Genomic DNA, 57,671 nt, shown 5'->3' with positions numbered 1-57,671 from the left:
CCGAGGCACGTCGCGGAGCTCACCCGGGTGCCGCGGCCGCCGGACGGGGCCGAGGAGGTGCCGGCGATGCTGTCGCGCCTGCTCGAGGCGCACGAGATGATCCTGGTCGAGGCCCACGACGCGGCGGCGAAGACGGGCGCGATGGGCGACGACGGCACCAACGACATGCTGGTCTCCGAGGTGATCCGCACCGGCGAGCTGCAGGCGTGGTTCCTGGCCGAGCACCTCGTCGACACCCCGCTCGTCCGGACGGAGGAAGCCACCAAGACCAGGCGTTGATAGAAGGAGATACCGTGTCGGCGTGACGAGGCAATCCGACTCGCAGTTGGGCGTCGACCTGGGGACCACCCACACGGTCGCGGCGCTGACCTCTGCCGGCGGTCGTAGCCAGCCCCTGCTCTTCGACGCGAGCTTCCTGCTGCCGTCGTCGGTGTTCGCGGAGGTCGACGGGCACCTGCTCACCGGCAAGGACGCCGAGCGCAGCGCCCGCCTGGACCCGAGCCGCTTCGAGCCCAACCCGAAGCGCCGCATCGACGACGGCACGGTCCTGCTCGGGTCCCGTGAGTATCCGGTGTCGGACCTGCTCGCGGCCATCCTGCGGCGCACCGCCGACGAGGCGTCGCGGGTGCTCGGCATCATGCCGGTGCGCACCGTGCTCACCTATCCGGCCAACTGGGCGACCCACCGCCGGTCCGTCCTGGCCGACGCCGCCGCGCGCGCCGGCATGCCCGCCCCGATCCTCGTGCCCGAGCCGATCGCGGCCGCCGCCTACTTCACCACCGTCATGGGGCGGCAGATCGCTCCCGGCGGTGTCCTGGTGGTGTACGACTTCGGCGGCGGCACGTTCGACACCTCCGTCCTGCGCCGGCGGCCCGACGGCGGCTGGGACGTCCTCGCCAGCGACGGCCTTCCCGACGTCGGCGGCGTCGACCTCGACGCGGCCCTGCTCGCCGATGTCGGGCAGAGCCTCGCGATGGGCGACGCCGAGCGGTGGCGGCAGCTCACCGACCCCACCGACGACATCTCCCGGCGGCGCAGCTTCCTGCTCCGCGAGGACGTGCGCACCGCCAAGGAGCAGCTGTCGCGCACTTCGTCCGCGGGCGTGCACGTGCCGCTGTTCGAGGTCGACCTGCACGTCACGCGGGCCGAGTTCGAGAAGGTGTCGCGGCCGTACCTGCAGCGCACCGTCGACCTGACCGCCAACACGCTCCAGCGCGCCGGCGTGCGCACCGACCAGATCGCCGGGCTGTTCCTGGTCGGCGGCTCGAGCCGCATCCCGATGGTCAGCACGCTGCTGCACCAGCGGCTCGGCGTCGCACCCACGATCATCGAGCAGCCGGAGCTGGTGGTGGCCCTGGGCAGCGCGATCGCCGCGATGCCGAGCCGCCCGGGGCCGGTCATGGGGCCCGCCTCGGGCCCGCAGACCGGGCCGCGGCCGCCGGGCATGGGCGCGCCGATGGGTGCCGTGCCCGTCTCCGGACCCGCCGCGCCAGTGACCGCGCCCATGACCGGCCCGCTGTCACCGGCCGCGTCGCCCTCGTCGCCGCCCACGTGGATCGGCGGCATCCCGCCGGCGTCCGGCGCCCCGGTCTCCGCGCCGCCGAACGCCTTCCCGCAGAGCGGCCCGCCGGCCAGCGGCCCGCCCGCGAGCGGCCCGCCCCTGAACGCCCCGGGCGGCCACCCGGGCTTCGCGCCGCCCGGTGCCGCCCCTGTCGGAGGCCCTGTCGGAGGCCCTGTCGGAGGCCCTGTCGGGGCTGGGCTGGCCGGGGCCGCGTTCGGCAGCCAGCCGCCGTCGGCGCCGACCGCCCAGTTCGGCCACGGTGGCAACCCGGCGACGCCCGGCGGCCCGCCCAGGCTGCCGCCCTTCGGCCCGCCCCCGCAGCGCCCGGCCGGCGGCGGCAGGCCCGGCCTCGTCATCGGCATCGCGGTCGTGCTCGTGCTGCTGCTCGGCATCGGCGGCGTCGTCACCTACCGGGCCGTGAGCAACGACAAGGCCACCGACAACCCCACCGTCAGCACCGGCGGCAACGGCAACCGCGGCACCGGCGGCGACGCCACCCAGGCCGGCCCGGCCAGCACCAAGGACGCCAAGCCGGGCGCGAAGCAGCAGACCGTCGACATCAACAAGGCCGTCTGGTACGGCCAGGTCAAGCTCACCTTCGGCAAGATGACCTACGAGGCCGACGCCGACGAGGACCCGCTGGTCGCGGAGGTCCAGATGGAGAACCTCGGCGACGACACCGTGCAGTCCTACGGCGTGCGGATGGCGTTCCAGATCGACGGCCAGGAGTACTCGGGCAGGTTCAAGGAGACGTCGCAGGTCTCCGGCGGCCAGAAGAGCAACTTCCACGTGTCCTTCGCCGTGTACGACCCGCTCAAGGCCAGCATCGGCACCGGCACGCTGCTCATCGGCGACGGCAAGGAGGCCCAGGCCAAGATCCCGCTCGGCGGCGGCGAGGTCGTCGCCTACGAGCCGGTCAACGTGCTCAAGGACAAGAAGGTCACCATCCACGACCTGGAGGTCACGTTCACCACCTGTGACGTGCGCGGCGGCTTCCTGGACTACAACGGCCAGGCGCTGAAGGACAACCGGGTCTTCACCTGCAAGCTCGACATCCGCTACAACGGCAAGAGCAGCCAGTACGTGGGCGCGGAGCACTTCCGGCTCGGCCTGCCCGACGGCACCGAGGTCGCCCCGAAGAGCGCGCCGAACGAGGCGATGTCGTCCGGTTCGGAGAACCTGGCACCCGCCCGCAACCTCGGCTTCCAGTTCAAGTACGTGCCCGGCACGTACAAGCTGCGGGTGGTCGACATCGCCGGCGACGCCCGGAAGCCGACCGACGTGGCCGAGCTGGACGTGACCGTCAAGTAGCCGGGTCGCGTCAGGACCCGTCGCGCAGGTCGGCGAGGCGGGTCCCGGCGAACCTGACGTCCGAGAAGACGGCGGTCGTGCCGAGCCCGCGGGGCGACTGGACCAGCAGCCCGGCCTCGACCGGCGCGCCGGGAGCGAGGGCATCGCGAAGACGCGGGCCAGCTGCCAGGCGACGCCGTCGCCGGAGGCGTGCAGCGCGAACACCGCACCCATGCGGCTGATCCGCAGATGCACCCCGGACCCTTCGTAAGGCCAGCCGTTGGCATCGTCGGAGGCGCCGGCCCGCGTCACGACGGTGACGATGCGCGGGATGCCCCCGGGGTCGAGCTCGGCGCAGATCTTGCACCAGTTCTCGTCGTCGATCCAGGCGAGCAGCACCGCCGAGTCGAACGTGTCCCGCAGGACCGGCGCGACGTGCGCGCTGAGCTGGAAGTCGCCGTCGACCCGGGCGGTGAACCGCTCGGCGTCGGGCCGGCTCGACGCACCGGCCGGGTCCAGGAACAGATCGGCACCGGGCCCGCCCGAGACCCGCAGCCCACCGGCGACGCGCACCGGCGTCGACGCGGTGCGGGGACCGGCCGCACGGAACCGCAGCGGCACGCCGTCGAACGCGAGGTCGTCCATCCTCGCCACGCTACGCGAGACCCACGGCTCCCCGGACCTTGGTTCGGGCTCCGATCAAAGGGTTGGATCGAGTCCACTTCCTGAGTGGTTCTGTTGATTTCTGTGTGACATCGTTAACATGCGGATCAGCATCTACCGATACCTGCCGCCAGCGGTGTCGGACTCCGTCCGCCAAGGAGACCCTCATGTCCGCATCACGTCCCCGGCGGAGGCTGCTCACCGCAGTCCTCGCCGCGGTGCTCGGCCTCGGGACGGCGGTGTCCGCCGCACCGCCCGCGGTGGCCGCGCCGGCCCAGCCGTCGCCCCTCACCACCCCCTGGACGAGCCAGGCGCTCGCCGGCCAGCCGCTGCCGGAGTACCCGCGGCCGCAGATGACCCGTCCGGACTGGCTCAACCTCAACGGCGAGTGGCAGCTGCGTCAGTCGACCACCAACGACAACCCCGTCTTCGGCCAGACGCTGCCGGAGCGGGTCAACGTCCCGTTCCCCGTGGAGTCGGCGCTCTCCGGGATCAAGCGGCCCGCGAACGACAACCGGCTGTACCTGTTCTACCGGCGCACGTTCACGGTGCCGGCCGGATGGGCCGGGCGGCGCGTCCAGCTGCACTTCGGCGCGGTCGACTGGCAGGCCACGGTGTGGGTCAACGGCGTGCAGGTCGGCGGGCACACCGGCGGCTACGACCGCTTCGAGTTCGACATCACGCCGCAGCTCAACGGGGGCACCAACGAGCTGATCGTGCGGGTCTACGACCCGTCCGACACGCCCGGCCTGAACATCGCCCGCGGCAAGCAGGTGCGCAACCCCGGCGGCATCATGTACACGCCGTCGTCGGGCATCTGGCAGACGGTGTGGATGGAGCCGACGCCGACGGCGTCGATCTTCAGCGCCGACCTGTACCCCAACATCTCCAGCAACACGTTGCGGATCCGGGTCTTCACCAGGGGCGACGTCAGCGGGCACTCGGTGTTCGCCGAGGCGATGGACGGCACGACCGTGGTCGGCACCGCGACCGGCGGCTTCACCGACTTCACCGTCCCGGTGCCCAACGCGCGGCGCTGGTCGCCCGACGACCCCTTCCTGTACAACCTCCGCATCTCGCTGCGGAACGGCTCGGGCGCGACCGTGGACCAGACGATGCACTACTTCGGCATGCGTGAGGTCGGCAAGGCCGTGGTCAACGGGAAGCTCGTGCCCACGCTGAACGGGCAGTTCGTGCTCCAGAGCGGCGTGCTCGACCAGGGCTTCTGGCCCGACGGGCTCTACACGGCCCCGACCGACGCCGCGCTCGCCGGCGACCTGCAGAAGATCAAGGACCTGGGCTTCAACATGGTCCGCAAGCACATCAAGGTCGAGCCGCAGCGCTGGTTCTACCACGCGGACCGGCTCGGGCTGCTGGTGTGGCAGGACATGCCGAGCATGGGCGAGGCGCCCGGCACCGCGGCGCAGCACGCGCAGTGGGAGACCGAGGTCGGGCAGATCGTCGACGAGCACCGGTCGTCGCCGGCGGTGATCGTGTACGTGCCGTTCAACGAGGGCTGGGGCGAGTGGAACCTCGCCGACACGACCCGCGTCGTGCAGAACGTCAAGAACCAGGACCCGACCCGGCTCGTCAACGCGCACAGCGGCTACAACTGCTGCAACTCGAAGGGCGACCCCGGCAACGGCGACATCCAGGACTGGCACTGGTACGTGGGTCCGAACTCGCCGACCCCGACGAGCACCCGCACCGCGGTCCTCGGCGAGTACGGCGGGCTCGGCGTGCGCTCCGCCGGCCACGAGTACAGCCCGAACGGCCAGTACTTCATCTACGAGTCGCACCCGAGCGGGCTGTCCGCCACCGACCGGTACGTGAGCCTGCAGACCCAGGCGCTCAACCTCGTCTACAGCCGGGGGCTGGCCGCCATGGTCTACACGCAGCCCTTCGACGTTGAGGGTGAGGTCAACGGCTTCTGGACCTACGACCGGCAGGTCCTCAAGTACGACCAGACGCGGATCCGCAACGCCAACCAGCAGCTCATCGCGGCCTCGAAGCGGCTCAACACCGCCGGCCCGCCGCCCGGGCGCAACGTCACCGGCCCCGGCGGCAAGTGCGTCGACATCGCGGCGGACGACACCGGAACCAACGGCTCCGCCGCGCAGCTGTGGGACTGCCAGCTCAACGCCGTCGACCAGCGCTGGTCCTGGAGCGGCACCGCGCTGCAGACGCTCGGCCGCTGCCTGGACGCGACGGGCAACGGCACCGCCAACGGCACCCTCATCCAGCTGTGGGACTGCAACGGCGGCGGCGCACAGCAGTGGGTGCCGCAGAGCAACGGCTCGCTGCGCAACCCGCAGTCCGGCCGCTGCCTCGACTCCCCCAGCGGCTCCACGGCCAACGGTGCCCGGCTCCAGCTCTGGGACTGCAACGGCAGTGGCGCGCAGGTCTTCCGCCTCGGCGGCGGCTCCCCCGGCGCGACGTTCGTCAACGGCCCCGGCGGCGCGTGCGTCGACGTCGCCGCCGACGACACGGGCGGCAACGGCGCCGCGGTCCAGCTGTGGGGCTGCCAGCCCTTCGCGGTCGACCAGCACTGGGCCTGGGACGGCACGGCGCTGCGCACGCTGAACCGCTGCATGGACGCCACCGGCAACGGCACCGCCAACGGCACCCTCATCCAGCTGTGGGACTGCAACGGCGGCGGCGCACAGCAGTGGGTGCCGCAGCCGGACGGCTCGCTGCGCAACCCGCAGTCGGGCCGCTGCCTGGACTCCCCGAACGGCTCCCCGGACAACGGGGCCCGGCTCCAGCTCTGGGACTGCAACGGCAGCACCGCGCAGGTGTTCCTGAAGCAATAACGATCGTGGGTATGGCGGGGGGTGGCGGTTCGCCGCCCCCCGCCATCGCGATTTGTCAAGAGTTGACAAAACTCGATATCGGCGGGAATCTCCGTAGTGAACGTCCCGCCCCCTTGAGAAGCGCCGCCCCGCCAGGTGTGCGCACGCCATCCCCAGCGTCGACGGCTGGTGCTGGCACGCGCGCTGACAACGATGTCGGAAGCGGCGAGACAACCCTCACCGAAACGGCAGGTTGCCGCATGACACTCCCCCGCCCCCGCACCACCCGCAGGCGTGCCTGGTTCGCGGCGGCCGCCCTCGCCGCGAGCCTGATCAGCGCCACCGTGTTCACCGAGCCCGCGGCAGCCGCCGCCGGCGACTGGTCGACCAGCTTCGAGGCCGGCGAACCGCAGCCGACCTGGACCAACAGCGTCGAGAACAGCAACGGCATCGGCGGCTACTGCTGCGCGCTGACCGGCATGGAGAGCATCCCGGGCACCGGAACGGCCCACACCGGGACGACCGCGCTGCTGTACTCCGGCAACGACCTGAGCGCGACGACGTCCTTCTCGTACAACCGGGTCTTCGACGTCGACATCCCGGTCGGTGCGGCCAGCACGCTGTCCTACTGGGTGTACCCCCAGTCCGGCGGGCATCTCGACGTCGCGGTCGACCTGATGTTCACCGACGGCACCAACCTGCGCGACTCCGGCGCGGTGGACCAGCACGGTGTGCGGGTGCACCCGACGTTTCAGGGCAACGGCTCGGTGCTGTCCTTCGACACCTGGAACTACGTCACGTCGAACATCGGCGCGGTCCGGGCCGGCAAGACGATCGACCGGATCATGGTCGCCTACGACCAGCCGCTGAACACGGGCCTGTTCCGGGGCTGGTTCGACGACATCCAGATCAGCGCCGACGGCGGCACCGCGGCCCGGCTGTCGGACTACGTCGACACCCGGCGCGGCTCCAACTCCAGCTTCAGCTACTCGCGCGGCAACACGTTCCCCGGCACGACGGTCCCGAACGGCTTCAACTTCTGGACGCCGGTGACCAACGGCAACAACGACAGCTGGTTGTACGAGTACAAGGCCACGACCATGCAGGGCTTCGCGATCAGCCACGAGCCGAGCCCGTGGATCGGCGACTACGCGCAGCTGCAGGTCATGCCGATGACCGGCGCGGTGAAGTCGACGCCCGACTCCCGCAAGTCGACCTTCAGCCACGGCAACGAGGTGGCGAAGGCGCACTACTACAAGACGCGGCTCGACACGTACGGGATCACGGCGGAGATCGCGCCGACCGACCACGCCGGCGTCATGCGCTTCACCTTCCCGTCCGCGGCGGAATCGGTGATCCTCTTCGACACCGTCGACAGCGCCAGCGGCTCGCTCACCGTCAACAACGCCAACCGGACGATCCAGGGCTCGATCAACCACCGCGGCCAGACGCTGTACGTGTCGGCCACCACGGACAAGGCGATCGCCGCCTCGGGCACCATCACCGGCCAGGGCGCGACCAGCTGGGTCCGCTTCGCCACCGCCGCGAACGAGCAGGTGACCCTGAAGATCGGCACCTCGTTCATGAGCGTCGCGCAGGCCACCGCCAACCTCAACCAGGAGGTCGGCGCGAAGAGCTTCGACACCGTGCGCGAAGAAGCCGCGACCCTGTGGGACTCGACCCTCGGCAAGGTCCGGATCGAGGGCGCGACCAGCGACAACCAGGTCACGTTCTACTCGAACATGTACCGCTCGTTCATGTACCCGAACAACCGCTCCGAGATGGTCGGCGGGGTCCGCAAGTACCACAGCCCCTACGACAACACGATCCACGACGGCCAGATGTACGTGAACAACGGCTTCTGGGACACGTCCCGCGCGGTCTGGCCGCTGTACACGCTGCTCACGCCGACGCGGACGGGCGAGATGCTCGACGGCATCGTCAACGCGTACAAGAACTTCGGCTGGACGCCGCGCTGGACCGGGCCCGGCTCGATCGACATCATGGTCGGCACCAACCAGGACCTGGCGTTCGCCGACGCGTACATGAAGGGCGTCCGCAACTTCGACTACCAGGCGGCGTACGCGTCGATGGTGAAGAACGCGAGCACCTACTCCGGCGCCGGCAACAAGGGGCGCAAGGCCATCCAGACGTCGGTGTTCAAGGGGTACGTGGCGACCGACGTCCTCGGCGAGTCGGCGGCGTGGACCCTGGAGGACGCGACCAACAACTTCGGCATCGCGCAGATGGGGCAGGCGCTCGGGTACACCGAGGACGCCGCCTACTTCCGCAACCAGGCGCTCGACTACACCAACCTGTTCTCGCAGTCCGTCGGGTTCTTCCGCGGCAAGCAGAGCAACGGCGCGTGGCGCACCACCGACGCGAACTTCAAGCCCAACGAGTGGGGCTGCGAGTTCACCGAGGGCGCGCCGTGGCACTACGCGACCGCGGCACCGCAGGACCCCAACGGCATGGCCAACCTGTACGGCGGCAAGGCCCAGCTGTCGGCGAAGATCGACGCCGTGCTCGCCGCGCCCCGGGACTTCCTGCCCGGCTGCTACGGCGGGACGATCCACGAGATGTCCGAGGCGTACGACACGAACATGGGCCAGTACGCGCACTCCAACGAGCCCATCCACCACATGCTCTACATGTACAACTACGCCGGCACCCCGGCGAAGACGCAGAACCAGGTCCGGCGCGTGCTCACCACCCTCTACAACTCCGGTGCGGGCACCGGCAACGGGTACCTCGGCGACGAGGACAACGGTGAGATGTCGGCGTGGTACGTGTTCTCCGCGATGGGCTTCTACCCGGCGCGGATGGGCTCGACCGACTACACGATCGGCGCGCCGCTGCACCCGAAGACGACGATGACCCTGGAGAACGGCCGGACGTTCACGGTCAACGCGCCCGGCGTCAGCGACACCAACCGCTACATCCAGAGCGCCACCCTCAACGGCGTCAACTACACGAAGAACTACCTGACGCACGCCGACCTCACCGCGGGCGGCACGCTGAACTTCGTGATGGGCCCCAACCCGTCGTCGTGGGGCACCGGCGCCTCGGACATCCCCGGCTCGCTGACGAGCGGGACCGCCGCGCCGGTCCAGCTGAAGGACAAGGCCACCGGCAGCACCGTCACCGCGACCGCGGAGAACGGCACCGCCGAGGGCCGCGCGATGCTGGTCGACGACACCTCGATGACGAAATGGCTGGCCTTCGCGACCACCGCGACGATCACCTGCCAGCTCACCGCGCCGGCGACGGTCAAGCAGTACACGCTGACCTCCGCCGACGACGTGCCCGGCCGCGACCCTCGCAGTTGGACGCTGCAGGGCTCGAACGACGGCGTCACGTGGACGACGGTCGACACCCGCACGAACATCGACTTCGTCGACCGCCGCCAGACCAGAGCGTTCGTCATCTCGAACACGACGTCCTACAGCCGCTACCGGATCCAGGTGACCGCCAACCACGGCGCCGCCGAGACGCAGCTGGCGGAGTTCGAACTGCTCGCCTGACCTCCCCGCTCGAAAGGGGGCGGCCACCGGATCCGGTGGCCGCCCCTTTTCGACGGCTGCCGGCTGGCGCTGCGGCTGACCCCCGGACCGCCCGACCGCCACCGGCACCCTCCGCGGGCGCTACGGCCTCGACGCCGCCGCAGCCACCGACGCCGGCGGCCCCTCCCTGGGCCTGTGGTTCCACCTGCTCACGGGTGTTCTTGCCCTGCTCACGGGTGCCCTTGCCCCGCTTCTCAGCGCCGTCGGCCTCGTGATGATCGCCGCGGTCGACCGCCCGGTCCCGCCCGGCGCTCCTTGTCAGACGTTGACGACCGCGCTGTCCTCGTCGAACGCATCGAGCGCCGCGGCCAGCCCCATCATGTCCTCGTCGGCATGCCGCACCGCGAACCGCCGGTCGCCACCCGCACCGACGATCAGGACGTCGACACCGACCGGGTTGGCGACGAACGTCAGCCGCAGCGGGCCGCCCGCGTCGGGGGCCTCGCACTCGAACCACTGCAGGAACGGGTCGCTCTGCCTGACCCCGGGCACCGTCCCCTGCCGCACCTCACACCGCGGAAACGTCCACCCCCGCCGGCGCAGCGCGTCGAGCACCAGCCACTGCCCGCCCGTCGGGTGCACCATCACGGGCGTCACGCCGACGTCGACGGGCTTGCCCGCGACGGTGACCGTGGTCCGCAGCCGCACCGACACGGCCGGCAGGTGCTCCCCCGCGAAGTGCGTGAACGGCGTCTCCCACGGCAACGGCTGCTCGAACGGGATCGCCCGGCTCCGGCCGGCGGCCAGGGTGAACCCCGCCGACACCTCGCACCGCAGGAAGTCGACCTCGACGCCGCTGACCACCGTCATGAGCGTCACGGCCACCCCGTCCACGGCGAGGCCCTCCCGGGCGCCACCGAGATGCACCTGTCCGGCGGCCATCGTCCCCGGCCGCACCCCGCGCTCGTCGAGCGTCGCCGATCCGAACATTTCCGACGCTCCTCGCGCTCACAGCAGGAGCCAACACTAACACGTGACACTGTACGGTTGCCCGTTTCCGCAGCACACGCGACATCGCCACCGCCCCGGGGTACGAGACGGCGGCCATGCGTACATACCGCCCGGGCGGGCCCTGCATCAGGCCCAGATCAGACGCAACGCTCGAACGAGTAGTCGTAACCGGAGTCGAAGTCGCCGAAGTAGGCCAGGAGCCTGATCTTCTCGCCGTCGTTGGCGACCCTGAGCCGTTCGACCCTGGAGCCGGTGGAGGGCGGCACCGGCGCGAACGTGAGCGTCACGTAGGACTTGCCCGTTACCTCCCAGCCCCAGCTGCCGTCGAGCGTCGGCGTGACCGGCTGGTCGTACTGCCCGATCAGCCGCTGCCCGAGCTTCGCCGACATCCCGCTGATGGCGGCCGTGCCGTCGTCGCCGAGCTGCATCCGGTCGCCGTCGGCACCACACCACTCCCCGAGCACCTGCGACCGCTCGGTCGACTGGAAGGCCGACGGCCACGAGCCGCACGCAGCCAGCACCACGAGCACCCCCGGCGCCACCCATCGCCAAACGCCCACCGACTCCCCCTCACCCGCCCCCACCGCGCCACGAGCAGCCAGCACATCAACTTCACACCCACCCAGCCGCGGGCCAGAGAACCACCGCCTTACCCAACCCAAATCGACGGCCATGACAAGCAACCCGTCGCTCCGCACCGGTGGAGGGGACGAGAGTAGAGCAAGCCCCCGGCGCGAGCAGGTGGCGTCAGCAGCTCCGCGCAGTTCGCAGAACAAGCAATCCCCGGCACGAGCAGCGGGCGTCAGCGACTCCGCGCAGTTCGCAGAACAAGCAATCCCCCCGACGAACCCCAAGGCAAGGCAACCCGTCGCGACGCACCGGTTTGGAGGGGGCGAGGGTGGAGCAAAGCTCCCCCTGTGGGGAGCGAGCTCCGCTCGCGCGGGGAATGCGGAAACCGCCAATGCGAAACGCCCCCGGCGTGAGCAGGGGGCGTTAGCGGTTGTAGCGGGGACAGGATTTGAACCTGCGACCTCTGGGTTATGAGCCCAGCGAGCTACCGAGCTGCTCCACCCCGCGTCGGCTTGTCCAGATTAGCGCACGGGTGTCGCGTGCTCCAAATCGCTTACGGGTGACCGTGTCCGGCGTCACGCGGGGCCGCCGCACCGGAATGCGGCGGCCCCTCAACGCTCGACGTTGCTCAGCCCGACGGCGCCGGCGAGCCCGACGCTGCCGGGTTCGCGCTGGCCGGTGTGCTCGGCGATGCCCCCGGTGACGCGCTCGCCGAAGGGCTCGCCCCCGGGGCCGCGGCCTTCACCGCGGCCTCGTAGCGGGCGATCGCGTCCTGCAGGGTCTTGAGCGCCCGGCCGTACCCCTCGAAGTCCCCGGCGACCTGGGCCGCCTTGAGGTCGGCGATCGCTTTGTTCATGTCGTTGATCGCCGCCTGTACCTGCGGAGACCCGGTCTGGTTGCCGACCGGCGGCACCGTCGGCTCGGCGTTCTCGCCACTGCCGGGCACAGGCGCCTGGCCGGTCGCCTGTTTCACCAGCTCGGCCAGGCCGTCGGCGAGGTTGTTGGCGTAGGCCTTGTAGTTCGGCCCGTAGGCGACCAGGACCCTCTGCAGCGTCGGGAACGTCTTGTCGCTCTTCGTCCGCAGGTAGATCGGCTCCACGTACAGCATGCCCTCGGCGACCGGCAGGGAGAGCAGGTTGCCGTACATGACCTCGGAGTTACTGGAGCTGAACTGGGTGATCTCGCGCCTGGCGTCGGCGATGCCCGTCATCGTGCTGTGCATCTGCGCCGGCCCCTGCACCGCCGTGTCCGGCGGCAGCTCCAGGATCTCGAACACGGGCTTGCCGTCCACGTAGGACGCCGACATCAGCGCCGCCAGGTTGCCGCGGCTGCGCGGGGCGAGCGCCGTCGTGAGCTGGAACCGGGATTTGTCCTGGTTGGGCAGCTTGGCCACGATGTAGTACGGCGGCTGGTCCGCGGTCGGGTTCGCCGGGTTCTTCGGCACCTCCCAGAAGTCCTGGCCGGAGAAGAAGCCGTTCGGCGTGGTGACGTGGAAGCGGCTGAGCAGGTCACGCTGGACCTTGAACTGGTCCTCCGGGTAGCGCAGGTGGTCCTGCAGCGACTGCGAGATCGCCGAACGCGGCTTGACCAGCTTGTTGCCGAAGGCCTTGTTCCACGCCTTCAGGATCGGGTCGCTCTCGTCGAACGCGTAGAGGGTCACCTCACCCGTGTAGGCGTCGACGGTCGCCTTCACCGAGTTCCGCAGGTACGACACGTCCTGACGCGGCTCGGGGAACATCCGGCTGTTGGTCGACGAGTCCTGGATCGCGGTGTTCCAGTCGATGCGCTGCGAATACGGGTAGGTCGCCGAGGTGGTGTACCCGTCGACGATCCACTTGATCCTGCCGTCGACGACCGCCGGGTACGGGTCGCTGTCCAGCGTCAGGAACGGCGCGATCTTGCGAACCCGGTCCTCGGGGTTGCGCACGTAGAGCACCTTCGAGTTCTCGTTGAACACGCCCGAGAGCAGGAAGTTCGTCTCGCGGAACTCCGCCGCGTAGAGCAGCCGCCGCCAGTACGAGCCGACCGCGACGCCACCGGAGCCGTCGTAGCTGGAGTACTGGTCGCCGGCGTTGGCGGTCGGCCGGTCGAACTCGGCGCCGGTCGTGCCGGGCGCCTGGCCGGTGATCGCGTAGACGCCGCCCATCTGCTCGCCGTAGTAGATCCGCGGCTGCTGGACCGGGATCAGGTCCTGCGGGGACGCGCACTGCTGGCCCTGGTCGCCGACCGGCTTGGCCTGCTCGGTGAGGAACCCGGAGACGTAGAACGGCTGCCCGTTGCACACGACCTGGTTGGCCGGCGCGGCGACGAACCCGTAGCCGTGGGTGTAGACCGAGTGCCGGTTCTGCCAGTTGTTCTGCTGCAGCTGGTTGTAGTTGATCTCCCGGACCCCGACGACGTAGTCCTGCGTCTTGCCGTTGATCGTGTACCGGTCGATGTCCAGCTTCGGGTTGAACTCGTAGAAGCCGCGGACCTGCTGCTGCTGCGTGTACGTCTCACCGACGACGGCCGGGTCGAGCAGCCGGATGTTGTTGACCGTCTCGTCGTACGACGGCAGGTTCGTCGGCGGCTTCTCCGCCTTGGCCCCGTACGGCTTGACGTCGACCGTGTTCAGCCCGTACGCCAGCCTCGTGGCGTCGATGCTGCGCTGGAAGTACTGCGCCTCCTTCTGCAGCTGGCTCGGCTTCACCGTGAACGACTGCACCGCGGCCGGGTAGATCCCGCCGACCGCGACCGCCGACAGCGCCAGCAGGCCCAGCGCCAGGCCGGGCCACACGAGGTTGCGCATGAACGCGTTGGAGAACACCAGGATCGCGATCGCCACGACGATCGAGATCCAGGCGAGGATCTCCTTCGCCGGCAGCAGCGCGTTGATGTTGGTGTAGCCGGCGCCGTACAGCTCCTGGGTCGGGAACTTGTCCAGCAGCAGGCCGCGCCGGTCCAGGTAGTACGCACCGGCCTTGAGCAGCACGAACGCTGCGACCAGCGCGGTCAGGTGGGCGCGCGCCGCGGTCGTCATGCGCTCGCCGGCGCCCTGCAGCCGCACCCCGCCGAACAGGTAGTGCAGCGCGAGCGCGCCCAGCAGCGAGAAGACCACCGCGGTGAAGGCGACGCCCAGCACGTACCGCCAGAACGGGTATTCGAAGACGTAGAAGCTCAGGTCGACGCCGAACTGCTGGTCGGTCTGCCCGAACGGCGTGCTGTTGCTGAACAGCAGCCAGTCCTGCCAGTGCCCCTGCGCCGACAGGCCCGAGAACAGGCCGATCAGCCCGGACACCGCGACGACCCAGATCGTCATGTGCGGCAGCAGGAAGAGGCGGTAGCGGTCCAGCGCGTGCTGCTCCGCGGAGTGCGGCCGCAGCAGCGGGCGGGTCCTGTAGGCCAGGTAGAGGTTGCCGGCGATGACGAGCCCGACCGCCGCCCCGAAGATGAGGAACATCCACAGACGGGTCGTGAGCACCGTCGAGAAGACGCCCGTGTATTTGACCTCGGAGAACCACAGATAGTCGGTCCAGGCACCGACGACCCGGTCGAAGAGGGTGAAGAGCAGGAAGACGACCGCCAGCACGACGATCGTGACCCGACCACGTCGGCTCACCCTGGTCATCGGATTACGCATTACCACGGTCGGCTCCGCCCGTTCGCGTATGGAAACTCGTTCAGCGTAGTCATGGACCACACAACGGTGGTGTCCGACCGGCCCGCAACTGCTCGAGCGCGGCGAGCGCCTCGTCGGCGGTGCTGACCTTGATCAATGGCAGGCCCGGCTGGGCATTGGCGACGGCTTCCTCGCAGTTGGCCGCCGGGGTGAGGAAGACCTTGGCCTTCGCCTCCTTCGCCGCGACCAGTTTCTGCGGGATGCCGCCGATCGGCCCGACGTTGCCCTCGTCGTCGATGGTGCCCGTGCCGGCGATGATGATCCCGCCGGTCAGGTCCTCTTCCTTGATCGTGTCGATGATGCCGAGCGTGAACATCAGCCCGGCCGACGGCCCGCCGATGCGGTCCAGCTGGATCGACAGCTGGAACGGGTGCGGCTGGGACGTCTTGGCCACGACCCCGAGTCGCGGGTTGCCGTCGTCGCCGGCCTTCGTCGCGATGCTCGCGGTCGCCTTGTCGGTGCCGCGGGTGTACTCCACCTGCCGCGTCGTGCCGGCCGGCTTCGCCCGGATGAGCTCCGTGAGCTTCGCCAGCGACGTCACCGGGGTGCCGTCGATGGCGGTGATCACGTCGCCCTTCTGCAACTGCCCGACAGCCGGATAGCCCTCCGACACCTCGTCGACGGCCACCAGGACCGGATAGCCGAGCTTGCGCAGCGCGACCGTCTCCGCCGAGGACTGCGACGCCTGGAACTCCTTCTTGTTCTCGTCGTTGACCTGCTGCTCCGTGCGGTCCGGCGGGTAGATCAGCTCACGCGGCACGACCGCGCGGTCGTCCTGCCACCAGCCGAGCATGGCCTCGAGCAACGTCATCTGCGGCTGCACCGAAACCGTCGTCATCCGCAGCTGCCCGGCCGACTTCGTGACCGTCGCCCCGGTGACATTGATGATCGGCTTGCCGTCGTCGCCGGCGCCGAGCGTGTTGTACGTCGGTCCGGGCCCCATCTCGACGTAAGGCACCTTCAACACGGTCGTCTGCCAGGACAGCAACAGCAGCAGCAACGCGCCGACCAACACGGTCACGCCACGACGTCTCATGGCGGCGAGCCTAGCGCTCTCCGATTTCTGACATCGGAAGCGAGTACCTTTGGAACATGCCCGCAGACATCCCGTTCGGCTTCGGTCCGCCCGGCGGCGAGGTGCCGGATCCCAACGATCCGCGCCAGATGCAGCAATTCCTCAGCCAGCTGCAGCAACTGTTCGCCACGCCCGGCGGCGGCCCGGTCAACTGGGATCTGGCACGCCAGCTGGCGCAGGCCCACCTCACCGGCGGCGGACCCGCCGGCGGTCTCGCCCAGTTCCCGGTCGGCTTCGCCATGCCCGGCACCGCGGTTACGCCACCAGCGAACACGGCCGACCCTGACGCCGCGAAGCCGGTCGGTGACCCATCCGTGACGCCGGCGGAGCGCGCCGCGGTGATCGAGGCGCTGCGCCTGGCCGACCTGTGGATCGACCCCGAGTCGGCCCTGCCGTCCGGCGTGCGCTCCACCGCCGCGTGGAGCCGGGGCGAGTGGCTCAACACGACCCTGCCCGTCTGGCGCAAGCTCTGCGACCCTGTCGCCGCCAGGATGGTGTCGGCGATGACGGAGCTGGTCCCGGAAGAGATGCGCGCCCAGATGGGTCCCATGACCTCGATGGTCGCGTCGCTCGGCAGCGCCCTGCTGGGCGGTCAGCTGGGCACCGCCCTGGGCTCCCTCGCCGCCGAGGTCCTCTCCGCCGGCGACATCGGCCTGCCCCTCGGGCCCGCCGGCTCGGCCGCGCTCGTCCCGGCCAACATCGCCGAATACGGGCGGGGCCTGGAGATCCCCGACGACCAGGTGCGCCTGTACGTCGCCCTTCGCGAGGCCGCCCACCAGCGGCTCTTCGGCCACGTCCCGTGGCTGCGCGCCCACGTGTTCGCGGCTGTCGAGGCGTACGCGGCGGGCATCCACGTCGACCGCGAGGCGATCGAGGAGGCGATGAGCCGCATCGACCCCTCGACCCTCAGCAGCGACCCGCAGGAGCTCGTCCTGGAGGGCATCTTCACCCCCGAGGACACGCCGCAGCAGCGTGCCGCGCTCGCCCGGCTGGAGACCGCGCTCGCCCTCATCGAGGGCTGGGTCTGCCACATCGTCGACCGCGCCGCCGGCGACCGCCTCCCCGACGTGGTCCGCCTCTCCGAGGCCTTCCGCCGCCGCCGCGCCGCCGGCGGCCCTGCCGAGCAGACGTTCGCCGCCCTGGTCGGCCTCGAGCTGCGCCCCCGCCGCCTCCGCGAGGCCACCGCCCTGTGGGCGGCCCTGGCCGAGCACCGCGGCGTCGCGGGCCGCGACGCGCTCTGGGACCACCCAGACCTGCTGCCCGACGAGGAGGCGTTCGCGGACCCGGACCTGTTCGCCCGGACCCAGCTGGACCTGAGCGACCTCGGCTTCGCCGACGGCCTCAGCAACCTCGGCCTCACCGACGAGAAGCCGTCGAAGGACCCCTCCGGCCCTGCCGCCGGCGACACCCCGCCCACGCCGGACCCCGGCGCCGACCCCAGCAAGCCGGGCGACGAGCCAAACCCCTGACATAAGCGGAGGCGACCGCGGGGGGTCCATCACGGCAGGCAACGGCCCATGGACCTCCCAACCCGCTCACCGCGACCCAGACGCTTCGCCCCGCCGGTCTTTTCGCAGCACCCCAGCCCGCCTGCGGATACGAACGCCCGACCACCGCGACCCTTCGCGCTGCCAGTCTCTTCGCAGCACCTTCTCTCTTCGCAGCACCTTCGAGCCGCCAGACGGCGCCCCTCACGGCAGGCGAGCCGTGCTGCTGACCTGCGACTCGCGGCACCGCCCGAGCGATCCTTCCGGGCCGACGCTTCCCTCGCCACCCTCCGGGCCAGCGCTTCTCTCGCCATTTGCCGCGGGTCAGGGTTCCGAGGTTCTTTTGATCCCGAACATGCCGCCGGCGACCCAGCCACCTCTCAGCGCGACGTACATGCCGGCCGCCGCCGAGCGGTCCTTCCTGGCCAGCGCTTTCTCGCGACAAGCGAGCTGTGCGCCGATCCCCCACCCGCAGCACGGCCCGCACGGTCCCTCGCGACCGGCTTCCCCTCGTGCCAGCGGTCCTTGGCAGCAGGCATTCCCTACCCCACGTGCCGGCGGTCCCTTGCACAGGCATTCGCTGGCGGCAGGCGGGCACTCTGTCAGCCACCAACTCGCGGTCGACAGGCCCCGCGGCCACCAGCTCTCGGCAGACTCTCGGCAGACAGGCCCCGTGGCTGCAACTCGCGCCCGACAAGCCTGCGACTGCGACTCGCGGCCGACAAACCTGCGGCTGCAACTCGCGGCCGACGGGTCCACGGCTGCGACTCGCGGCCGACGGGTCCGCGGCTGGCGGAGCCGTGCGGCCGGCGGGAAGGGGTGGCCGGCGCAACTCGAGCGACCGGAGCGAAGACCCGAGGGGCCCGAGCGACCGGAGCGAAGACCTGGGGAGCGAAGACCTGAAGGGGCCGACGACTCGAGCGGTTGGCTGGAGGGCGGCGGCGTTCCCAGGCGACGTTCTCAGGGGGAGCGAAACAGGTGCTGAGGCGGTCCACGCCCCTCGCTGGGAGCGTTACGCCACCAGGTTCGAACGGCGCTGACCGGTCAATCACACCGTACCTCAGGCCACCTAATTGACCTTGTCGATCTCGCTCTCCGCAGCCCTCCCCTCACGGAAAGCGGCGATTCAGGAGAGCAGGGATCGGGTGGCGTCCCAGCCGTCGAGGGCCATGTCCAGGTGGCGGAGGTCGTCGGGGGTGCGGAGGCGGTGCCAGCCGGGGGCGGCGGCGACCATCGTCGGTTCGGGGGCGGGGCGGCGGGCGGTCGCGACGGCGGCGGTCTCGGGGTCCAGGTCGGGCAGCCAGGAGGGGACCGGCAGGCGGCACGCCAGGCCCAGGAGGCCGCCGCCCGCGGCGGGGGCGACCGCGACCGTCCGGGTCGACAGCGGGCGGATCATCTTGCCGATCAGCATGGCCGGCAGGTCGGGGGCGTCGGCCATGAGGACGACGGCGCGTTCATGGCCGTCGGCGGCGGCGGCGGCGAGGGCCGCGCGGATCGAGAGGGTCGGCAGCTCGTACTGCGGCATGCCCGGCCACGCGATCTTCGAGGCCAGGGGCAGGTCGGCGGGGAGGGCGGCGATCGCCGGCTGGACGAGTGGCAGCGGGGCGATCAGGTCGACGACGTCCTCGGCCAGGGCGGCGCGCCATGAGGCCGGGTCGATGCCGGGCGGCGACCACGGGGTGGGTATGAGGAGCACGATGACGGCGGCCGAGACGCCCTGCACCGTTGAGGCAGCCGGGGCGCCACTCAAAGCCGGCTCGCCAGCAAGAGCCAGCTCGCCAGGAAAAGCCGGGTCGTCAGGAAAAGCCGGGTCGTCAGGGAAGGCGGGGTCGGTCATTCAGTGATCCCGAGACCCGCTGCCGCTGACACCCCCTCAAGATACCCCCGCGCCCGCTCCGACTTCGGGTAGCGGCCGACCAGTGCCCAGAAGGCGGCGCTGTGGTTGGCGATGACCAAGTGTGACAGCTCGTGCAGCAGCACGTAGTCGATCACCCAGTCCGGCATCTCCTGCACCCGGTGCGAGATGCGGATGGTACCGTCTGCCGGCGTGCACGAGCCCCAGCGCCCGTTCTGGTTCTGCACCCAGCGAACGCTGGTCGGGCGGGCGGCGTTGGGGTGGTCGGGCAGGTAGCGGGCGGCGAGTCGCTGCGCGCGTGCCGTCAGCTCGCTGTCGGTGCGCCGGGCACGCTGCTCGCGGACGGCCAGGCGCTCCAGCATGCGATCGACCCACTCGCGCTCCTCCGCCCGGGAGAACTGCGCGGGGATCAGCACGACGACCCGCTCACCATCACGGTAGGCAGACACCGTACGTCGGCGGCGCTTGCTGCGCCGCACTTCGATGACCGGCTTACGTGTCATGCCGGCCCCCTCAGGGTACCGCTCACGGAGGAACGCTAGCCGGAAACGGCCATCCCTCCGCAAGGGCCAATCTCGCGGAGGGCGCCCGTATGTCACCCATTCGTGGCGGCTCGCCGGAAAGATTCCACCGGTCGTCGGCCTGCTGAGGCCACTTGGCGGCATTTCATCCACAGCAACCCACACGTTGCCCACACAGTTATCCCCAGCCTGTGCATAGTGTGTAGCGTGCGGTTAGAGGAAGATCTTCCGATTACGCTCGGCGTGTCCCGTCTTACCGCACTTTCCCCGAGTGTCCGACAAGGCACACTCACCACGTCGACCTAGCTGGTCAACACCGGTGCGTGGCACCGGACCGAGATGAGGAGGGCATCGTGGCCGAGACGTACAACGGCTACTGCGTCAAGTGCAAGGAGAAGCGGGACTTCGAGGGCGAGATCGCGATCTCGAAGACGGGCATGAAGATGGCCAAGGGTGCCTGCCCGGTCTGCGGCACCACGGTCAACCGGATTCTCGGCAAGGCCTGAGACGCAAACAGGCACGGCCGCCGTCGGCGGGCCGTACACATCGGCTCCTCGCCGCCCCCGCCCGGCGCGTGAGCCCCGAGATCGTCGCGCTAGTGCAGCAAGGTTGGCCCGCGCGCTTTACAGCGTTTGCGCCTTTCCCTGTGGACAACTCGGCGGCTGGCTGTGGACAAGTCCGGCCGGCGGTGGATATCCCTGTGGACAACCACCCCGGCCGGAGTCTGCGCCGGTGGCAGTCTCCGGTCATGCGACCGACACTCCTGCCGAACCTCCGCCGCCTGTGGCGTGACAGGCAGACCGTCCAACTCGGCACCGACCCTGCCGGCGCCGTCGTGCTGCACCTGTGCCGGCCGGAGCTGGCCCGGGTGCTGGACCTGCTCGACGGCGCGCACACCGAGGCCGCGGTCGTCGCGGCCGGGGAGGCGCTCGGCCTGACCTCGGCGGAGGTGCTCAGCCTGGTGCAGGCGCTGCGCGACGAGGGGCTGGTCGTCGCCGCGCACGCGCTCGTCCCGGCCGGCCTGCCGGCACCGATGCACCGCCGGTTGAGCGTCGAGGCCGCCGCGATCGCCCTGCGCCTGCGCCAACAAGCCCCACCGCCCCACACAGCCCACCGCGACACCGCCCACAGCAACACGGCAGCTCCCAGCAACGCGACAGCCCACAGCAACACGGCAGCCCACAGCGACGCGGCAGCCCTCAGCAATACGACAGCCCGCAGCGACGCGGCAGTCCACAGCAATACGACAGCCCTCAGCGACGCGACCGGGACACCGCGGCACAAAGCGGGCGCGCGGAGGAAGCCTGCGCGGACCGAGCTGCCGCGGAACGCACCCGCGGAGGTGCTTCGCCGCCGGTACGCCTCCCGTGTCGTCATCGCGGGGGACGGCCCGCTGCTGGCACCGCTCGCGGCGCTGCTCGCCGCCAGCGGGGTCGGGCACGTCGACCCGGTCGTCGACGGGGTCACCGGCATCGGGGACGTCCTGGTCGGCGGTCTGCTCGCCGACGAGGTGGGAGTTTCACGGGCGGTCGCGACCGGCAGCGCCGTCGCCAGGTACGCGCCGGGGGTCGACCTGTCCGCGGCCCGGACCGACCACGTCGACCTCGTGGTGCGGGTCGGCGACCGCCACCCACCCGCGCTCGCCGGCCGGGGGCTGCGGCTGGCGAGCCTCGCCCGGCTGGAGCTGACCGTCCGGCTCGGGACCGTGCTCGTCGGTCCGCTGGTACGACCAGCCGCCTCCCCCTGCCGCGCCTGCCTGGACCTGCACCGGCGGGACCGCGACCCGATCTGGCCGGTCCTCGCCGCGCAGCTCGCCACCGCCCCGCCCGGCGACGGGGAGCCGTGCGCGTCGGCGACGGCGCTCGCGGGGGTGGCGTTCGCCGCCGACGAGGTGCTCGCGTTCCTCGACGGGGCGGCGTCGCGGACCGAGGCGGCGATCGTCGAGATCCCCCGTGCCGGTGAGCTGAGACGCCGGGAATGGGTGGCGCATCCGCGCTGTGACTGCCGTCGCCGTCGTCGTGCAGCGCAGAACGGGTAAGAATGACGTGTGACCGAGATCCCTAGGGGCGCAGTCGCCCGCACCGCACGACTGGCGTCGCTTCCTCTCGGGCTGGCCGGGCGGGCCGCACTCGGCCTGGGCAAGCGAGTGACCGGTATGGCCGCCGATGTGGTGTCCGCCGATGTCCAGCGGCGCACCGCCGAGCACTTGTTCAGCGTGCTCGGGCAGCTCAAGGGCGGTGCGATGAAGATGGGGCAGGCGCTGTCCGTCTTCGAGGCGGCGCTGCCGGAGGAGCTTGCCGGGCCGTACCGGGCGGCGCTGACCAAGCTGCAGGAGGCCGCCCCGCCGCTGCCGGCCGCCAGCGTCCACGCCGTGCTGCGCGAGTCGCTGGGTGAGGACTGGCGGCAGCTGTTCAAGGAGTTCGACGACAAGCCGGCCGCCGCAGCCAGCATCGGGCAGGTTCACAAGGCCGTGTGGGCCGACGGCCGCGAAGTGGCCGTGAAGGTGCAGTACCCGGGCGCCGGCGAGGCGCTGCGGTCGGACCTGAACCAGTTGGCCAGGTTCGCCGGGCTGTTCAAGGCGATCCAGCCGGGGCTCGACGTGAAGCCGCTCGTGCAGGAGATCCGCGACCGGGTCACCGAGGAGCTGGACTACGAGCTGGAGGCGGCGTCGCAGCGCGCGTTCGCGGCGGCGTACGACGGCGACCCGGACATCTGCGTGCCGCAGGTCCTCGCGTCGTCCCCCCGGGTGCTCGTCACCGAGTGGATCGAGGGCGTCTCGCTGTCGACGATCATCGCGTCCGGCACCGTCGAGGAGCGCGACGCGGCGGGCACCCGGATGGTGCTGCTGCACTTCTCCGCCCCTGCCAGGGCTGAGCTGCTGCACGCCGACCCGCACCCCGGCAACTTCCGCATGCTGCCCGACGGCCGTCTCGGCGTCCTCGACTTCGGCGCGGTGGCCCGCATGCCCGGCGGGCACCCGGAGGTGATCGGCCGCCTGACCCGCCTCGCCCTCGCCGGCGATGCCGAGGCGGTCCTGACCGGCCTGCAGGATGAAGGCTTCGTGAAGCGCGACGCGAACATCGACGCGGCGGCGGTGCTGAGCTACATCAGGCCGATGCTGGACCCGATCGCGGAGCCGAGGTTCCGCTTCAGCCGGGCGTGGCTGCGCGCCGAGGCGGGCCGGCTCGCCAACCCGAAGAGCCCCGCGTACGCGATGAGCCGCCAGCTCAACCTCCCGCCGTCGTACATGCTCGCGCACCGGGTGACGCTCGGCTCGATCGGCGTGCTGTGCCAGCTGGAGGCCGAGGCCCCATACCGCGAGATCATCGAGCGCTGGCTACCTGGCTTCGCCGAGCCGACGAAGAAGCCCCGCCGCCGTAAGTCGGAGTAGCCACCCGGCACCGGACGCGGGCGCGGTGATCCACGGACAGAACTGGCTGTGGGAACGACCAGAAATCGCCTTCGATCACCGTGTCGATCTGGAAGCCGCCCCCAGCGCGGAGACAAGCGGAGACACGAGGCGCGGAGACAAAGACGGGCGGGCCTCCCGGTGGCACCGGGAGGCCCGCGCTGTGCGTTGCGGTCAGTGTCGGCTCAGCTGACGCTCCTGCTCACGGCGGGCGCGCATCGCGATCTGACGGGCGGACGAAGAAGCCTCAGAGTGACGGACAGCCTGAGGCTGACGCATTCGGGCTCGGGACAGCGCTTCGTGGAGTAGTTGCAAGGACACGGTCATGCTCCTCAGGGAGATGGTGCGAAGGTCGGTGAGTTGAAGCCGGGTCGGCTGCGCGGCGCGCAGGCCTCGGCTGGCTGGCAACGGATGTGCGCTCATGTCAGGCCGCCACGCTCGCGGCCACGGCCGCGGTGCGAGCTGCGACCTCGACCCGCAGGACGGCGTCGCGAGCGACGTCCTCCTTGCGCGGACGGCCACGCGGACGCTTCCGCGGGACGACCGCACCGCGCTCGAAGATCTCGCCACCCCAGACACCCCAGGGCTCGGCGCGCTCGATGGCACCGGCCAGGCACTCGACGCGCAGAGGGCACTCCACGCAGAGCGACTTGGCCAGCTCGAGCTCCGCCGGCGAGTCGGCGAACCACAGGTCCGGGTCGAAGGTGCGGCACGGCAGGTCGGACTTCACGCCCCGAGCAGCGACAAGGAGACGCTCGTCGGTGCTCTCGACGCGCACATCGCGCGATGCCAAGGCCAGGCTCATCCCGGTCACCCCTTTCTGTTTCTCGATCGTTTGGTGGTGATCGTCGGTGCAAATGACTGAGGCCGCGGATCCCGGTGTCGGGTTCCGCGGCCTCGAGGTGAGCCGGTAAGTCGGTCTGGTTAGACCGGCCTGCCTCGAGGTGGTGTGCCGCGGACTCCGCCGTTGGGCTTCGGAGCCGTCAGGTCGTGCTTGTCGTTCGCGGTGAGCCCACTGGTCCCCTGAACCTGGACTCCCCGCCGGTCGAGCAGCTGGACGCCAACGGCGGGCATCTGCTCAACGGTGCGGTCGCGCTCGATGGTGCTGGTGGTGCTGCTGGTGCCGGTGGTGCTGCTGATGCCTCGGCCGGCCTCGCGGCCCAGAACCGAGACGCCCTGGGCTTCGAAGCCGCCCAGATCGATCGCGGAAACCGCGGTGCCCTGGATTTCGACGCCGCCCGGGACCGAGACGCCGCCCAGGGCCGCGACGCCACCCGTGACCGCGAAGGAAGCGATCGGGGCAGCGGCCGGAGCGGAGGCAACGGTCGGGACCGGGAAGGCCGAAGCGAAGGCGCCTCTGACGGCAGACTCCTGCCACAGGGCGGAGGCCGACGCCGGGGACGGGGCGCAGAGGGCATGCAACGCCGGCTGCTGCTCGGCTGAGATATAGAGCTTCACGGGTCGCACCTTCTCTCCACACTCGTCATGGGTCGGCCGCCGGGGCTCCGGCGTTCGTGTTCGCAGGCTATGTCGCGTCTTCAGGGTAGGGCAATCGAATTTCCGGGAAAACTTCTTGTCACTTTTCAGCCCATCGACATCAGTCGCTCCCGGCGAGGTCCTCGACGGTGCGGCCGGACACCAGCGCGAGCACGTCGTCGCCGTAGAGGCCGAGCTTCCGGGGGCCGATGCCGGCGATGACGGCGAGCTCCTCGCGGCGGCCGGGGCGGCGCTCGGCGATCGCCGCGAGAGTGACATCTGTGAATACAACGAAGGGCGGGACCTTGTGCACGGCGGCGAGCCGGGCCCGCCAGTCGAGCAGCCTGGCCAGCAGCTCCTCGTCGCGGTCGGACGGGCAGCCGGTGCAGCGGCCCAGCTTGCGCTCCGGCCCGCTGAGCAGCCCGGCGCCGCAGACCCGGCACGAGACGGCGACGGCGCGCTTCACCCGGGCGGTCACCTCGCTCTTGCCGATCCCCGGCGCGCTCCTCGCGAACGAACCAGAACCGGAACCGGAGCCGGACGAGCGCCCCGGCTCCAGTGCCGGCAGGAATCGGGTGGCGCGCCGGGGCCGGCCGCCGGGCGTGCGGGCGCCGGCGTAGGACAGCCAGAGGGTGTGGCGCGCGCGGGTGACGCCGACATAGAGCAGCCGGCGCTCCTCCTCGACCGCGTCGGGGGTGCGGGCGTGGATGACGGGCATCGTGCCCTCGGCGAGGCCGACGAGGAACACGGCATCCCACTCCAGGCCCTTCGCCGAGTGCAGCGACGACAGCGTGACCCCGGCGACCGTCGGCACGTGCTGCAGGGCCGCGCGGCGGGCGAGCTCTTCGTTGAACGCTTCGAGTCCGAGCGTCGGCATGCTCTCGGCGAGCGTGACGAGCGCCGACACCGCCTCCCACCGCTCGCGGGAGGCACCGCCGGCGGGGATCTGGTCGGCGCGCCAGCCGACGCCCTCCAGGGCCTTGGTGACCGACTCGGTCAGGGGTGCGCCGGGGTCGAGCGACCTGGTCGCGGCGCGCAGCGCGATCATCGCCTGGCGGACCTCGACGCGCTCGAAGAACCGCTCGGCGCCGTGCACCACGTAGGGCACCCCGGCCTCGGCGAGGGCCTCCTGGTAGACCTCGGACTGCGCGTTGACCCGGAACAGCACGGCGATCTCCTCTGCCGGCGTGCCGGAGGCGATGATCTCGCCGCAGCGGGCGGCGACGGCGGCGGCCTCCTGCGGCTCGTCGGTGAACGAGCGCAGGACCGGCTCGGCGCCCGGCGGGCGCTGCCCGATCAGCTCCAGGCGCAGCCGGGCCAGCTCGCCGCGGGCCTGGCCGATGACCGAGTTGGCCAGGGCGACGACCTGAGGGGTGGACCGGTAGTCACGGACGAGCCGGATGACGGTGGCGCCGGGGTGGCGGCGCTTGAAGTCGACGAGATAGGTCGCGCTGGCGCCGGTGAACGAGTAGATCGTCTGGCTGGCGTCGCCGACGACGGTGAGGTCGTCGCGGTCGCCGAGCCACGACTCCAGCAGCCGCTGCTGCATCGGGTTGACGTCCTGGTATTCGTCGACGACGAAGTGCCGATACTGCGAGCGGATCTGCTCCGCGACGTCCTCGTGCTCCTCCATGGCCCAGATCGCGGCCCGGATCATGTCCTCGAAGTCGATCACGCCGTGGGCGCGCTTGACCCGCTCGTAGGCGGCATAGACCTCGCCCACCTTGGCCGCGTCGAACGGCGGCTCGCGCAGCGCCTTGCCCGCGGCGACCGCATAGTCGGCGGGCTCGATCAGCGACGACTTGGCCCATTCGATCTCGCTGGCGAGGTCGCGGGCGCCGGTGCCGTCGATCTTGACGCCGGCGCGGGTGGCGGCGAGGCCGACCAGGCGGGCCTTGCTGTCCAGCAGCTCGGGCATCTCGCGGCCGGAGAAGAGCCGCGGGGCGAAGTAACGGACCTGGCGCAGCGCGGCGGCGTGGAACGTGCGGGCCTGGACGCCGCCGGCGCCGAGCTGGCCGAGGCGGGCGCGCATCTCGGCGGCGGCCCGGGCGGTGAACGTGACGGCGAGGACGTGCTGGGCGCGGACGTGCCCGGAGCGGACCCGGTGGGCGATGCGGTGGGTGATCGCCCTGGTCTTGCCCGTGCCGGCGCCCGCGAGGACGCACAGGGGGCCGGCCGGCGCAGTGACCACGGCAGCCTGCTCCGGGTCAAGACCTGCGAGTGGGTTTGAGGAGTCCGCCACAGGTAGGCATCATTCCAGCCGGGTATGACGTTTCCGCCGAAGTACCTACCGGAACCGACAGCGATCCCAACGAGGAGACCACCGGATGCTGACCATGTACTCGACCACGTGGTGTGGCTACTGCCACCGCTTGAAGTCGCAGATGGATCGCGAGGGCATCCAGTACCAGGTCGTCGACATCGAACGGGACCCGGAGGCGGCGAAGTTCGTCGAGAGCGTCAACGGCGGCAACCAGACCGTCCCGACCCTGAAGTTCGACGACGGCACGGCACTGACGAACCCGACCATCGTCCAGGTGAAGGCGCAGCTGGCCAACGCGGTCAGCGGCTGACCGCCCGAAGCGCGCCGATCCCTTCACACCGCGCGGCCGGCTCACTACGGTGGCCGGCATGCGGGTAGCTCGCGACTACGCCGTCGGCACCCCGGAACCGGGCAGACCCACCCGAGCCGCCCCGGAGCGGCCTCGGGTGGCCGACCCGGGGCGCCGGCGGCGCATCGCCGGTTACCTGTCCGGCGGCGCCGCGATCGGGCACGGGCACGGCGTGCTGCGCACCGACGGGGTGTGGGTGTGGCCGGAGCGGTTCGTCGCCGAGATCCTCGACGACGGGCTCGCCCCCGAGCCCGACCTGCTGCGGCACATGGAGCGGCAGGACTTCCGCGCGCCCGACCCGGAGCCCGGCGCGCGGCTGACCGACGACGCGCTGCGCGCCTGGCGGGCCGGGCCGCCGCCCGCCCCGCGGCTGCTCGTCACGTACTTCGTCCGGCTCGACGGCGAGACGGACCCGGAGGCGCCGCTGTCGCTGCTGCGCCGGGTCGTCGACCCCGCCGGGCGGGTGGCGGAGGAGGCGGTGTGGCGCGATCTCGGCTGGCACCCGACGCAGGCGTTCGCCGCGCACAGGATCGACCACGACATCCGCGAGGTGACCCCGGCCCACGCCGCCGGGGTCCTCGACCGCTGGTGCGAGCAGTGGCACCGGGAGGCCGTCAACCGAGGTCGGGGCCGAGCCACTCCGTGATCAGGTAGTGCGCGATCGACGCGGGGAAGGGCAGGCCGAAGGCTCGCGAGCTGCCATCCAGTACCGCGGCGATCTCGACACGGGAGAACCATCGCCCCTCGAGGATCTCCTCCTCGTCGACGACGACCGTCGCCCCGACCGGCGCGGTGGCGTGGAACCCGAGCATCAGCGAGCCCGGGAACGGCCACGGCTGGCTCGCCACGTAGGTGACGCCGCCGACCCTGACGCCGACCTCCTCGAGCACCTCCCGCGCGACCGCCATCTCCGCGGACTCGCCCGGCTCGACGAACCCGGCGAGCGTCGAGTAGCGCCGGATCCCGCCGGCCGCCGGCCACTGCGCGTTGCAGCCGAGCAGGCACCGCCCGTCCGGCCCCTCGACCCCGTCGTGCACCAGCATGATCACGGCCGGGTCGGTGCGCGGCCACAGCGTCTCCGCGCCGTCCTCGGTGGTGCGGACCCACCCCGCCTGCGCCGGGACCGTCAGTTTGCCGCTGAGGGGGCTGTACGGGTGGCGCGAGTGCCAGTTGGCCAGCCCGACGGCGGTGATGAACAGCCCGGCCGGCAGGTCCGGCAGCGCGTGCCCCACCTGCCGCAGATTCACCCGCCTGGTGCCGGGCAGCACGGTCACGTCCGCGGCGACGGCGAAGTAGACGGTGCCGTCGGTGTCCTCGCCGAGGAAGAACCGCTCCCCCTGCGGCGCGTCGGCTGGGTCGATCAGGACGAGCTCGGGCGGGTCGTCGCCGCGCACCAGCATGTGCCCGTCGTCGACGACCACCACGCGGGCCCGCGACCAGGCCTCTTCCAGCCATGTCGCGTCGGTACGGCGGTGCGCCGCCCGATCCAGCGGTCCCCGGGCGAGCGGGGGGCCGGGCCGGGCGGCAGCGGCTAACTCGGTCATGCCGCCACCTCCGCTACGCTCCGGCGCCGGCCTGACCCGAGGACTGCGCCCATGGTGCCCAGCCCTCCGCTGCGCTCCGGCCCGGTCACGATGCCGCTCGGGTGACCGCCGTCAGCGCGGCCAGGGGCTGCTCGATCTTCTCCGCGTCGCCGAGGACGACCGCCGCGATCCGCGACGGCGCCAGGTACCGCGCGGCCGCGGCCGCCACGTCGTCGCGGCTGACGCGGGCGAGCCGGGCGGCGTGCTCGGCCAGGTAGTCCAGGCGCAGCCCGAAGCCGGCATACGTGGAGACCAGCCCGGCCAGCCCCGCCTGCGTCGACATGCCCAGCTGGAGGGTGCCGAGCGCGTACTGGCGGGCCTGCTCCAGCTCGTCCTCCTTCGGCGGGATGCTGGCCAGCCGGCCCAGCTCGTACAGCGTCTCCAGCAGCGCGGGGCCGGTCACCTCGGTCGCGACCTCGGCGGCGACGACCAGCGCCGACCCGGCGACGGCGTGCTCGACGAGGGAGTGCGGCCCGTACGTGTAGCCCTTGTCCTCACGGATGTTCTCCACCCAGCGGGAGGAGAAGTAACCGCCGAAGACGAGGTTCGCCAGCTGGAGCGCCGCGTGGTCGGGGTGCCGGCGGGACACCGCGGGCAGCGCTAGGCGCAGCGACGACTGCACGGACCCGGGCCGGTCGACGAGCGTCAGCGGCCCCGGCTTCAGCTCCGGGGTCGGCGGCAGGTCCACGGTCGTGCCCGCGCCGTCCCACTTCGCCAGCATCCGCTCGGCGGCCGCGATCGCCTTGTCGGGCGCGATGTCGCCGACGATGACGAGGGTGGCGCCGGCCGGGTGCAGCCGCTCGGCGTGCAGCGTGCGCAGCGTGCCGGGGGTGACCGCCTCGACGTGCTCCGGCGCCGGGGTCTGCACGGCATACGGGTGCTTGCCATACATCCGCTTCAGCAGCGCGGCCCGCGCGAGGTGGCTCGGCTGGCTCTGCGCGACCCGGATCCGGTCGACCAGGCGGGCCCGCTCGGTGCTGACCTCCTCCGCCGGGTAGCTGGCGTCGGTGAGCACGTCGGCGAGCAGGTCCAGCAGCCGGTCCAGCCCGCCGACGAGCGCGTTGCCGGAGATCAGCAGCCGGTCGGGGTCGGCGCCGGCGGACAGCCCGCCGCCGACCTTCTGCAGCTCCGCGGCGATGTCGACGGTCGACATCGTGGTCGTGCCCGACAGCACCGTCTGCGTCAGCAGCGCGGCGCGGGCCAGGTGCGCCTTCGCGAACGGCACCCGCAGCCGCACCTCGACCAGCGGCACCGACGAGCGGCGCAGCGCGATCACGGTCAGCCCGTTGTCGAGGGTCCGCTCGACGGTCTTCGGCAGCTTCAGCGGGCGGTTCGGCCCGAGCACCGGCACGGTGCGGAGCAGGGTTTCGGCAGTCACTTGGCTCCTCCGGCAATGACCTCGACCGCGGCGCGACGCGACGGGACCAGCTCGGCCGCCGCGGCGATGATCTGCTCCTCGGTGACCCCACCGATCAGCGTGTGGAGCTGGTTGAGCAGCTCGGGCTCGCCGCGCTGCTGCTCCAGCACCGCCATCTGCAGCGCCCGGCCGAGCACCGCGTCGGTGTCGCGCAGCAGGTGCGTGGCCATGCGGGCCTGGGTGCGGCTGAGCTCGTCGGGCGCGAGGCCGTCGGTGGCGATGCGCTGGCACTCCTCCTCGACCGTGCGCAGCACCTTGTCGACGTCGCCGCCCGGGGGAAGGTGCGCCTGCAGGACCAGCGCGGTGGGGTCGCGCACCGCGAACGGCTCGCCCATGAAGCCGACATACCCGCCGACGCTGGTCACCGACCGGTCGCGCAGGACGAGGCGCTCCACCAGCCGGGACGCGTCGCCGTCGGTGAGCACCTCGGCGAGCACCACGTACGGCAGGAAACCCTCGAGGTCGTTGATCGGGTCCGGCACCCGCCACGCCGCCGCGACCGCCGGCAGCGGGGCCAGGCGGTCCTCGTACGAGTCGCGGCGCTCGCTCGTCAGGTCGGGCTCGGCGAAGTCGGGGCGGGCCGGGGCCGGGCGCGCCGGAACGTCGCTGAAGTGCCGCTCGATCAGCGCCGTCGCGGCCGCCACGTCGAAGTCGCCGGACACCGCGAGCACCGCGTTGCCGCACGCGTAGTAGCGGTCGAAGAAGTCGGCGGCGTCGGCGACGGTCGCGGACTCCAGGTCGTCGAACGAGCCGTAGCCGTCGTGCGCGTTGGCGAACGTGTCGAACATGACCGGGGGCAGCCGCAGCCACGGGAAGCCCCCATACGGCCGGTTGAGCACGTTGACCCGGATCTCCTCCTTGACCACGTCGACCTGGTTGCGCAGGTTCTCCTCGGTCAGGCGGGGCGAGCGCATCCGGTCCGCCTCGAGGAACAGCGCCCGCTCCAACGCGTTGGACGGCAGCGTCTCGAAGTAGTCGGTGTAGTCGAAGTGGGTCGACCCGTTGAAGGTGCCGCCGGAGCCCTGCACGTAGCGGAAGTGGGCCAGCTTCTCCAGGCTCTCCGAGCCCTGGAACATCAGGTGCTCGAACAGGTGTGCGAAGCCGGTGCGGCCCTGCGGCTCCGACCGGATGCCGACGTCGTAGACGACCGCTACGCCGACGACGGGCGCGGCCCGGTCGGGCGTGAGCACCACCCGCAGACCGTTGGGGAGGGTGAGGCGCTCGACCGGATACTTGGACGCGGGAATCCGCACAGCGGGACTACGACGAGGCACCCGTCGAATCTATCCCCTCCCGCACGGTTCGCCGTCCTCGCCCGCCGACTCGTCCCGTTCCGCCGCGTTCACCCGGTCGTCTCGTCGTCGGCGACGGCGGTTCGCCGGAGGCGCAGCTCGGCCCGCAGCGCGTACCAGAGCAGCACCCCGACGAAGGCGACCAGCGGCAGGCCGAGCAGCCACCCCAGCGGCCCCCGCGACCGGGCCGGCAGCGGCCCCGCGACTGGCTGCCCCGGGGCGGGCGCCGACGCGGTGACCGACGGCGACGGCGCGATCGACGGCGCCGGCGGGTGGGCGAGCGGGATCGTCCTGGTCAGCGCGGGCACCAGGTCGACCCGGCCGACGCCGAACCGCGGGTCGGCCCCCTTGTCGCCGGCGTCGACGGCGGTGACCTTCAGGCGGTGGACGATCTCGTCGGCGGGCAGCTTGGGGTACGCCGCCCGCACCAGCGCCACCACCGCGGCCAGCTCGCCGGCCGCCACACCGCCGGCGTCGACGCGGTAGCCGCCGCCGGTGTTCGTGGTCATGATCTCCTCGCCGGGCACGCCGAACCCGAGCCGCCGGCCGCTGTCCGACGCGACGAGCACCTCGCCGGCGCGCGACAACGGCACCGCGGCGAGGACCCCGTCGTACGCGGCCGGGTAGGGCTCGAACGCCTCGCCGGCCCGGTTGCCGTCGGCGGCGACGACGATCGCGTCGGCGGCCTGCGCCTCGCGGACCGCCTGCTGCAGGCGCTCGCTCCCGCCGACGGAGTAGCCGACGACGATGACCTTCGCGCCGCGTACGGTGGCCAGCTCGATCCCCTCGGCCAGCTGGTCCGGGGTGACGGTGCGGGCGCCGGTCGGGTCGGGAGTGGCCGGGCTGCCGAGGACCACCGGCAGGACGTCGGCGCCGGGCGCGATGCCGAGCACCCCGTTCTGCCGGTTGGCGCCGTGCCCCTGCCCCGCGATCAGCCCGGCGAGCGCCGTGCCGTGCCCGTCGGGGTCGCCGGGGGCGGTGAGCGAGCCGCTGGTGTAGATCGCCGGCAGCACGCTGGCGGTCAGGTCGGGGTGGTTGCGGTCGACGCCGTTGTCCACGATCGCGACCGTGACACCTTCGCCGCGGGTCTTCTCGTTGGCTTCGCTCACCCGCAGCCACTGCAGGTGCCACTGATCGTCACGAATGCCGTCGGCGCGCGCCGGGCTCACCGGAACGAGCGCGAGCACGACCCCTGCAACCACTGCGGCCTTTTTCACGGCGCCAGCGTGACGGATCGGCGCAAGTCTGTCACTAGGCCGGCTTCAGCGAGACCCGCAGCGTGACGGATCGGCGCAACTGACGCCAGTCGACCGTCCGTCGCTAGATGGGCCGGACCGACTCCGGGGCCTCGTCGGCGATGTAGTCGAACTGGCGGTGGGTGTCGGGGATCGAGACGTACAGGATGGCGGCCTCGGGTTTGCCCAGGTCGACGAGGGCGATCGACACCAGCTCACTCTTCGCGCGCAGGCCCGGCTGGGAGAAGTGCAGGCGGAACTTGATCAGCCGGCCGGGGCGCCCGCCGAGGGTGAGGTCCTTCGCGGAGATCTGCTCCAGCTGGTTGCCCTTGGGGTAGAAGCTGATCCGCACATCGGCGGCGATCTGGTCGCCGACGCACCTGAGGTCCAGGACCATGCCGTCGTTGACGGCGGCCGGCACGTGGCCGGAGAGGATCGTGGCGTGGTAGTCGCTGCCGGCGTTGTAGTCGGGCTCGGTGACGAAGTGCTGGCCGGTCCGGTAGGTGACCTTCAGCTCGCCCTGGTCGGCCCAGACGTTGTCCCACGGCCCCCACGGGGCGCCGTACTGCTTGTAGGAGATCCCCGACTCCTCGTCGACGGTCCGCGGGCCGGCGGGCGCCGGGTCGCCGCCGGGTGGAAGCTCGGGTGGGATGGTCGGCGGCGGGCAGCGGCGGGCCAGCTCTGGGCGGGTGTCGCTGGGGCCCTCGGCGCGGCGGTCGAAGAGGCCGCCGGGGGTCGTCGCGTTGCCGGTCATCAGCGAGACCAGGATGACGACCAGGCCGATCGCGACGACCGCGATCGCGCCGCCGGTGAGCAGCTTCAGGATGCGCTTGTTGCGCTTTACCGGGTCGTCATCGTCGTCGCCGCCACCACCGGTGCCCCACGTCGGAGGTGGGACGATCGGGGGCGCGCCGAGGCCCGAGACCCGGCCGGACTGGTAGCCCGGCGCCGCGCGCGGCGGCTCGGCCGTGCGCTGGATCGTCGGCGCCGGCCCGACGGGCGCCAGCACGACCTGCGTGTCCGGCTGAGCCCACGGTGAATGCTGCTCGGTCATCTCACCAGCAAGTGTCGCAGCCCGGCGCCAGTCTGCCAAAAGGGGCTATGGCTGCGGATGCGCCGGCGTGCGCACATCGGTGACCTGCGGATATCTGGGCGTGTCGGCGGCGGCGACCGGGCCGAGGACGATCAGGGCGGCGGTCAGCACCCCCGCGGTCGCCACCCCGACCACCAGTGCCACCTCGCGCGTGTGCGATGCCTGCATCGTGCGCACTTCCCCTCGCATGCCCGTCCGCATGCCCCTTGGACAGCTTCGGGGACGGCGTGGTTCCGTGGACAGAAAGGTGTCGGAACCTTGACGCTAGAGACCGGACGCGGGCAGGGTCGCGATCAAGGCCAGCAGACCGTCGGTGTCGAGCAGGTCGGCCGGGCGGACCGTCACCCCCTCGCGGACGTAGAAGAACGCGGCGCCGACCTGCTCCAGCGGCACGCCGCGCAGCTCCGACCAGGCCAGGCGGTACGCGGCGAGCTGCACCGCCGCGGCGGTCGCGTCGGCGCCGGTGGGCTGGGCGCCCGTCTTCCAGTCCACGACGTCGAAGCGGCCGTCGGGGTACGCGTAGACCGCGTCCATCCGCCCGCGGACCACCACCCCGGCGATGACGGAGGCGAACGGCACCTCCACGTCCAGCGGCACCCGGTCGGCCCACTCCCCCGCCAGGAACCTGGCCTGCAGGTCCGCGAGGGCCTCGTCGGGCGCGGCGCCCTCGTCGGCGGCGCCGGGCAGCTCGTCGAGGTCGAGCAGCCGCTCCGCCTTGAACCGCTGCTCCAGCCAGTGGTGGAACGCGGTGCCCCGCCGCGCGTACGGGTCCGGGCGCGACGGCAGCGGCCGGCGCAGCGTCCGGGCCAGCCGCTGCGGGTCGCGGCGCAGCGCCACGAGCTGCGACACCGACAGGTGCCCGGGCAGCGCGACCTCGACCGGCGCGTTGAGCTGTGGGGTGATGCGGGCCCGCTCCGCCAGCAGCAGGTCCGCCTCCGCCGACCAGCGCTGCCATGACCCCTCTTCCAGCGTTTGCGGCATCGGTACGACTGACGCCTCCCCGACCCCCGTAGCGGCCCCGACGGTCGGGTGCTCGGCGTCCCCATCCGACGCGAAGGCCGGTGCTGCCGACACCGGCGCCGAGGCCGCCCCTTCGTCCACGACGGCCGTCCCGGCCGGGTGCTCGGCGTCCCCATCCGACGCGAAGGCCGGTGCTGCCGACACCGGCGCCGAGGCCGCCGCTGCGTCCGTCCTGTCCGACGCGGTGGCCGGCGCCGCCGGTGACGCGGCGAGAGCGGCGGTCGCGGCTCGCACCATCGCGGCTGCCGCCTCCAGCAGCGGCCGGCGGGAGCCGAGGGGGTCGGCGGGCCAGCTGGCGCTCGGGACCTGCTCGGCCGTCGGGTTCTGCGCGTCGGGGGCCGGCGCGTCGGTCCAGACGTCGACCAGGCCGGCGCCGGCCACGCACCGCTCCCGGATCTCGTCGAGGAAGATCGACGGCCCGCGGGCCCGCTTGACGCCGTCGCCCCACCAGTAGCCGCTGGCCAGCAGCAGCCGGCGGGGTCGGGTGACCGCCACGTAGGCCAGGCGCCGCTCCTCGCGCACGTCGTGGTGGCGCCAGTCGTCGGTGAACGCCTCCAGCCGGCGCACGACGCCCTTGATGTCCGCGGCCGCCGAGAGGTCCAGCACCGGCAGGCCGTCGCTGTCGCCGCGCAGCGGGAAGGGCAGGACGCCGAGGCCGCGCAGCCAGTGGTCGCCGGCGTTGCTCGGGCCGGGGAACACGTCGGCGCAGAGGCCGGCGACCGACACCACGTCCCACTCGAGCCCCTTGGCGGCGTGCGCGGTCAGGATCTGCACCGCGCCGGAGAAGACCTCGACCTCGCCGGGCGCGAGGCCGCGCTCCTCGTTTTCCGCGGCGGCGAGGAACGCCAGGAACGCGCTGAGCGTCGCGCCCTCCGACTCGCCGGCGAAGCGGGCCGCGATGTTGCTGAACGCGTCGAGGTGCCCGCGGGCCAGGCCGGCGTCGCCGGGCCGGGCGGCGACCTCGACGTCGAGGCCGGTGGCGCGCTCGATGTCGGCGACGAGGTCCGGCAGCGGCTGGTCGAGGCGCCGGCGCAGGCGGCGCAGCTCCGCGCCGAGCGCCGCGAAGCGGGCGAACCCGGGCTCCGAATACGCGGCCGGGTCGCCGAGGTCGTCGAGCGCCTCGACCAGGACCGCCTCGTCGAGCCGGTCGGCGAGGGCCGGCTCGTCGTCCTCCGGCCCGGCCCGGCGCGCGGCGGCGACGGCGCGGGCACGGCGGTACAGGGCGACGAGGTCACGCGGCCCGATCCGCCACCGGGGGCCGGTCAGGATGCGCAGCAGCGCGGCGCCCTCGGCGGGGTCGGCGAGGACCCGCAGGACGCTGACGACGTCGCGGACCTCGGGCGTGTCGAGCAGGCCGCCGAGCCCGACGACCTCGACCGGCAGGCCGCGGGAGCGCAGCGCGTTCTCCAGCGCGGGGATCTGCGCGCGGGTGCGCACCAGCACCGCCGTCGTCGGCCGGTCGTCGACGGGGATGTCGAGCGGGAACGTGTCCGGCGCGACCTTCGCCGCGAGCCGCCACGACGCGACGATCCGGTCGGCGATCCAGGCGGCCTCGCCGGCATACGTGTCGAGCAGCGCGCAGTGGACGGTCGCCGTCGACGCCGGCTCGGCGAGCACGTCGGCCGGGGCGAGCTCGGCGACGCGGGCCCCGTGCGCCCGCAGCGGCGCGGAGATCGTGTTGGCGACGTCGAGGATCTCGGGCCGGTTGCGCCAGCTGGTGGTCAGCGTGAGCTCGCCGGCGGCATCGCCGGCCGCGGTCGGGAACTCGGCCGGGAACCGCTCCAGGGTGCCCGCGGACGCGCCACGCCAGCCGTAGATCGACTGGCAGGGGTCGCCGACGGCGGTCACCGGGTGGCCGCCGCCGAACAGCGACCGCAGCAGCACCACCTGCGCGTGGCTGGTGTCCTGGTACTCGTCGAGCAGCACCACCCGGAAGCGGTCCCGCTCGACGGCGCCGACCTCGGGGTGCGCGAGCGCGACGCGGGCCGCCCTGGACAGCTGGTCGCCGAAGTCCATCGCCTCCAGCAGTGCCTTCTTCTCCTGGTACTGCCGGATCAGCGGCAGCAGCTGCAGCCGGGCCTGCTGCCGGGACAGCACGTCACGGACCGGCTTGGCCATCTTGCCGGTCTTGGCGCCCACCTCGGCGAAGAACCGGCCGGTCCACGCGGCGACGTCCTCCGGCTCCCGCAGGTGCTCGGCGAGGTCCCCGGCCAGGTGCAGCACCGCGTCCACCACGGTCGACGGCGCCGACGCGACCGCCGTCATGTCGCCGTCATACCCGCGGACGACCGCGTCGGCGAGCTGCCAGCACGCGGCCTCGGTGAGCAGCCGCGTGCTCGGCTCGAAGCCGGCCCGGACACCGTGCTCGCGGACCACCCGCGCCGCATACGAGTGGTACGTGGCGACGGTCGGCTCCCCCGCGATCAGGTCGTCGCGCCCGAGCCGCCGCACCAGCTGCCCGAGCCGCTGCCGGATCCGGTGCGACAGCTCGCCGGCCGCCTTCCTGGTGAACGTGAGCCCCAGGATCTGCTCCGGGCGCACGTGCCCGTTGGCGACGAGCCACACCACCCGCGCCGCCATCGTCTCCGTCTTGCCCGACCCGGCGCCCGCCACGACGAGCAGCGGCTCCACCGGCGCCGCTATCACCGCCGCCTGCTGTGCCGTCGGCGCCGGCTGCCTGAGCAGCTTCGCCAGCTCGACCGGCGGGAAGCTCACCCGCGCGGCGCTGGTGCTCTGGGCGCTCTGGGTGCTCTGGGTGCTCTGGGTGCTCTGGTCCTCGGTCTGGGTCATGTGACGTGCCTGCCCTTGCCCGAGACGGGGCAGGAGGTCTTGACCGGGCAGACCCGGCACTTGTTGTTGACGACGGCGCTGAAGGTCGAGGCCGCCATGGTCTGGGCGGTCTTACGGACCAGCGCCTGGGCCCAGTTGGGGTCGCCGGACTCGCCGAGCGGGGGCTGGACCTGCTCACGGGCGGCATTGGTCTCGCCGCCGAGCTGCACCAGGGTGGCGCCGCCGGAGACGGTGGACTCCTCGAAGGCGCCCAGCTCGATCGCCGCCTGATAGGCCGCGAGCTGCGGGTGCTCGGCGAGGTTGGCGTTGGCGGGGATGGACTTGCCGGTCTTGAGGTCGACGACGACGAGGCGGCCCTGCTCGTCGAGCTCGAGCCGGTCGACGCGGCCCTTGATCTCGACCGGGGCGTCGGGGTCGGCGAGCTCGACGAGGAAGTCCTGCTCGATCGCGACGAGGCGGCGCGGGTTGCCGGCGAGCCAGCCGATGAGCTTGTCGAGCATGGTCTCGGCGCGGTCGCGCTCGCGGCCGGCGAGCCAGCGCGCGGAGAGCTCGATCGCGTCGAACCGGTCGGCGACATAGGCGACGAGCTGGGCCCGGTCGGCGGTGGCGTCGGAGGCGAGCATCGCGGCGGCGTGCACGAGGTTGCCGATCGACTGCTCCGGCGACGGGGCCAGCTTCCCGCCGTGCCGCTCCAGGAGCCAGCGCAGGCTGCAGCGGTCGACGCTCTCCACGGTCGACGGGGTGACGGTCACCGGCTCGCCGGGGTCGACGAGGGGGCGGTCGTCGGACAGCGGCGGCAGCCCCCACCAGCTGTCGGGGTCGGCGCCGGGCACCCCCTCGGCGGCGAGCCGGGCGAGGATCGCGGCGGCCGCGGCGTGGCGGCCGGCGGAGGCATCGGGGTCGATCAGGGCGACCCGCAGCTCGGCGACGAGCGTCGGCAGGGTCAGCGCCCGGGGCGGCTCGAACACGGTGGCGCCCTCAGGGTCGGCATCCGCGTCCACACCGGCCAGCTCCAGCAGGAAGCGGCTCGGCTGCTCCTCGCCGTCGCCGGAGGCGACCGCGGTGACGAGGACCTGCTCGCGGGCCCGGCTGACGGCGACGTAGAAGAGGCGGCGCTCCTCGTCGAGCAGCGCCGACAGCCTGCCGATCGTCTCCATGGTGCGGCCGGCGAGGACCTCGACGAGCAGCTCCGAGCCGAGCACGCTGCCGCGCAGCCGCAGGTCTGGCCAGACACCCTCCTGCACGCCGGCGACGGCGACGACGTCCCACTCGAGGCCCTTCGCGGCGTGCGCGGTCAGGATGCGGACGGCGTCGCCGCGGTCGGCGGACGGGGCGAGCGAGTCGGCGGGCAGGTCCTGCCCCTCGACGTGGTCGAGGAAGACGGCGATGCCGGCGCCGGGGAGCCGGTCGGTGAAGCGGGCCGCCGCGTCGAACAGCGACACGACGGCGTCGAGGTCACGGTCGGCGGCGGCGCCACGGTGGCCGCCGCGGGAGCTCAGCGCCGTCCACCGGTCGGCGAGGCCGCTGCCCTGCCAGGCGGTCCACAGCACCTCCTCGGCGGTGGCGCCGGGCCGGGCCGCGGCGTCGCGGACGGCCCGCAGCAGCTGCCCGACGGTGCGGGCCGGTGCCGCCCACCGCCGCTCGACCGCGTCGAGCTCCCCCGGGTCGCGCAGCGCCTGCAGGAGCAGGACCCCGGACGGGCGCCGGTCGCCGGCGGCGAGCGCGAGGGCGCGCAGGCCCTGCCGGAGGCGCCGCTCGGCGAGCGGGTCGGCGCCGCCGAGCGGCGAGTGCAGCAGCGCGATCGCGGCGTCCTCGTCGAGCCGGTCGGCGTCCAGGGCGCAGCGCAGGAGCAGCAGCAGCGGCGCGATCGCCGGCTGCAGGTGCAGCGGCAGGTCCTCGGCCTCGGTGACGGTCGGCACGCCCGCCGAGTGCAGGGCCCGCTGCAGCGGCGCGAGCTGCCGGGCGGTGGAGCGCACCACGACCGCCATCCGCGACCACGGCACGCCGCGCAGCAGGTGCGCCTCGCGGAGCCGGTGCGCCAGGAACGCCGCCTCCGTCGTCTCGGAGCCGAACGTCGCGGTCTCCACCGTGCCGCCTGGGCGGGACGCCTCCAGCAGCCGGTGCCGGGACGGGCCCCGCAGCCGCGACGCGATCCGCCGGGTCGGCGCGAGCAGCCCGTCGCCGAGCCGGCGCGAGCTGGGCAGGATCACCTGCGGCGCGGGCCGCCCGCCGGCGGTGCGGAACCGGTCGGGGAAGTCGCCGACGATCCCCGGGTCGGCGCCGCGGAACGCGAACGTCGACGAGTCGGGGTCGGCGAACGCGACGAGGTGCGCGCCCGAGCCCGCGATCAGGTCGAGCAGCTCGATCTGGGCGGGGTCGGTGTCGGGCAGCTCGTCGAGGTAGACGCACTCGATCCTGCGCCGCTCGGCGGCGAGGAGGTCGGGCTGGTCGGCCAGCAGCCCCGCCGCGGCCCGCACCAGCTCCGCGTAGTCATAGGCGACGGCGCCCCGGCCGGCCGCGTCGCGCAGGGCGAGGACCTGCAGATACTCCTCGAAGAACGCGGCCGCGGCGGCCCAGTCGGGGCGCTGGTGCACGACCGCGAGCCGGGCCAGCCCCTGCGGGCCGACGCCCCGCTCGACGGCGCGCAGCAGCAGGTCGCGCAGCTCGGTCGCGAACGCGCGGGTGCCGAGCGCGCCGCACAGCGCCTCGGGCCACGGCGCCCGCGAGTCCTGCAGCAGCTCGCGGATGACGAGGTCCTGCTCGGGGCCGGTGAGCAGCCGCGGCGACGGCTCACCACGCTCGACGGCGGCGCGGCGCAGCAGCCCGAACGCATAGCCGTGGAACGTGCGGACCATCGGCTCGGCGGTGGTCCGCAGCCCCGCCGCGCGGCCCAGCCGCGCCTCGATCGTGTCCCGCAGCCGCACCGCGCCGCGCCGGCCGAACGTCAGCACCAGGATCCTGTCGGGCTCGACCCCTTCGGCGACCCGCGCGGCGACGGCCTCGACGAGCGTGGTCGTCTTGCCGGTGCCGGGGCCGCCGACGACGAGCAGCGGCCCGGCCGTGTGCTCCACGACGAGCCGCTGCCACGGGTCGGCCTCGATCGCGACCGCCGCCGGAGCGGGGCGCCGCACCAGACGGAAGGCACGGCGGGGGGCAGCGGTCGTGGTCACGCCGCTATGCAATCACGACCGTCCGACAATTCCTCCGAGGAGGCTCGCCTCCAGCAGGTCGAGTGACTCCGGCACGTCCCGGGAGATCAGCAGCATCGACAGCGCCGACGGGCGGACGAACTCCTGGGCGGCGAGGCCGCGCAGCCAGTCGAGCAGGCCGGCGTAGAAGCCGTCGGCGTCGAACAGCAGCACCGGCTTGCGGTGCAGGTCGAGCATGGCGGTCGTCCACACCTCGAACAGCTCGTCGAGGGTGCCGAGCCCGCCGGGCAGGACCACGAACGCGTCCGACTTCTCGATCATCAGCGTCTTGCGCGACGCCATGCCGTCGGTGACGACGAGCTCGTCGGACTTCGTGTCGGCGACCTCCAGGTCCACGAGGGCCTGCGGGATGACACCGTACGTGCGGCCGCCGCCGTCGCGGGTGCCGTCGGCGACGGCGCCCATCATGCCGACGCAGCCGCCGCCGGAGACCAGCTCGTGGCCGCGCCGGCCGATCTCGACGCCGAGCTGGTGGGCGAGGTCGAGCCAGCGCTGGTCGAGCCGCTGCGAGGAGGCGCAGAACACACCGATCGCCGCCATCAGGCGCTCGCCTCGCGCGCGGTCCGGCGGGCGGACGCCACCTCGATCTCCTCGGATCCGGCGTCCACGATGTACTGGACGGCCTCGTCGACGTCGTCGGTGAGGTACAGCAGGCCCAGGTCCTCGGGGCCGATCTTGCCGTCGGCCTGCATGGTGTCGCGCAGCCAGTCGACCAGCCCCTGCCAGTAGCTGATGCCCATCAGCACCACCGGGAAGCGGGTGACCTTCTTCGTCTGCACGAGCGTCACGGCCTCGAACAGCTCGTCGAGGGTGCCGAAGCCGCCGGGCAGCACGACGAACGCCTGCGCGTACTTGACGAACATCGTCTTGCGGGCGAAGAAGTAGCGGAAGTCGATGCCGAGGTCGACCCATTCGTTGAGGCCCTGCTCGAACGGCAGCTCGATGCCCAGGCCCACCGACAGCCCGCCGGCCTCCGTGGCGCCCTTGTTGGCCGCCTCCATGACGCCGGGGCCGCCGCCGGTGATGACCGCATAGTTCGCCCGGGCGAGCGCCGCCCCGAGCTTCTCGCCGAGCTGATACTCGGGGCTGCCGGGCTTGCTGCGGGCCGAGCCGAAGACGCTCACCGACGGCGGCAGGTCGGCGAGGGTGTCGAAGCCCTCGACGAACTCGCTGAGGATCCGCAGCGCCCGCCACGCGTCCTTCGTCTTCCACTCGCCGCGCAGGTGCGAGTCGAGCAGCCGCTGGTCGGCGGTGCTCGGCGGAATCGAGTCGCGGCGCAGCGTCACCGGTCCGCGGTGCCGCTCGCGCGGCTGACTGGTCCTACCCTCGGTCATGGTCCCCACCGTACGTGGATGTCATGATGCAATGCAGCCATGGGGCATCGGCGAGGGCTGGTTGTCGCGCTGGCGGTCGCGATCACCGCCGGCGTCGGCGCGATCTGGTACGGGCTGGGCACGGCCGCCGTGCCGGACAGCACCCTGGCGACACCGCCGGCATCGGCTCCGCCCTCGCTCGAGCCGTCCGCCTCGACGGAACCGTCGCCCACGCCGTCGCCCACGCCGCCGCCCACACCGACGCCGACGCCGTCACCGGTGGTCACCGCGGTCCCGGCGCGCGGCACCGGGACGTTCGGCTACAGCGCCGTCGCGGGCGAGCGGGCCGGCGGCGCCGGGCGGCTGGTGCGGTACACGGTCGCCACCGAACAGGGGTCAGGGGTCGATCCGGAGGAGTTCGCGGCGGCGGTACACGCGACGCTGGGCGACTCGAGAAGCTGGATCGCCGGCGGCCGGGTCTCCTTCCAGCGGGTGCCAGGCGGGCAGCCGAGCGAGTTGACCGTGCACCTGGCGACCCCCGCCACGACCGACTCGATGTGCGCGAGGCGGGGCGTGCGCACCGGCGGCGAGGTCTCCTGCCGCGGCGGGCGCGACGTGATCATCAACCTGAAGCGGTGGCAGCTCGGCGTCGCCTGGTACCCGGTGCTCGGCGACTACCGGGACATGGTCGTCAACCACGAGGTCGGCCACTTCCTCGGCAACGGCCACGCGGTCTGCCCGCGCAAGGGCGCGCCGGCGCCGGTGATGGCGCGGCAGACGTTCGGCCTCGAAGGGTGCGAGCGGAACCCGTGGCCGTACCCGGACGGCAGGACGTATGTGACAGGACCGCCCGCACCGCGATGATCAGGCCGTTCGTCGCCCATCAGTGAGAAATCGGGTGCAGAGGACAACGTTCGCCGGTTTCATCGCGTCGTTCCCGATATACCGGACGGCAGGGTGTAGGGGGTGACCGGTATGACTCGTGCTGAGCACGACCGTCGCAGGCGGCAGATGAACCGGCGGATCCGCGAGGTGCTCGCGGTGCGCCGCCTGCTGGCCGCCATGGGCCCGTTGGTCGAGCCCCCGGAACCGTCAACGCACGAGCGCTGAGGCCGGTTACGGGCGCCGCGGGCCTCGCACCCTCAGGCGCCGGCCGTCAGCCAGCGCCGCACCACGTCGGCGCCCTCGACGATCTTGTCGAGCTCGACGTGCTCGTCCTGCTTGTGGGCGAGGTTCGGGTCGCCGGGGCCGTAGTTGAGCGCCGGGATGCCGAGGGCCGCGAACCTGGCCACGTCGGTCCAGCCGAGCTTCGCCCGCGGCGGCTGCCCGATCGCGGCGAGGAACTCGCGGGCGGGCGGCGCCTCCAGCCCCGGCAGCGCGCCCGGCGCCGAGTCGACGATCTCCAGCTCGAAGCCGTCGAGCACCTCTCGTACATGGGCGGCGGCCTGCTCCTCGGAGCGGTCGGGCGCGAACCGGAAGTTGACCTCGACCACGCACTCGTCGGGGATCACGTTGCCCGCGACACCGCCGCCGATCCTGACCGCGTTCAGCCCCTCACGGAACTCGCAGCCGTCGATGACGACCGTGCGCGGCTCGTATACCTGCAGGCTCCGCAGGATCGGTGCGGCCTTGTGGATCGCGTTGTCGCCGAGCCAGGAGCGGGCCGAGTGCGCGCGCCGGCCGCTGGTGCGGGCGAGGACCCGCAGCGTGCCCTGGCAGCCCGCCTCGACCAGGCCGTGCGTCGGCTCCAGCAGCAGCGCGAACGACGCGTCGGTCAGCAGCTCAGGCCGCTTGTCGGCGAGGATCCTCAGTCCGTTGCGCGCCGAGTCGACCTCCTCGCACTCGTAGAAGACGTAGGTGACGTCGTGGCGGGGGTCCCGTTCGGTGACCGCGAGGTGCAGCGCGATCGCCGTGCCCGACTTCATGTCCGAGGTGCCGCAGCCGTGCATGAGGCCGCCCTCGGTGCGTGACGGCCAGTTGTCGTTGAGCGGGACCGTGTCGAGGTGCCCGGCGAGCACGACGCGCTCCGGCCGGCCCAGCTCCGTGCGCGCGACGATCGTGTGGCCGAAGCGCTCCACCTTCAGGGCCGTGCCGCTGAGTGCCTGCTGGACCTGGTCGGCGATCTCCGCCTCGTCGCCGGACACCGACTCGATGTCGACGAGGGCGCGGGTCAGGGCGACCGGATCTTCGAGCACGTCACGCGTGAGCATGTCCATACCTTAGATGCGGTAGCGTTCGGTCACGTGACGACCGCCTACATCGACTCCCCTGCCTGGGGGCTTGGCCTGGCCACCGTGGCCTCCTCGGGCCAGGTCCTGGACGCCTGGTTCCCCACCGGTCACCTCGGCCTCGGCGCGCTGCCTTCCTCGCCGCCGTCGCTGAGCGCCACCGGGGACGCGCCGCTGCCCTCGCTGTCCATCGAGGTGGTGCGGGTAGAGATCGGCTCGCTCGGCGACGCGCCCGCCTCCACCGCTGACGTCTACCTGCGCCTGCACCTGCTCTCGCACCGCCTGATCCAGCCGCACCAGGCCAACCTCGACGGGCAGTTCGGGCTGCTCGCCAACGTCGCTTGGACCTCGGCCGGCCCGGTCCTGCCCGAGCAGGTCGACGAGCTGCGCCTGGCGAGCGGTCGCCGGCTCAACGTCTTCGGCATCGACAAGTTCCCACGGATGGTGGACTACGTCACCCCGTCCGGCGTCCGCATCGCCGACGCCGACCGGGTGCGCCTGGGCGCCCACCTCGCTCCCGGCACGACCGTCATGCACGAGGGCTTCGTCAACTTCAACGCGGGCACCCTGGGCACCTCGATGGTGGAGGGCCGCATCTCCGCGGGCGTCGTGGTCGGCGACGGCACCGACGTCGGCGGCGGCTCCTCGATCATGGGCACGCTCTCCGGCGGCGGCAAAGAGGTGATCCGGCTGGGAGAGCGGTGCCTGCTGGGCGCCAACGCGGGCATCGGCATCTCGCTCGGCGACGACTGCGTCGTGGAGGCGGGCTGCTACATCACCGCCGGCTCGAAGCTCACCCTGCCCGACGGCCGGGTGGTGAAGGCGCGCGAGCTGTCCGGCGTGCCCAACCTGCTGTTCATCCGCAACTCGGTCTCGGGCCGCCTCGAGGTCCGCGAGCGGGCGGGCCGCGGCATCGAGCTGAACGCCGCACTGCACGCCAACTGACGCCTCATTTCCCATGATCCGGTAGAGAAATCGCTGCTCTGGCGACAACTTCTCTACCGGATCATGGGATTCGGCCTCTACCGCAGGCGCTTCGCCGCTTCGGCGATGCGCTCGTCGCTCGCGGTCAGCGCGACCCGGACGTGGCGGCTGCCCTCCGGGCCGTAGAACGCGCCGGGCGCGGCCAGGATGCCGCGCTCCGCCAGCCAGGCCACCGTGTCCCAGGAGTCCTCGTCGCGGGTCAGCCACAGGTACAGGCCGGCCTCGGAGTGCTCGACGGTGAACCCCGCATCGGTGAAGGCCGCCCGCAGGGTGGCCCGGCGGGCCGCATAGCGGTCGCGCTGATCCTGGACGTGTGCCTCGTCGCCGAGGGCGGCCACCATCGCCGCCTGGACCGGGGCGGGGACGATCATGCCGGCGTGCTTGCGGACGGCCAGCAGCTCGTCGACCAGGGCGGGATCGCCGGCGACGAAGCCCGCGCGGTACCCGGCCAGGTTCGAGCGCTTCGACAGCGAGTGCACCGCCAGGACGTTGTCGAAGCGGCCGTCGCAGACCGACAGGATCGAGACCGGCTCGGCCTCCCACGGCAGCGGCAGGTAGCACTCGTCGCTGGCCACGACGGCGCCGCGCTCGCGGGCCCAGTCGACGACCTTGCGCAGGTGGGCGGCGGGCAGGACGCGCCCTGTCGGGTTGGACGGCGAGTTGACCCACACGAGGCGGACCCGCGCCGGGCCGAGCGCCGTCAGCGAGTCGGAGCGCACCACGGTCGCGCCGGTGAGCTGCACGCCGACCTCATACGTCGGGTAGCAGACCGGCGGGATGACCACGGTGTCGCCGGGGCCGAGCCCGAGCAGCGTCGGCAGCCACGCGACCAGCTCCTTCGAGCCGATCGTCGGCAGCACGCCGAAGCCGTCACCGGCCGGCGCGCACCAGCGGGTCACCCAGGCACGGATCGCGGCCCGCAGCTGCGGGGTGCCGGCGGTCAGCGGATAGCCGGGCGAGTCCGACGCCTCCGCCAGGGCAGCACGAATCGCCGCGGGAACCGGGTCGACGGGCGTGCCGATCGACAGGTCGACGAGGCCGCCGGGGTGGTCGGCAGCCTTGGCCTTGGCCGGCTCCAAGCGGTCCCACGGGAAGTCCGGAAGCCCCGCAGCGAGACTTCTAGGACTTCCCATGGGCGAGACGATGCCGGTCAGTGGTCGTGCTCCTGCGGCGGCAGGCTCGCGACGAACGTCGCGTCCTTCTCGACCTTGCCGACCTTCGACGCGCCACCGGGCGAGCCCAGCTCGTCGAAGAACGAGTAGTTCGCGCCGACGAAGTCCTTCCACTTCTCCGGGACGTCGTCCTCGTAGAAGATCGCCTCGACCGGGCACACCGGCTCGCAGGCACCACAGTCGACGCACTCATCCGGGTGGATGTAGAGCATGCGGTTGCCCTCGTAGATGCAGTCGACAGGGCACTCCTCGATGCACGCCTTGTCGAGCAGGTCCACGCAAGGTTCGGCGATGATGTATGTCACGGGTCGCCCTCTTTCGCACCTGAGGCTGCCAACGTGGTTGGCGAACCCCGCCGCATCCCTACCGCGGCGGTACGAGCCTAGTATCCCGCCGATCTGGAGGTGCAGCGTGCTCGGTCCACAGCATGTGGGAAGTCGGGTCGTCGTGCGCCGCATCGTGGGACAGCGCGGCGATCGACCCCTCTACTCGGACATTCTGGGCCGCCTCGTCGAGATCACCGAGACGCATCTCACAGTGCGTGCACGGACCGGCGCCATCCGCGTTCCACTCGCTGAGATCCACAGGGCCAAGACCGTGCCCGACCGGCGCCGCCTCACCCCCACCGAGTCCCTGGAGGTCGCCGCCGCGGCCGGCTGGCCCGCGGGCGAGCGCGACCAACTCGGCGACTGGCTCCTGCGCGCCACCGACGGCTGGACCATGCGCGGCAACTCGGCTCTGCCCGTCGGCGACCCCGACCTGCCGCTGCCCGACGCCGTCGACGCGGTGTCGCGCTGGTACGAGCGGCGCCACCTCCCCCCGGCGATGAGCGTCCCGCTGCCGCTCTTCCAGCGCATCGACGACGAGCTCGACCGCCGGGGCTGGACCCCGATGCCGCTGACGCTGCTCATGACCGCCCGCCTCGCCGACCTGCCGGCCGCCGCCGATCCACAGGTGACGCTCGACGCCTCACCATCCGACGAGTGGCTGACCGCCGTCGCCGGCCGGAAGGGCCCGCTGCCCCCCTCCGCCCGCGACGTCCTCACCGGCGTGCCGGCCGTCCGGTTCGCCTCACTGCGCGACCCCGCCGGCGCACTGCTCGCCACCGGCCGGGGCTGCGTCGCCGACCCCGAGGGCCGCTGGCTGGGCCTGTCCCTGATCGGCACCGACGAACGCGCCCGGCGCCAGGGCCTCGCCCGCCGCGTCATCGGCACCCTGCTCACCTGGGCCGCGGCAACCGGCGCCACCGACGCCTACCTGCAGGTGGAGCAGCGCAACACGGGGGCGGTCGCCCTGTACGAGAAGCTCGGCTTCACCACGCACCACGTCTACCAGACACGGGTCCTGCCCACCGGCTGACGCTGTCCCCGCGGGCCGGTCGCCTGGTGGCTGTCATGGTCGTGGCCTTCGAAGATCGAAGTCGTCTGGTGGTCGTCCGGACGGCCAAGGCTGTCCTTCGATCACGGTGATGAGGGTTCTCGGCTGAGAGATCGGCGTTCGCTGTCCCGGTGGTGATGTCCGTACGCGGAGGGAGAGTGCGTCTTCCGCCCATACTGGGGGCCGGGTGCCAGGTGGCGTGATCGCGGTGATGTTCCCGGCCGTCGTCCTCGCATGGTCCAGCGCCGTCGAGGGCGCCTCCGGTGCTTCCACACTGTCACTGGCTTTTCACAACCAGTGCCCATCGCCCTGACCGCCGACGCCGCCCACGGTCCTGGTCTTCCTGGCGGTCGGTCGTTGCGCGGCCTTCATGATCGAAGTCGCGTAGTGGCCGTCCGGGCGGCCAGCATCGTCCTTCGATCACACAGACCGCGGACGGACGATCGCCACCCTTCAGTCGGCGGCGCCGCGCGACGTCCGCGACCTCGTGACGCGTCGGCTACGGGCCCGGGCGGGTGGGGTGGCTAGCGACGGACGACGCGGCGGGGCTTGGTGCCGGCGCGGTCGATGTACCGCTTCCACGACTGCGACCGGTAGTCCCAGCCGAGCGTCATCAGCGCGAGCACGCCCAGGACCGTGCCGATGGCGGAGAGGCCCACGAAGTAGAAGAACTGGCGGAAGACGAGGCCGACGCCGTCGCCGAACGGGGTGGCGCCCGACACGAACGGCCCGATCAGCACCGCGAGCACGCAGGCGGACACCACGGCGATGCCCAGGTCGGCCACGAGGCGGAGCATGGGGTGGCGGCGGCCGTACCAGAACGCGACGGGGATCATCACGGCGCCGACCGCGAACAGTGCCCACAGGCCGATGGTGATCTGCTTGTCGTCGTCGCCACCGGCGGCGAACCGCACGACCAGCCGCGCGGCGACGTTGACGAGGAAGAGTGCCCCCGCGATGAGGCCGACCGGCAGCCACCGCTCCTTCATCACAAGCCTCCGCTGATGCTCGCTCCCCGTGCGCCGCCGAGGGTCACGGACGGTGCGGGAACGTGTCTACCTGTTTCACGCTCTGTGGCGCAAGATGCGTTGCCTTGGAGTTCGCTGAGGCCGCGACCCGCTGCCGGAGCACCATGACGTAGATGCTGATCGCGAACGCCATCGAGCCCGCGAACAGCGTCAGCAGCCCCAACCAGTTGTCGGCGGTGATGAGCAGGTCGCCCTCGGTGGTGCGGCCCGCTGCCAAGATCCACACGACGCACCAGGCGCCCGCCGGCAGCAGCGGCGCGAACCGCCGGCCCGTCGTCGTGAACGCGAACCACACGAGCATCGGGTTCGTCACCAGCGCCAGCACCAGCGCGAGCGGGACCCGCATGTTGTTCTTCCCGGTGCCGGACAGCCCGAGGTCGGACACCCGCAACGGCGCCAGGAACGCCTCGAACACCGCCAGCGCCAGCGCCAGCAGCACCGCGACGACCAGCCCGCCGACCGCGATCACGGTGTCGAGCGACCCGCCGGCGGCCTCGGGCTCCGGCGCGCTGTCGTCGCCGGGCACGGCGAACCCGCTGTCCGGCGCGTAGGGCTCCGCCCCGCCGGTCGCGGCAGGATCAGGCGTGGCCGGCGGCTCCGCGGAGCCGTCGCCGCCGCTCGCAGCGTCGTCGCCCGTCGCCGGGCCCTTGCCGAGCACGGGTCCACCACCCACCGCCGGACCGTCCCCGACCACCGGGGCACCGTCGCCCGCCGGACCGTCCCCGACCACTGGGGCACCGTCGCCCGCCGCGCCGCTTCCGGCCACCGGGGCACCGTCGCCCGCCGGACCGCTCCCGGCGGTCGCGGCGGCATCGGCGCTCGCCGGCTTGGACAGGTCTGCCCGCGCGGCGCCGGACCGGCCGGCGCGCGGTGCGGTCACCGCCTTCCGCTTCGTCACGACGCCGCGGTCTCCAGCTGCGAGGCGGGCGCCTCGAGGTCCAGGCCCGCGAAGAGGTCCTCTTCCCAGCCATACGGCCCCACGCCGGGGCCCTTCACGCCACGGGCGAGCCGGTAATACTCCACGCCCATGAACTCGGCCCCGAAGTTGCCCGCGATCGCGAACAGCCACGACGTCGGCGGGATCTGCGTCGCGTGGGCGCGCAGCGCCGCGGTCTTCTCCTCGGCGAACTCGTGCCCGTCGAGGCGGGCCGCGATCTCGTGGTCGGCGGTGCCGAAGGGCAGGTCCTCCGGCTTCTCCACGTCGGCGAACGGGTTGTCCGACGAGTCGCGGAACTCCTGCATGCCGGCCTCCAGGACGCTGCGCGGCACGGCGGTCCAGTAGACCTTCGCGGGCGCGATGCCCTCGGCGTCGGCCAGCTCGACGGCCCGCATCAGCACCCGGTGCGCCTGGATGTGGTCGGGGTGGCCATAGAAGCCATTGGGGTCATAGGTGACGGCGACCTGCGGGCGGACCTCGCGGATCACCTCCAGCAACTCGGTCGCGGCCACGTCGAGGTCGGCGCCCCAGAACGCGCGGGGGTGCTCATTCTGCGGGGTGCCCATCATCCCGGAGTCGCGATAGCGCCCGGCGCCGCCGAGGAACCGGTGGTCGGTGACCCCGAGCCGGCGGCACGCCTCCTCCAGCTCCGCGATGCGATAGCCGCCGAGCTGGTCGGCCGCACCCGCGGCGAGCCCGGCGAACTCGGGCCGGTGGATCTCGCCCTCCTCACCGAGCGTGCAGGTGATCAGGGTGACGTGCGCGCCGGCGGCCGCATAGTGGGCCATCGTCGCGCCGGTCCCCATCGACTCGTCGTCGGGGTGCGCATGGACGAAAAGGATGCTCCGAGCACTCACAGCGCCAACTCTACGACGTGCGTATGACACTTCCCCCGCGGCGCGGCCCCGGTTGAGCATGACAATCCGGCCGCTTCAGGTAAACATTCCGGGGTGGACTATCCCGAGTTGGCCGCGCGCACCCGACGCTTCTCTTACGGCGCCCCACGCGCCGTGACGGTGACCTCGGACGGGGCGCGGGTGGTGTTCCTGCGCTCGTCGGGGCCTGAGGACAGCCGCGACGCCCTGTGGGTGTTCGACGTGGCGACCAGGGCGGAGCGGCTCCTCGCCGACCCCGCCGTCCTCCTGAGCGTCGAAGCCGATCTTCCGCCCGCGGAGCGGGCCCTGCGCGAGCGGCTGCGGCTGTCGGCGGGCGGCATCGGCTCGTACGCCATGGACAACGCCGGCGTGATGGCCGTCTTCCCGCTCGGAGGCCGCCTCTTCCGGGTGGACCTGCTGACCGGGGACCTCACGGAGCTGCACACGGCCGGGCCCGCCGTCGATCCGCGACCGGATCCGGCGGGGCACCGGGTGGCGTACGTGACGGGCGGCGCACTCCGCGTCATCGAGCCCGACGGGACCGACGCGGTGCTGGCCGGCGAGGAGGGGGTGACCTGGGGCCTCGCGGAGTTCATCGGCGCGGAGGAGTTCCACCGCTTCCGGGGCTACTGGTGGTCGCCGGACGGCCGCAGCATCCTGACCACCCGGGTCGACGAGTCGCGGGTGCCGCGCTGGCACCTGCACGATCCGTCGCAGCCGGAGCAGCCGCCGACGACGGTGGCGTACCCGCACGCCGGCGCGACCAACGCGCAGGTCACCCTGCACGTGCTGGACCTGGACGGCGGCTGGGTGGACGTGCACTGGGACCGGGAGACGTACCCGTACCTGGTCGAGGCCTCCTGGACCGAGCAGGGCGGCCCGCTGCTCACGGTGCTGCGCCGCCTGCAGCAGCACGGCCTGGTGATCGCGGTCGACCCGCGGACCGGTGAGACACAGGTGCACGCCGAGCTCGCCGACCCGCGCTGGGTCGAGCCGGTCCCCGGCACCCCGCAGCACCTGGCCGACGGCCGGGTCCTCGTCGGCGGCGAGCTCGCGCACGACGGCTACGACGCGCGCTGCCTGTTCGCCGACGGCAGCCTGCTGACCCCGCCCGACCTGTACGTGCGGCGCGTCGCCGGCCGTCTCGCCGGTGACCTCGTCGTCGAGGCGAGCGAGGGCGAGCCGAGCGAGCAGCACGTGTTCCGCGTCCCGATCTCCCACGCCGGGGCGCAGGCGCAGCGGCTCACCTCCGAGCCAGGCTGGCACGTCGCGCACGCGGCCGTCCGCACGGTGGTGATCGGGTCGCAGACCCTGGAGCACGCCGGCTGGCAGTACACCATCCACCACGACGACGCGGAGATCGGCACCATCGCGTCGCTCGCCGCGACACCACCCTTCGCACCGAGGCCGGTGCTGGAGCGGGTCACCGACCGGAGGCTGCCCGCCGCCGTGCTCTACCCGCGCGGGCACGTCGCCGGGCGGAAGCTGCCGGTCCTCGTGGCGATCTACGGCGGACCGGGCCACCAGGAGGTCGTCGCGGCGCGGGCCCGCTGGCTGGAGAAGCAGTGGTGGGCCGACGCCGGGTTCGCCGTCGTCACGATCGACAACCGGGGCACCCCCGGCGTGTCACCGACGTTCGAGAAGGCGATCCACCGGCGCTTCTCCGACGTCATCCTCACCGACCAGGCCGATGCCCTGCAGGCGCTCGCGGAGAAGCACCCCGACCTGGATCTGGACCGGGTCGCGATCCGCGGCTGGTCGTTCGGCGGCTGGCTGTCCGCGCTGGCGGTGCTGCGCCGCCCGGACGTCTACCGCTGCGCGGTCGTCGGCGCACCGGTCACCGACTGGGCGCTGTACGACACCGCGTACACGGAGCGGTATCTGGGGCTGCCCGCGGACGCGCCCGAGGTGTACAGCCACAACTCGCTGGTGGAGCTGGCTGCCGAGCCGCCGGTGCGCCCGGAGGACGCCCGGCCGATGCTGCTCGTGCACGGCCTCGTCGACGACAACGTGGTCGCCGCGCACACGCTGCGCCTGTCGGCGGCGCTGCTCGCCGCGGGCCGGCCGCACTCGATGATCCCGCTGACCGGCGCGACGCACATGGCCGCGGGCGGGCTGGCGGAGAAGCTGCTGCGCATCGAGCTGGACTTCATCCGGCGATCCGTATCCTGACGTCGCCGCCGAGGCGGCCCCCTTCCGGTTCCCTGGTCACCGCGCCGCTCTGCAGCAGCGCGGTGACCACCTTGACGGCGTCGGCGGCGCGGTACACCGTCTCCGTGAGGGCGAACCGCTTCAGCTCGGTGACCGACTTGTCGCCGCTTCGCAGGTGCGTCAGGAGCTCGCGCCGCAGTGCGCCCGGGTTCGGGTCGAAGGTGATGTCCATGAGGTGACCCTCGGGGTCGCTGGGGTCGCGGTACCGGACGCCGGCGTACTCGTCGAGGGCCCACATCTCGTCCTTGAACGCCTCCAGGCTCTTCGCCGACCGCGTGCCGAAGGCGATCGTGCGCTCCTCCCGCTGGCCCTCCCGCTGGTCCTCCCGCTGGTCCTCCCGCTCGGCGACGAGCGTCACCGCGGTGGTGAGGTCGAAGTCCCGCAACCGGTCCCGCGGCACGTCCACCGTGATCACCTCGGCGGGCTTGCCCTTCGCGACGGCCGCCGGGTCGATCCCGTCGATCATGGACAGCAGCGGGCCGGACCCCGCGCCGAGCGCCTTCAGCAGCATCGCCACGTCGCCGGACATGACGTGCACCGACAGTTCCGCCGGTGTCTGCAGTTCACGTTGTACGGAGTCGAGCCGGCGCTCCAGGCCTGCGGCTTCCGGCGTCACGTACAGGAGGGTGAGCCGCCGCCTGGACAGCCGGTCCCCGAACTCGGCGCAGGCCCGCAACGCCGCCTCCGCGACGTCACCGTCCAGGCCCGTCGCCGACGCGTGCAGGAACGTCGCCCCGTGCGGCGAGTGCACCGCCCCCGGCACCCACAGGTCGAGGTAGCGCACGAGTAATTCGCGGGTGACAGCGGCGATCGACATGCTCTCTTTGTACGGCAGGCGTAGCGTTTCCGGCATGACCGCGGTTCTCGGCAATGACGAGGTGACCAGCGCCCTCACCCAGCTCGACGGCTGGTCCGGTGACGCTTCCGGCATCGAACGCTCGGTGAAGGCCGCGACGTTCCTCGACGGCATCCGGCTGGTGGCCGAGGTCGCCCACCTGGCCGAGCAGGCCGACCACCATCCCGACATCGACATCCGCTGGCGGACGGTGACCTTCCGCCTGATCACCCACAGCGAGGGCGGCGTGACCAGCAGGGACATCGGCCTCGCCGGCCAGATCAACGACCTGATCGGATAAGCGCTTTCGTTCCGGGCCCGAAAAATGTCGGAGCGGGTCGGTAGTGTCCAACCATGACCCACTTCGACGTGGCAAGTGCGGCGGTTGAAGCGGCCCTCGCGGCCGGGGCCCGGTATGCCGACGCGCGTGTGATGCACCGGCGGTCCGAGTCGATGAGCGCGCGTAACGGCGCGATCGAGGACCTGAGCCAGTCCGAGGACGCCGGCGTCGGCGTGCGGGCGCTGGTCGGGTCGAGCTGGGGGTTCTTCGCCCTGCCCGACCTGGGGCGCGACGCCGCGCGGCGGGCCGGTGAGCGGGCCACGGCGATCGCGCGGGCGTCGGCGTCGGTGCCCGGGCCGCCGGTCGACCTGGTGGAGATCGAGGCGCGCACCGACTCGTGGGCGAGCGCGTGCGAGGTCGACCCGCTGGGTGTGGCGCTGTCGACGAAGGGTGACCTGCTGACCGGCGCGACGGCGGAGGCGCACAAGAGCGGCGCCGACATCGCCGAGGGGCTGTATCAGATCTGGGACACGCGCAAGTGGTTCGTGTCGTCGCAGGGGCACCGCATCGACCAGCACATCCGCGAGTCGGGGGCGGGCATCTCCGCGACGGTGATCGGCGACGGGGAGACGCAGCGCAGGTCCTATCCGTCGTATCGCGGGCAGTATGGGACGAGGGGCTGGGAGCTGGTCGACGAGCTCGACCTGACGGCGCACGCCGCCCGGATCGCCGAGGAGGCGCGGGCGCTGCTGTCGGCGCCGCAGTGCCCGGCCGGCGAGACGACGCTGATCCTGGGCAGCGAGCAGATGGCGTTGCAGATCCACGAGTCGGTGGGGCACGCGATCGAGCTGGACCGGATCCTGGGGTGGGAGGCGGCGTTCGCGGGGACGAGCTGGCTCGACCTGGCACAGCTCGGCCGGCTGCGCTATGGCTCCGAGCTCATGAACATCACGATCGACCCGACGATCCCGGGTGCGCTCGGCTCGTTCGGCTATGACGACGAGGGGACCCCGGCGCAGCCGCGGCACGCGGTCCGCGACGGGATCTGGGTGGGCACCCTGGCCGGCCGGGAGTCGGCGGCGGTGGCGGGCCTGGACTATGCGGGCAGCGTGCGGGCCGACGGCTGGGCGCGGTTGCCGATGGTGCGCATGACGAATGTCGGGCTGACCCCGGGGCCGCACACCCTCGAGGAGATGATCGCCGAGACCGCCGACGGCGTGCTGATGGACCTCAACCGGTCCTGGTCGATCGACGACAAGCGGCTCAACTTCCAGTTCGGCTGCGAGGTCGGCTGGGAGATCAAGGACGGCAAGCTCGGGCGGATGCTGCGCAACCCGACCTACACGGGCATCGGGCCGAAGTTCTGGGGCTCGATGGACATGCTGGGCTCGGAGACGACGGCGTGGGGCACGCCCAACTGTGGCAAGGGCCAGCCGGGCCAGATCGGGCACACGGGCCATCCGGCCTCGGCGGCCCGGTTCCAAAACGTGCGGGTGGGGGTCAGGGGATGAGCGAGACCGATCTCGCCGAGCGGATCCTGAAGCTGGTCGGCGACGGCATCGAGGCCGAGGTGCTGGTAGGGCGGTCGGCGGTGGCGCTGACCAGGTTCGCCAATTCCTACATCCACCAGAACGTCGCCGACGAGACCACGGAGGTGCGGCTCAGGCTGCACGCCGACGGGCGGACCGCGACGGCGACCAGCACGGTCGTCGACGGCATCGAGGACTTCGTCCAGCGCACGGTGGCGGGGATGCGGCTCGCGCCGGCCGACCCGACCTGGCCGGGCCTGGCCCCGCCGGCACCCGCCGCCTTCGGCGGCAACGTCGACGAGGCGACCGCGGCCGCGTCGCCGGACGACCGGGCGGCGAGGGTGCGGGCGTTCGTGGACGAGGCGGCCGGGCTGGAGGCGGCGGGGTATTGCCGCACGTCGTCGACCCGGGTCGTCTACGCCAACTCCGCCGGCCAGCACGTCACGGGCGGCAGGACGGGCGCGGCGATGGACGGCATCGCGCGGACCGCGACGTCCGACGGCCTGGCCCGGCTCGCGTCGGTGCGCCTCGCCGACCTCGACGGCGCGGTCCTGGGCGCCCGCGCGGCGGCGAAGGCCAGGGCCGGCGTCGACCCGGTGGAGCTGCCGCCGGGGCGGTATGAGGTGGTGCTGGAGCCGACGGCGGTCGCCGACGTGCTGCAGTTCCTCGGGATGTATGGCTTCAACGCCAAGATGGTGCAGGACCGCCAGTCGTTCCTGGAGCTGGGCGCGGCCCAGTTCGACCCCGCGGTGACGCTGGTCGAGGACGCGACGGCGGCCGACTCGACGGTGCTGCCGTTCGACGTGGAGGGCACCCCGCGGCAGCGGATCGTCCTGGTCGACGCCGGCGTGTCGACCGCGCTGGTGCACGACCGGCGCACGGCCGCGAAGGCGGGCGCGGGCGCCACCTCCACGGGCCACGCGATCCCGGGCGGGGCCAGCTTCGGCGCGGTGCCCTCGAGCCTGCGGCTGCTCGCCCACGACGGACCCGCACCGGTCGAGGTCGACGGCCCGGCCGCCGACTCGGGCGTGGCGGCGCTGGTCGCCGGCGTGGAGCGCGGCCTGCTGGTGACCGACAACCACTACACCCGCGTCCTGGACCCGCGCACCCTGGTCGTCACCGGCCTGACGCGCAACGGCGTCTGGCTCATCGAGGACGGCGTGGTGACCACCCCGGTGCGCAACTTCCGCTTCACCCAGTCCTACCCGCAGGCCCTGGCCCCCGGCGCCGTGCTGGGCGTCGGCCCGCGCGCCGTCGAGCTGCCGGGCCCTTGGTCGGAGTCGGGCGCGTCCGCCCCGGCGCTGCGCCTCGCTTCCTGGAACTACACCGGCGGCGCCTCTGGCTGACCACCCTCACACCCCCGACCCACGCAGCGCCGCCGGACGCATCGCTGGGAAGCGGCATGCCCTGAACGCACGGCGGCGCCCGACGGGACCGACCCCCTCGACGCGCGGCTCCGGTGTGGACACGTCCTGGCTGACCGCGCATGCGGCGGGCGAGCCGCGGAGGATCGAGCGGACTGCGCCAGCTCCGCCCGGCGACCCGGTCAGCACGGCGACCGGCCCAGCATGCTCGGCGATACGGCGATTGTCCCGCTGGCACAAAGACCGACCTGCCGGCGCAACGGCACGTCACTGTCCCACCGCGACGGCGGCACAGCGGCACCGCTTGTCCCGCTGGCACACAGACCGACCTGCCGGCGCAACGGCACGTCACTGTCCCACCGCGACGGCGGCACAGCGGCACCGCTTGTCCCGCTGGCACACAGACCGACCTGCCG

General features: G+C 72.4%; 43 protein-coding genes, 1 tRNA gene and 1 pseudogene (1 of these 45 running past the window's edge). 17 read left to right on the top strand and 28 right to left on the bottom strand.

From position 1 onward, the window contains the following. Together ACFY3L_RS06465 and ACFY3L_RS06460 are read left to right on the top strand one after the other, a co-directional pair. On the top strand, positions 1 to 279 hold the end of the coding sequence (locus tag ACFY3L_RS06465) for a Dps family protein (RefSeq protein WP_389319375.1). It extends 366 nt beyond the left edge of the window; the window shows 279 of its 645 coding nt (coding positions 367–645); its start codon lies off the left edge, out of view; the stop codon is at positions 277 to 279. 22 nt (positions 280 to 301) lie between these two features. Then, the gene (locus ACFY3L_RS06460) at positions 302 to 2,872 is read left to right on the top strand and encodes an Hsp70 family protein (RefSeq protein WP_389319373.1); all 2,571 of its coding nucleotides are present in this window, start codon (positions 302 to 304) and stop codon (positions 2,870 to 2,872) included. Between the two features lie 147 nt (positions 2,873 to 3,019). Here ACFY3L_RS06460 and ACFY3L_RS06455 read toward each other — a convergent pair. Further along, positions 3,020 to 3,496 (bottom strand): annotated as a pseudogene (locus ACFY3L_RS06455) (DUF1349 domain-containing protein); the annotation flags it as partial. Positions 3,497 to 3,681: 185 nt separating this feature from the next. Between ACFY3L_RS06455 and ACFY3L_RS06450 the strand changes: the two are divergent. Together ACFY3L_RS06450 and ACFY3L_RS06445 are read left to right on the top strand one after the other, a co-directional pair. Then, positions 3,682 to 6,327, top strand: coding sequence for a ricin-type beta-trefoil lectin domain protein (locus tag ACFY3L_RS06450; protein WP_389319371.1), 2,646 nt, complete (start codon positions 3,682 to 3,684; stop codon positions 6,325 to 6,327). Positions 6,328 to 6,566: 239 nt separating this feature from the next. After that, the gene (locus tag ACFY3L_RS06445; RefSeq protein WP_389319369.1) at positions 6,567 to 9,830 is read left to right on the top strand and encodes a GH92 family glycosyl hydrolase; all 3,264 of its coding nucleotides are present in this window, start codon (positions 6,567 to 6,569) and stop codon (positions 9,828 to 9,830) included. Positions 9,831 to 10,127: 297 nt separating this feature from the next. On the opposite strand, the gene ACFY3L_RS06440 is transcribed toward ACFY3L_RS06445, so the two are convergent. The 5 genes from ACFY3L_RS06440 to ACFY3L_RS06420 all read right to left on the bottom strand — a co-directional run bounded on the left by ACFY3L_RS06440 (position 10,128) and on the right by ACFY3L_RS06420 (position 16,084). Next, positions 10,128 to 10,799 carry a sporulation protein gene (locus ACFY3L_RS06440; protein ID WP_389319368.1) on the bottom strand — a complete coding sequence of 224 codons (672 nt, stop codon included), beginning with the start codon at positions 10,797 to 10,799 and terminating at the stop codon, positions 10,128 to 10,130. A gap of 158 nt (positions 10,800 to 10,957) precedes the next feature. Further along, a complete protein-coding gene (locus ACFY3L_RS06435; RefSeq protein ID WP_389319366.1) occupies positions 10,958 to 11,380 on the bottom strand; it encodes a hypothetical protein in 423 nt (140 codons plus the stop codon). A 443-nt stretch (positions 11,381 to 11,823) separates the two neighbouring features. Then, positions 11,824 to 11,897 (bottom strand) — tRNA-Met (locus ACFY3L_RS06430). A gap of 121 nt (positions 11,898 to 12,018) precedes the next feature. Then, positions 12,019 to 15,015: a UPF0182 family protein gene (locus ACFY3L_RS06425; RefSeq protein ID WP_389319364.1), complete on the bottom strand. Its 2,997-nt coding sequence runs from the start codon at positions 15,013 to 15,015 to the stop codon at positions 12,019 to 12,021. A gap of 43 nt (positions 15,016 to 15,058) precedes the next feature. Then, complete coding sequence (locus ACFY3L_RS06420; RefSeq protein WP_389319363.1) at positions 15,059 to 16,084, bottom strand: PDZ domain-containing protein; 1,026 nt, start codon at positions 16,082 to 16,084, stop codon at positions 15,059 to 15,061. Between the two features lie 128 nt (positions 16,085 to 16,212). Here ACFY3L_RS06420 and ACFY3L_RS06415 point away from each other — a divergent pair, with 128 nt between their 5' ends. Continuing rightward, complete coding sequence (locus ACFY3L_RS06415; protein WP_389321062.1) at positions 16,213 to 17,592, top strand: zinc-dependent metalloprotease; 1,380 nt, start codon at positions 16,213 to 16,215, stop codon at positions 17,590 to 17,592. 1,144 nt (positions 17,593 to 18,736) lie between these two features. On the opposite strand, the gene ACFY3L_RS06410 is transcribed toward ACFY3L_RS06415, so the two are convergent. Both ACFY3L_RS06410 and ACFY3L_RS06405 read right to left on the bottom strand, forming a co-directional pair. After that, entirely contained in the window at positions 18,737 to 19,333 is a 597-nt protein-coding gene (locus ACFY3L_RS06410; RefSeq protein ID WP_389319361.1) for a hypothetical protein, read from the bottom strand. A 110-nt stretch (positions 19,334 to 19,443) separates the two neighbouring features. Then, complete coding sequence (locus tag ACFY3L_RS06405) at positions 19,444 to 19,968, bottom strand: M48 family metallopeptidase (protein WP_363405158.1); 525 nt, start codon at positions 19,966 to 19,968, stop codon at positions 19,444 to 19,446. Positions 19,969 to 20,339: 371 nt separating this feature from the next. Here ACFY3L_RS06405 and ACFY3L_RS06400 point away from each other — a divergent pair, with 371 nt between their 5' ends. The 3 genes from ACFY3L_RS06400 to ACFY3L_RS06390 all read left to right on the top strand — a co-directional run bounded on the left by ACFY3L_RS06400 (position 20,340) and on the right by ACFY3L_RS06390 (position 23,377). Then, the gene (locus ACFY3L_RS06400) at positions 20,340 to 20,492 is read left to right on the top strand and encodes a DUF5679 domain-containing protein (RefSeq protein WP_190251171.1); all 153 of its coding nucleotides are present in this window, start codon (positions 20,340 to 20,342) and stop codon (positions 20,490 to 20,492) included. A gap of 242 nt (positions 20,493 to 20,734) precedes the next feature. Next, a complete protein-coding gene (locus ACFY3L_RS06395) occupies positions 20,735 to 22,024 on the top strand; it encodes a hypothetical protein (RefSeq protein ID WP_389319359.1) in 1,290 nt (429 codons plus the stop codon). Positions 22,025 to 22,033: 9 nt separating this feature from the next. Then, on the top strand, positions 22,034 to 23,377 hold the full coding sequence (locus ACFY3L_RS06390) for an ABC1 kinase family protein (protein ID WP_389319357.1): 1,344 nt from the start codon (positions 22,034 to 22,036) through the stop codon (positions 23,375 to 23,377). A 442-nt stretch (positions 23,378 to 23,819) separates the two neighbouring features. Here the strand turns inward: ACFY3L_RS06390 and ACFY3L_RS06385 are convergent, their stop codons facing one another. The 3 genes from ACFY3L_RS06385 to ACFY3L_RS06375 all read right to left on the bottom strand — a co-directional run bounded on the left by ACFY3L_RS06385 (position 23,820) and on the right by ACFY3L_RS06375 (position 27,113). After that, positions 23,820 to 24,200: a WhiB family transcriptional regulator gene (locus ACFY3L_RS06385; protein ID WP_389319355.1), complete on the bottom strand. Its 381-nt coding sequence runs from the start codon at positions 24,198 to 24,200 to the stop codon at positions 23,820 to 23,822. A 119-nt stretch (positions 24,201 to 24,319) separates the two neighbouring features. Next, positions 24,320 to 24,853: a hypothetical protein gene (locus ACFY3L_RS06380; protein ID WP_389319353.1), complete on the bottom strand. Its 534-nt coding sequence runs from the start codon at positions 24,851 to 24,853 to the stop codon at positions 24,320 to 24,322. Between the two features lie 139 nt (positions 24,854 to 24,992). Next, complete coding sequence (locus ACFY3L_RS06375; RefSeq protein ID WP_389319351.1) at positions 24,993 to 27,113, bottom strand: ATP-dependent DNA helicase UvrD2; 2,121 nt, start codon at positions 27,111 to 27,113, stop codon at positions 24,993 to 24,995. A gap of 85 nt (positions 27,114 to 27,198) precedes the next feature. Between ACFY3L_RS06375 and ACFY3L_RS06370 the strand changes: the two genes are divergently transcribed. Both ACFY3L_RS06370 and ACFY3L_RS06365 read left to right on the top strand, forming a co-directional pair. Beyond that, a complete protein-coding gene (locus tag ACFY3L_RS06370) occupies positions 27,199 to 27,444 on the top strand; it encodes a mycoredoxin (RefSeq protein WP_389319349.1) in 246 nt (81 codons plus the stop codon). A 58-nt stretch (positions 27,445 to 27,502) separates the two neighbouring features. Next, on the top strand, positions 27,503 to 28,129 hold the full coding sequence (locus ACFY3L_RS06365) for a hypothetical protein (RefSeq protein ID WP_389319348.1): 627 nt from the start codon (positions 27,503 to 27,505) through the stop codon (positions 28,127 to 28,129). Here ACFY3L_RS06365 and nudC read toward each other — a convergent pair. The 10 genes from nudC to ACFY3L_RS06315 form a co-directional block, all read right to left on the bottom strand. Beyond that, positions 28,098 to 29,027: an NAD(+) diphosphatase gene (gene nudC, locus ACFY3L_RS06360; protein ID WP_389319346.1), complete on the bottom strand. Its 930-nt coding sequence runs from the start codon at positions 29,025 to 29,027 to the stop codon at positions 28,098 to 28,100. The two genes, ACFY3L_RS06365 and nudC, sit on opposite strands and share 32 nt — an antisense overlap. Before the next feature lie 85 nt (positions 29,028 to 29,112). Continuing rightward, positions 29,113 to 30,444 carry a M16 family metallopeptidase gene (locus ACFY3L_RS06355; protein WP_389319345.1) on the bottom strand — a complete coding sequence of 444 codons (1,332 nt, stop codon included), beginning with the start codon at positions 30,442 to 30,444 and terminating at the stop codon, positions 29,113 to 29,115. Further along, positions 30,441 to 31,736, bottom strand: coding sequence for a M16 family metallopeptidase (locus ACFY3L_RS06350; RefSeq protein WP_389319343.1), 1,296 nt, complete (start codon positions 31,734 to 31,736; stop codon positions 30,441 to 30,443). Before ACFY3L_RS06350 ends, ACFY3L_RS06355 begins: the two co-directional genes overlap by 4 nt. An 89-nt stretch (positions 31,737 to 31,825) precedes the next feature. Then, the gene (locus ACFY3L_RS06345; protein ID WP_389319341.1) at positions 31,826 to 32,992 is read right to left on the bottom strand and encodes a S8 family serine peptidase; all 1,167 of its coding nucleotides are present in this window, start codon (positions 32,990 to 32,992) and stop codon (positions 31,826 to 31,828) included. Positions 32,993 to 33,095: 103 nt separating this feature from the next. Next, positions 33,096 to 34,064, bottom strand: coding sequence for a hypothetical protein (locus ACFY3L_RS06340; protein WP_389319339.1), 969 nt, complete (start codon positions 34,062 to 34,064; stop codon positions 33,096 to 33,098). 45 nt (positions 34,065 to 34,109) lie between these two features. Next, positions 34,110 to 34,271, bottom strand: coding sequence for a hypothetical protein (locus ACFY3L_RS06335; protein WP_389319337.1), 162 nt, complete (start codon positions 34,269 to 34,271; stop codon positions 34,110 to 34,112). Between the two features lie 96 nt (positions 34,272 to 34,367). Further along, positions 34,368 to 37,913: an ATP-dependent helicase gene (locus ACFY3L_RS06330; protein ID WP_389319336.1), complete on the bottom strand. Its 3,546-nt coding sequence runs from the start codon at positions 37,911 to 37,913 to the stop codon at positions 34,368 to 34,370. Further along, the gene (locus ACFY3L_RS06325) at positions 37,910 to 41,044 is read right to left on the bottom strand and encodes an ATP-dependent helicase (RefSeq protein ID WP_389321059.1); all 3,135 of its coding nucleotides are present in this window, start codon (positions 41,042 to 41,044) and stop codon (positions 37,910 to 37,912) included. The genes ACFY3L_RS06330 and ACFY3L_RS06325 overlap by 4 nt, the downstream gene beginning before the upstream one ends. A 51-nt stretch (positions 41,045 to 41,095) precedes the next feature. After that, positions 41,096 to 41,662 (bottom strand): TIGR00730 family Rossman fold protein, encoded by a 567-nt coding sequence (locus tag ACFY3L_RS06320; protein WP_389319334.1) that lies wholly within the window; start codon positions 41,660 to 41,662, stop codon positions 41,096 to 41,098. Beyond that, complete coding sequence (locus ACFY3L_RS06315; protein ID WP_389319332.1) at positions 41,662 to 42,456, bottom strand: TIGR00730 family Rossman fold protein; 795 nt, start codon at positions 42,454 to 42,456, stop codon at positions 41,662 to 41,664. Before ACFY3L_RS06315 ends, ACFY3L_RS06320 begins: the two co-directional genes overlap by 1 nt. Before the next feature lie 39 nt (positions 42,457 to 42,495). Here ACFY3L_RS06315 and ACFY3L_RS06310 point away from each other — a divergent pair, with 39 nt between their 5' ends. After that, positions 42,496 to 43,299: a DUF3152 domain-containing protein gene (locus tag ACFY3L_RS06310; protein ID WP_389319330.1), complete on the top strand. Its 804-nt coding sequence runs from the start codon at positions 42,496 to 42,498 to the stop codon at positions 43,297 to 43,299. Positions 43,300 to 43,577: 278 nt separating this feature from the next. On the opposite strand, the gene dapE is transcribed toward ACFY3L_RS06310, so the two are convergent. Next, the gene (dapE, locus tag ACFY3L_RS06305) at positions 43,578 to 44,645 is read right to left on the bottom strand and encodes a succinyl-diaminopimelate desuccinylase (RefSeq protein WP_389319329.1); all 1,068 of its coding nucleotides are present in this window, start codon (positions 44,643 to 44,645) and stop codon (positions 43,578 to 43,580) included. A 33-nt stretch (positions 44,646 to 44,678) separates the two neighbouring features. On the opposite strand from dapE, the gene dapD reads away from it, so the two are divergent. Further along, a complete protein-coding gene (gene dapD, locus ACFY3L_RS06300; protein WP_389319327.1) occupies positions 44,679 to 45,608 on the top strand; it encodes a 2,3,4,5-tetrahydropyridine-2,6-dicarboxylate N-succinyltransferase in 930 nt (309 codons plus the stop codon). Between the two features lie 77 nt (positions 45,609 to 45,685). Here dapD and dapC read toward each other — a convergent pair whose 3' ends face one another. Next, positions 45,686 to 46,780 carry a succinyldiaminopimelate transaminase gene (gene dapC, locus ACFY3L_RS06295; protein WP_389319326.1) on the bottom strand — a complete coding sequence of 365 codons (1,095 nt, stop codon included), beginning with the start codon at positions 46,778 to 46,780 and terminating at the stop codon, positions 45,686 to 45,688. Positions 46,781 to 46,797: 17 nt separating this feature from the next. Further along, positions 46,798 to 47,124, bottom strand: a complete 327-nt coding sequence (gene fdxA, locus ACFY3L_RS06290; RefSeq protein ID WP_389319324.1) for a ferredoxin — start codon at positions 47,122 to 47,124, stop codon at positions 46,798 to 46,800. A gap of 106 nt (positions 47,125 to 47,230) precedes the next feature. Between fdxA and ACFY3L_RS06285 the strand changes: the two genes are divergently transcribed. Continuing rightward, the gene (locus ACFY3L_RS06285) at positions 47,231 to 48,178 is read left to right on the top strand and encodes a GNAT family N-acetyltransferase (RefSeq protein ID WP_389319322.1); all 948 of its coding nucleotides are present in this window, start codon (positions 47,231 to 47,233) and stop codon (positions 48,176 to 48,178) included. Between the two features lie 542 nt (positions 48,179 to 48,720). On the opposite strand, the gene ACFY3L_RS06280 is transcribed toward ACFY3L_RS06285, so the two are convergent. The 3 genes from ACFY3L_RS06280 to mshB are packed head-to-tail and all read right to left on the bottom strand — an operon-like array spanning position 48,721 to position 50,967. Next, complete coding sequence (locus ACFY3L_RS06280; protein ID WP_389319320.1) at positions 48,721 to 49,185, bottom strand: hypothetical protein; 465 nt, start codon at positions 49,183 to 49,185, stop codon at positions 48,721 to 48,723. Positions 49,186 to 49,228: 43 nt separating this feature from the next. Then, positions 49,229 to 50,122 carry a hypothetical protein gene (locus ACFY3L_RS06275; RefSeq protein ID WP_389319318.1) on the bottom strand — a complete coding sequence of 298 codons (894 nt, stop codon included), beginning with the start codon at positions 50,120 to 50,122 and terminating at the stop codon, positions 49,229 to 49,231. Next, a complete protein-coding gene (mshB, locus tag ACFY3L_RS06270; protein WP_389321056.1) occupies positions 50,119 to 50,967 on the bottom strand; it encodes an N-acetyl-1-D-myo-inositol-2-amino-2-deoxy-alpha-D-glucopyranoside deacetylase in 849 nt (282 codons plus the stop codon). Before mshB ends, ACFY3L_RS06275 begins: the two co-directional genes overlap by 4 nt. 144 nt (positions 50,968 to 51,111) lie before the next feature. Between mshB and ACFY3L_RS06265 the strand changes: the two genes are divergently transcribed. Continuing rightward, positions 51,112 to 53,208 (top strand): prolyl oligopeptidase family serine peptidase, encoded by a 2,097-nt coding sequence (locus ACFY3L_RS06265; protein WP_389319317.1) that lies wholly within the window; start codon positions 51,112 to 51,114, stop codon positions 53,206 to 53,208. Here the strand turns inward: ACFY3L_RS06265 and ACFY3L_RS06260 are convergent. Next, on the bottom strand, positions 53,186 to 54,064 hold the full coding sequence (locus ACFY3L_RS06260) for a hypothetical protein (protein WP_389319315.1): 879 nt from the start codon (positions 54,062 to 54,064) through the stop codon (positions 53,186 to 53,188). The genes ACFY3L_RS06265 and ACFY3L_RS06260 overlap by 23 nt on opposite strands. A gap of 34 nt (positions 54,065 to 54,098) precedes the next feature. On the opposite strand from ACFY3L_RS06260, the gene ACFY3L_RS06255 reads away from it, so the two are divergent. From ACFY3L_RS06255 to ACFY3L_RS06245, 3 genes are read left to right on the top strand one after another with little or no spacing between them, the layout of a single operon-like run. Beyond that, complete coding sequence (locus ACFY3L_RS06255) at positions 54,099 to 54,383, top strand: 4a-hydroxytetrahydrobiopterin dehydratase (RefSeq protein ID WP_389319313.1); 285 nt, start codon at positions 54,099 to 54,101, stop codon at positions 54,381 to 54,383. 53 nt (positions 54,384 to 54,436) lie between these two features. Further along, on the top strand, positions 54,437 to 55,873 hold the full coding sequence (locus ACFY3L_RS06250) for a TldD/PmbA family protein (protein WP_389319311.1): 1,437 nt from the start codon (positions 54,437 to 54,439) through the stop codon (positions 55,871 to 55,873). Beyond that, a complete protein-coding gene (locus ACFY3L_RS06245) occupies positions 55,870 to 57,237 on the top strand; it encodes a TldD/PmbA family protein (RefSeq protein WP_389319309.1) in 1,368 nt (455 codons plus the stop codon). Before ACFY3L_RS06250 ends, ACFY3L_RS06245 begins: the two co-directional genes overlap by 4 nt. Positions 57,238 to 57,671 lie beyond the last annotated feature (434 nt).

The sequence above is a fragment of the Dactylosporangium sp. NPDC000521 genome (genome assembly GCF_042898305.1).
Lineage (GTDB): Bacteria > Actinomycetota > Actinomycetes > Mycobacteriales > Micromonosporaceae > Dactylosporangium.
This window is presented reverse-complemented; position numbering and strand designations above follow the sequence as displayed.

Bases quoted from the DNA above. Each gene is read 5' to 3' on its own strand.
- ACFY3L_RS06255 (WP_389319313.1), top strand. From the start codon at position 54,099: ATGACCGCGGTTCTCGGCAATGACGAGGTGACCAGCGCCCTCACCCAG.
- ACFY3L_RS06320 (WP_389319334.1), bottom strand. From the start codon at position 41,662: ATGGCGGCGATCGGTGTGTTCTGCGCCTCCTCGCAGCGGCTCGACCAG.
- mshB (WP_389321056.1), bottom strand. From the start codon at position 50,967: ATGGGGACCGGCGCGACGATGGCCCACTATGCGGCCGCCGGCGCGCAC.
- ACFY3L_RS06260 (WP_389319315.1), bottom strand. From the start codon at position 54,064: ATGTCGATCGCCGCTGTCACCCGCGAATTACTCGTGCGCTACCTCGAC.
- ACFY3L_RS06450 (WP_389319371.1), top strand. From the start codon at position 3,682: ATGTCCGCATCACGTCCCCGGCGGAGGCTGCTCACCGCAGTCCTCGCC.
- ACFY3L_RS06370 (WP_389319349.1), top strand. From the start codon at position 27,199: ATGCTGACCATGTACTCGACCACGTGGTGTGGCTACTGCCACCGCTTG.
- ACFY3L_RS06395 (WP_389319359.1), top strand. From the start codon at position 20,735: ATGCGACCGACACTCCTGCCGAACCTCCGCCGCCTGTGGCGTGACAGG.
- ACFY3L_RS06415 (WP_389321062.1), top strand. From the start codon at position 16,213: ATGCAGCAATTCCTCAGCCAGCTGCAGCAACTGTTCGCCACGCCCGGC.
- ACFY3L_RS06245 (WP_389319309.1), top strand. From the start codon at position 55,870: ATGAGCGAGACCGATCTCGCCGAGCGGATCCTGAAGCTGGTCGGCGAC.
- ACFY3L_RS06365 (WP_389319348.1), top strand. From the start codon at position 27,503: ATGCGGGTAGCTCGCGACTACGCCGTCGGCACCCCGGAACCGGGCAGA.
- ACFY3L_RS06405 (WP_363405158.1), bottom strand. From the start codon at position 19,968: ATGACACGTAAGCCGGTCATCGAAGTGCGGCGCAGCAAGCGCCGCCGA.
- ACFY3L_RS06385 (WP_389319355.1), bottom strand. From the start codon at position 24,200: ATGAGCCTGGCCTTGGCATCGCGCGATGTGCGCGTCGAGAGCACCGAC.
- ACFY3L_RS06440 (WP_389319368.1), bottom strand. From the start codon at position 10,799: ATGTTCGGATCGGCGACGCTCGACGAGCGCGGGGTGCGGCCGGGGACG.
- dapC (WP_389319326.1), bottom strand. From the start codon at position 46,780: ATGGGAAGTCCTAGAAGTCTCGCTGCGGGGCTTCCGGACTTCCCGTGG.
- ACFY3L_RS06250 (WP_389319311.1), top strand. From the start codon at position 54,437: ATGACCCACTTCGACGTGGCAAGTGCGGCGGTTGAAGCGGCCCTCGCG.
- ACFY3L_RS06330 (WP_389319336.1), bottom strand. From the start codon at position 37,913: ATGACCCAGACCGAGGACCAGAGCACCCAGAGCACCCAGAGCACCCAG.
- ACFY3L_RS06335 (WP_389319337.1), bottom strand. From the start codon at position 34,271: ATGCAGGCATCGCACACGCGCGAGGTGGCACTGGTGGTCGGGGTGGCG.
- ACFY3L_RS06315 (WP_389319332.1), bottom strand. From the start codon at position 42,456: ATGACCGAGGGTAGGACCAGTCAGCCGCGCGAGCGGCACCGCGGACCG.
- ACFY3L_RS06340 (WP_389319339.1), bottom strand. From the start codon at position 34,064: ATGACCGAGCAGCATTCACCGTGGGCTCAGCCGGACACGCAGGTCGTG.
- ACFY3L_RS06280 (WP_389319320.1), bottom strand. From the start codon at position 49,185: ATGAAGGAGCGGTGGCTGCCGGTCGGCCTCATCGCGGGGGCACTCTTC.
- ACFY3L_RS06445 (WP_389319369.1), top strand. From the start codon at position 6,567: ATGACACTCCCCCGCCCCCGCACCACCCGCAGGCGTGCCTGGTTCGCG.
- nudC (WP_389319346.1), bottom strand. From the start codon at position 29,027: ATGACCGAGTTAGCCGCTGCCGCCCGGCCCGGCCCCCCGCTCGCCCGG.
- ACFY3L_RS06310 (WP_389319330.1), top strand. From the start codon at position 42,496: ATGGGGCATCGGCGAGGGCTGGTTGTCGCGCTGGCGGTCGCGATCACC.
- ACFY3L_RS06420 (WP_389319363.1), bottom strand. From the start codon at position 16,084: ATGAGACGTCGTGGCGTGACCGTGTTGGTCGGCGCGTTGCTGCTGCTG.
- dapE (WP_389319329.1), bottom strand. From the start codon at position 44,645: ATGCTCACGCGTGACGTGCTCGAAGATCCGGTCGCCCTGACCCGCGCC.